This window comes from Vibrio sp. 10N.247.310.98 (assembly GCF_041467395.1).
Classification (GTDB): domain Bacteria; phylum Pseudomonadota; class Gammaproteobacteria; order Enterobacterales; family Vibrionaceae; genus Vibrio; species Vibrio crassostreae_C.
Genome location: NZ_JBFSUL010000032.1, coordinates 1 through 51,484, shown reverse-complemented (window position 1 = coordinate 51,484; position 51,484 = coordinate 1). Strand labels below are relative to the sequence as shown.

At 44.1% G+C, this 51,484-nt stretch carries 56 protein-coding genes and 2 pseudogenes; 48 read left to right on the top strand and 10 right to left on the bottom strand.

Annotated elements, in window-relative coordinates:
• Positions 1–192: 192 nt before the first annotated feature.
• Positions 193–432, bottom strand: a complete 240-nt coding sequence (locus tag AB6E78_RS13835) for a PAS factor family protein (RefSeq protein WP_004733935.1) — start codon at positions 430–432, stop codon at positions 193–195.
• Between the two features lie 239 nt (positions 433–671).
• On the opposite strand from AB6E78_RS13835, the gene AB6E78_RS13830 reads away from it, so the two are divergent.
• The 4 genes from AB6E78_RS13830 (at position 672) to AB6E78_RS13815 (ending at position 7,724) form a co-directional block, all read left to right on the top strand.
• On the top strand, positions 672–1,670 hold the full coding sequence (locus AB6E78_RS13830; RefSeq protein WP_017063978.1) for a hypothetical protein: 999 nt from the start codon (positions 672–674) through the stop codon (positions 1,668–1,670).
• Positions 1,671–2,157: 487 nt separating this feature from the next.
• On the top strand, positions 2,158–4,347 hold the full coding sequence (locus AB6E78_RS13825) for an immunoglobulin-like domain-containing protein (RefSeq protein WP_372133803.1): 2,190 nt from the start codon (positions 2,158–2,160) through the stop codon (positions 4,345–4,347).
• 229 nt (positions 4,348–4,576) lie between these two features.
• Positions 4,577–5,497: a LysR family transcriptional regulator gene (locus AB6E78_RS13820; protein WP_372133804.1), complete on the top strand. Its 921-nt coding sequence runs from the start codon at positions 4,577–4,579 to the stop codon at positions 5,495–5,497.
• Positions 5,498–5,678: 181 nt separating this feature from the next.
• Positions 5,679–7,724 (top strand): TonB-dependent receptor domain-containing protein, encoded by a 2,046-nt coding sequence (locus AB6E78_RS13815; RefSeq protein WP_372133805.1) that lies wholly within the window; start codon positions 5,679–5,681, stop codon positions 7,722–7,724.
• A 129-nt stretch (positions 7,725–7,853) separates the two neighbouring features.
• Here AB6E78_RS13815 and AB6E78_RS13810 read toward each other — a convergent pair whose 3' ends face one another.
• The gene (locus tag AB6E78_RS13810; protein WP_029235856.1) at positions 7,854–8,597 is read right to left on the bottom strand and encodes a class I SAM-dependent methyltransferase; all 744 of its coding nucleotides are present in this window, start codon (positions 8,595–8,597) and stop codon (positions 7,854–7,856) included.
• 459 nt (positions 8,598–9,056) lie between these two features.
• Here AB6E78_RS13810 and AB6E78_RS13805 point away from each other — a divergent pair, with 459 nt between their 5' ends.
• From AB6E78_RS13805 to AB6E78_RS13775, 7 genes and pseudogenes are all read left to right on the top strand, one after another.
• Positions 9,057–9,581: a GNAT family N-acetyltransferase gene (locus AB6E78_RS13805; protein ID WP_372129081.1), complete on the top strand. Its 525-nt coding sequence runs from the start codon at positions 9,057–9,059 to the stop codon at positions 9,579–9,581.
• Between the two features lie 14 nt (positions 9,582–9,595).
• On the top strand, positions 9,596–10,192 hold the full coding sequence (locus tag AB6E78_RS13800) for a LysE/ArgO family amino acid transporter (protein ID WP_372133806.1): 597 nt from the start codon (positions 9,596–9,598) through the stop codon (positions 10,190–10,192).
• A gap of 13 nt (positions 10,193–10,205) precedes the next feature.
• Positions 10,206–10,379: pseudogene (locus tag AB6E78_RS13795) on the top strand (porin family protein); the annotation flags it as partial.
• 213 nt (positions 10,380–10,592) lie between these two features.
• Complete coding sequence (gene sbcD, locus AB6E78_RS13790; protein WP_372133807.1) at positions 10,593–11,846, top strand: exonuclease subunit SbcD; 1,254 nt, start codon at positions 10,593–10,595, stop codon at positions 11,844–11,846.
• 5 nt (positions 11,847–11,851) lie between these two features.
• On the top strand, positions 11,852–15,568 hold the full coding sequence (locus AB6E78_RS13785) for an SbcC/MukB-like Walker B domain-containing protein (RefSeq protein ID WP_372133808.1): 3,717 nt from the start codon (positions 11,852–11,854) through the stop codon (positions 15,566–15,568).
• A 275-nt stretch (positions 15,569–15,843) separates the two neighbouring features.
• Positions 15,844–15,978: a DUF2256 domain-containing protein gene (locus AB6E78_RS13780; protein ID WP_081324519.1), complete on the top strand. Its 135-nt coding sequence runs from the start codon at positions 15,844–15,846 to the stop codon at positions 15,976–15,978.
• 160 nt (positions 15,979–16,138) lie between these two features.
• A complete protein-coding gene (locus AB6E78_RS13775) occupies positions 16,139–17,023 on the top strand; it encodes a PA4780 family RIO1-like protein kinase (RefSeq protein ID WP_372133809.1) in 885 nt (294 codons plus the stop codon).
• Positions 17,024–17,170: 147 nt separating this feature from the next.
• Here AB6E78_RS13775 and AB6E78_RS13770 read toward each other — a convergent pair whose 3' ends face one another.
• From AB6E78_RS13770 to AB6E78_RS13760, 3 genes are all read right to left on the bottom strand, one after another.
• Entirely contained in the window at positions 17,171–17,911 is a 741-nt protein-coding gene (locus AB6E78_RS13770; RefSeq protein WP_171733302.1) for an SDR family oxidoreductase, read from the bottom strand.
• A complete protein-coding gene (locus AB6E78_RS13765; protein WP_372133810.1) occupies positions 17,911–19,482 on the bottom strand; it encodes a cryptochrome/photolyase family protein in 1,572 nt (523 codons plus the stop codon). The genes AB6E78_RS13770 and AB6E78_RS13765 overlap by 1 nt, the downstream gene beginning before the upstream one ends.
• A gap of 293 nt (positions 19,483–19,775) precedes the next feature.
• Positions 19,776–20,198 (bottom strand): universal stress protein, encoded by a 423-nt coding sequence (locus AB6E78_RS13760; protein ID WP_017063967.1) that lies wholly within the window; start codon positions 20,196–20,198, stop codon positions 19,776–19,778.
• 235 nt (positions 20,199–20,433) lie between these two features.
• On the opposite strand from AB6E78_RS13760, the gene AB6E78_RS13755 reads away from it, so the two are divergent.
• The 10 genes from AB6E78_RS13755 to AB6E78_RS13710 all read left to right on the top strand — a co-directional run bounded on the left by AB6E78_RS13755 (position 20,434) and on the right by AB6E78_RS13710 (position 28,202).
• Positions 20,434–21,564: a PcfJ domain-containing protein gene (locus AB6E78_RS13755; protein WP_017059201.1), complete on the top strand. Its 1,131-nt coding sequence runs from the start codon at positions 20,434–20,436 to the stop codon at positions 21,562–21,564.
• A gap of 23 nt (positions 21,565–21,587) precedes the next feature.
• Positions 21,588–21,722: a hypothetical protein gene (locus AB6E78_RS13750; protein WP_017059202.1), complete on the top strand. Its 135-nt coding sequence runs from the start codon at positions 21,588–21,590 to the stop codon at positions 21,720–21,722.
• A 66-nt stretch (positions 21,723–21,788) separates the two neighbouring features.
• Positions 21,789–22,223 carry a GNAT family N-acetyltransferase gene (locus tag AB6E78_RS13745; protein ID WP_017059203.1) on the top strand — a complete coding sequence of 145 codons (435 nt, stop codon included), beginning with the start codon at positions 21,789–21,791 and terminating at the stop codon, positions 22,221–22,223.
• Positions 22,224–22,465: 242 nt separating this feature from the next.
• Positions 22,466–22,720 carry a DUF3297 family protein gene (locus AB6E78_RS13740; RefSeq protein WP_017059204.1) on the top strand — a complete coding sequence of 85 codons (255 nt, stop codon included), beginning with the start codon at positions 22,466–22,468 and terminating at the stop codon, positions 22,718–22,720.
• A gap of 505 nt (positions 22,721–23,225) precedes the next feature.
• Positions 23,226–24,599: a glycerol-3-phosphate transporter gene (gene glpT / locus AB6E78_RS13735; protein ID WP_029235560.1), complete on the top strand. Its 1,374-nt coding sequence runs from the start codon at positions 23,226–23,228 to the stop codon at positions 24,597–24,599.
• A gap of 77 nt (positions 24,600–24,676) precedes the next feature.
• Positions 24,677–25,732, top strand: coding sequence for a glycerophosphodiester phosphodiesterase (gene glpQ, locus AB6E78_RS13730; RefSeq protein ID WP_136982729.1), 1,056 nt, complete (start codon positions 24,677–24,679; stop codon positions 25,730–25,732).
• Positions 25,733–25,975: 243 nt separating this feature from the next.
• Complete coding sequence (locus AB6E78_RS13725; RefSeq protein ID WP_017059207.1) at positions 25,976–26,440, top strand: ASCH domain-containing protein; 465 nt, start codon at positions 25,976–25,978, stop codon at positions 26,438–26,440.
• Between the two features lie 130 nt (positions 26,441–26,570).
• Entirely contained in the window at positions 26,571–27,065 is a 495-nt protein-coding gene (locus tag AB6E78_RS13720; protein ID WP_136982728.1) for an HAD family hydrolase, read from the top strand.
• Between the two features lie 121 nt (positions 27,066–27,186).
• Entirely contained in the window at positions 27,187–27,567 is a 381-nt protein-coding gene (locus tag AB6E78_RS13715; protein ID WP_017099881.1) for an STAS/SEC14 domain-containing protein, read from the top strand.
• A 233-nt stretch (positions 27,568–27,800) separates the two neighbouring features.
• Complete coding sequence (locus AB6E78_RS13710; protein WP_136982727.1) at positions 27,801–28,202, top strand: NUDIX domain-containing protein; 402 nt, start codon at positions 27,801–27,803, stop codon at positions 28,200–28,202.
• A gap of 53 nt (positions 28,203–28,255) precedes the next feature.
• On the opposite strand, the gene AB6E78_RS13705 is transcribed toward AB6E78_RS13710, so the two are convergent.
• On the bottom strand, positions 28,256–28,657 hold the full coding sequence (locus AB6E78_RS13705; protein WP_017065706.1) for a YkgJ family cysteine cluster protein: 402 nt from the start codon (positions 28,655–28,657) through the stop codon (positions 28,256–28,258).
• Between the two features lie 209 nt (positions 28,658–28,866).
• On the opposite strand from AB6E78_RS13705, the gene AB6E78_RS13700 reads away from it, so the two are divergent.
• From AB6E78_RS13700 to AB6E78_RS13635, 14 genes and pseudogenes are all read left to right on the top strand, one after another.
• Positions 28,867–29,028: a hypothetical protein gene (locus AB6E78_RS13700; protein ID WP_057622458.1), complete on the top strand. Its 162-nt coding sequence runs from the start codon at positions 28,867–28,869 to the stop codon at positions 29,026–29,028.
• Positions 29,028–29,726 (top strand): pseudouridine synthase, encoded by a 699-nt coding sequence (locus tag AB6E78_RS13695; protein ID WP_136982726.1) that lies wholly within the window; start codon positions 29,028–29,030, stop codon positions 29,724–29,726. Before AB6E78_RS13700 ends, AB6E78_RS13695 begins: the two co-directional genes overlap by 1 nt.
• A gap of 65 nt (positions 29,727–29,791) precedes the next feature.
• Positions 29,792–30,073, top strand: a pseudogene (locus AB6E78_RS13690) (glyoxalase); the annotation flags it as partial.
• Between the two features lie 68 nt (positions 30,074–30,141).
• Positions 30,142–30,498, top strand: a complete 357-nt coding sequence (locus AB6E78_RS13685) for a hypothetical protein (RefSeq protein WP_136982724.1) — start codon at positions 30,142–30,144, stop codon at positions 30,496–30,498.
• A 36-nt stretch (positions 30,499–30,534) separates the two neighbouring features.
• Complete coding sequence (locus tag AB6E78_RS13680) at positions 30,535–31,005, top strand: GNAT family N-acetyltransferase (protein WP_017070703.1); 471 nt, start codon at positions 30,535–30,537, stop codon at positions 31,003–31,005.
• Positions 31,006–31,082: 77 nt separating this feature from the next.
• Positions 31,083–31,427 carry a VOC family protein gene (locus AB6E78_RS13675; protein WP_017061800.1) on the top strand — a complete coding sequence of 115 codons (345 nt, stop codon included), beginning with the start codon at positions 31,083–31,085 and terminating at the stop codon, positions 31,425–31,427.
• Between the two features lie 119 nt (positions 31,428–31,546).
• Complete coding sequence (locus AB6E78_RS13670; protein ID WP_009846821.1) at positions 31,547–31,963, top strand: VOC family protein; 417 nt, start codon at positions 31,547–31,549, stop codon at positions 31,961–31,963.
• Between the two features lie 129 nt (positions 31,964–32,092).
• Positions 32,093–32,674, top strand: coding sequence for an HD domain-containing protein (locus tag AB6E78_RS13665; RefSeq protein WP_372133811.1), 582 nt, complete (start codon positions 32,093–32,095; stop codon positions 32,672–32,674).
• A 203-nt stretch (positions 32,675–32,877) separates the two neighbouring features.
• Positions 32,878–33,135: a hypothetical protein gene (locus AB6E78_RS13660; RefSeq protein ID WP_372133812.1), complete on the top strand. Its 258-nt coding sequence runs from the start codon at positions 32,878–32,880 to the stop codon at positions 33,133–33,135.
• A 181-nt stretch (positions 33,136–33,316) separates the two neighbouring features.
• Positions 33,317–33,781 carry a DUF302 domain-containing protein gene (locus tag AB6E78_RS13655; protein WP_017061805.1) on the top strand — a complete coding sequence of 155 codons (465 nt, stop codon included), beginning with the start codon at positions 33,317–33,319 and terminating at the stop codon, positions 33,779–33,781.
• A 267-nt stretch (positions 33,782–34,048) separates the two neighbouring features.
• Positions 34,049–34,564, top strand: coding sequence for an adenylate kinase (locus tag AB6E78_RS13650; RefSeq protein WP_136982722.1), 516 nt, complete (start codon positions 34,049–34,051; stop codon positions 34,562–34,564).
• 132 nt (positions 34,565–34,696) lie between these two features.
• On the top strand, positions 34,697–34,921 hold the full coding sequence (locus AB6E78_RS13645) for a hypothetical protein (RefSeq protein ID WP_017061807.1): 225 nt from the start codon (positions 34,697–34,699) through the stop codon (positions 34,919–34,921).
• A gap of 138 nt (positions 34,922–35,059) precedes the next feature.
• Positions 35,060–36,088, top strand: coding sequence for a radical SAM protein (locus tag AB6E78_RS13640; protein ID WP_017061808.1), 1,029 nt, complete (start codon positions 35,060–35,062; stop codon positions 36,086–36,088).
• Positions 36,089–36,105: 17 nt separating this feature from the next.
• The gene (locus tag AB6E78_RS13635) at positions 36,106–36,657 is read left to right on the top strand and encodes a DUF1349 domain-containing protein (protein WP_017061809.1); all 552 of its coding nucleotides are present in this window, start codon (positions 36,106–36,108) and stop codon (positions 36,655–36,657) included.
• Positions 36,658–36,751: 94 nt separating this feature from the next.
• On the opposite strand, the gene AB6E78_RS13630 is transcribed toward AB6E78_RS13635, so the two are convergent.
• Positions 36,752–37,084, bottom strand: coding sequence for a PBPRA1643 family SWIM/SEC-C metal-binding motif protein (locus AB6E78_RS13630; RefSeq protein WP_017063923.1), 333 nt, complete (start codon positions 37,082–37,084; stop codon positions 36,752–36,754).
• Between the two features lie 255 nt (positions 37,085–37,339).
• On the opposite strand from AB6E78_RS13630, the gene AB6E78_RS13625 reads away from it, so the two are divergent.
• The 7 genes from AB6E78_RS13625 (at position 37,340) to AB6E78_RS13595 (ending at position 41,182) form a co-directional block, all read left to right on the top strand.
• Positions 37,340–38,056, top strand: a complete 717-nt coding sequence (locus tag AB6E78_RS13625) for an HAD family hydrolase (RefSeq protein ID WP_102393706.1) — start codon at positions 37,340–37,342, stop codon at positions 38,054–38,056.
• Positions 38,057–38,107: 51 nt separating this feature from the next.
• Positions 38,108–38,491, top strand: coding sequence for a nuclear transport factor 2 family protein (locus AB6E78_RS13620; protein WP_017061812.1), 384 nt, complete (start codon positions 38,108–38,110; stop codon positions 38,489–38,491).
• Positions 38,492–38,562: 71 nt separating this feature from the next.
• Positions 38,563–39,294 carry a glucose 1-dehydrogenase gene (locus AB6E78_RS13615; RefSeq protein WP_004733853.1) on the top strand — a complete coding sequence of 244 codons (732 nt, stop codon included), beginning with the start codon at positions 38,563–38,565 and terminating at the stop codon, positions 39,292–39,294.
• Positions 39,295–39,387: 93 nt separating this feature from the next.
• Positions 39,388–40,020: a type B chloramphenicol O-acetyltransferase gene (catB, locus tag AB6E78_RS13610; RefSeq protein WP_372133813.1), complete on the top strand. Its 633-nt coding sequence runs from the start codon at positions 39,388–39,390 to the stop codon at positions 40,018–40,020.
• A gap of 170 nt (positions 40,021–40,190) precedes the next feature.
• Positions 40,191–40,442 (top strand): Rho-binding antiterminator, encoded by a 252-nt coding sequence (locus tag AB6E78_RS13605; protein WP_137001806.1) that lies wholly within the window; start codon positions 40,191–40,193, stop codon positions 40,440–40,442.
• 8 nt (positions 40,443–40,450) lie between these two features.
• Complete coding sequence (locus tag AB6E78_RS13600) at positions 40,451–40,684, top strand: hypothetical protein (RefSeq protein WP_010441052.1); 234 nt, start codon at positions 40,451–40,453, stop codon at positions 40,682–40,684.
• A gap of 48 nt (positions 40,685–40,732) precedes the next feature.
• A complete protein-coding gene (locus AB6E78_RS13595) occupies positions 40,733–41,182 on the top strand; it encodes a GyrI-like domain-containing protein (RefSeq protein WP_017070693.1) in 450 nt (149 codons plus the stop codon).
• Positions 41,183–41,405: 223 nt separating this feature from the next.
• On the opposite strand, the gene AB6E78_RS13590 is transcribed toward AB6E78_RS13595, so the two are convergent.
• Positions 41,406–41,996 (bottom strand): glutathione S-transferase, encoded by a 591-nt coding sequence (locus tag AB6E78_RS13590; RefSeq protein WP_372133818.1) that lies wholly within the window; start codon positions 41,994–41,996, stop codon positions 41,406–41,408.
• A 173-nt stretch (positions 41,997–42,169) separates the two neighbouring features.
• Between AB6E78_RS13590 and AB6E78_RS13585 the strand changes: the two genes are divergently transcribed.
• Complete coding sequence (locus AB6E78_RS13585) at positions 42,170–44,425, top strand: peptidase U32 family protein (RefSeq protein WP_372133814.1); 2,256 nt, start codon at positions 42,170–42,172, stop codon at positions 44,423–44,425.
• A 187-nt stretch (positions 44,426–44,612) separates the two neighbouring features.
• On the opposite strand, the gene AB6E78_RS13580 is transcribed toward AB6E78_RS13585, so the two are convergent.
• Both AB6E78_RS13580 and AB6E78_RS13575 read right to left on the bottom strand, forming a co-directional pair.
• The gene (locus AB6E78_RS13580) at positions 44,613–45,077 is read right to left on the bottom strand and encodes a thioesterase family protein (RefSeq protein WP_017061819.1); all 465 of its coding nucleotides are present in this window, start codon (positions 45,075–45,077) and stop codon (positions 44,613–44,615) included.
• Between the two features lie 149 nt (positions 45,078–45,226).
• On the bottom strand, positions 45,227–47,062 hold the full coding sequence (locus AB6E78_RS13575) for an ABC transporter ATP-binding protein/permease (protein ID WP_372133815.1): 1,836 nt from the start codon (positions 47,060–47,062) through the stop codon (positions 45,227–45,229).
• A gap of 563 nt (positions 47,063–47,625) precedes the next feature.
• Between AB6E78_RS13575 and artP the strand changes: the two genes are divergently transcribed.
• The 5 genes from artP (at position 47,626) to AB6E78_RS13550 (ending at position 51,382) form a co-directional block, all read left to right on the top strand.
• On the top strand, positions 47,626–48,354 hold the full coding sequence (gene artP / locus AB6E78_RS13570) for an arginine ABC transporter ATP-binding protein ArtP (protein ID WP_372133816.1): 729 nt from the start codon (positions 47,626–47,628) through the stop codon (positions 48,352–48,354).
• 120 nt (positions 48,355–48,474) lie between these two features.
• A complete protein-coding gene (locus tag AB6E78_RS13565) occupies positions 48,475–49,206 on the top strand; it encodes a lysine/arginine/ornithine ABC transporter substrate-binding protein (RefSeq protein ID WP_017070691.1) in 732 nt (243 codons plus the stop codon).
• A 3-nt stretch (positions 49,207–49,209) separates the two neighbouring features.
• On the top strand, positions 49,210–49,896 hold the full coding sequence (gene artQ, locus AB6E78_RS13560) for an arginine ABC transporter permease ArtQ (RefSeq protein ID WP_372056473.1): 687 nt from the start codon (positions 49,210–49,212) through the stop codon (positions 49,894–49,896).
• Complete coding sequence (gene artM, locus AB6E78_RS13555; protein WP_017061823.1) at positions 49,893–50,561, top strand: arginine ABC transporter permease ArtM; 669 nt, start codon at positions 49,893–49,895, stop codon at positions 50,559–50,561. Before artQ ends, artM begins: the two co-directional genes overlap by 4 nt.
• 311 nt (positions 50,562–50,872) lie before the next feature.
• Positions 50,873–51,382 (top strand): hypothetical protein, encoded by a 510-nt coding sequence (locus AB6E78_RS13550; protein ID WP_372133817.1) that lies wholly within the window; start codon positions 50,873–50,875, stop codon positions 51,380–51,382.
• Positions 51,383–51,484 lie beyond the last annotated feature (102 nt).

The following is a 51,484-nucleotide window of genomic DNA, read 5'->3' as shown; positions in this document are numbered from 1 at the left end:
TGAAGCCTTTTTTCTATCTAAATAAACAAGTTAGCTCTTAAGATCCTGTCTATGAGAACTTACTAAAACAAAAGGCGTGGATCATCTACGCCTTTTTTGTGCCTGAAATTCAAATAGATAAATGACGAGAATAAAAAAACGGCCCGATCTGGGGGAAGATCTGGGCCGTTATATTACGTATTAAAGGGGGGACTACTTATTTCGGCCTTCCAGCACATCCAGTGCCAGTTCAACCGCTTTATCAATATTGTCGCATCCCGCTAACTTACCTGAGCTGATAGGACCAAGCACATTAGCGTATAACGAGAGCTGCTTGTTAAATGGCAGGCTCAACTGCTCATATAAACGCTGGCGAATCTCGGCATGTTGCTCAGGAGCGTGAGCAGCAAGGCTTTTCAAAGTGTCATAAACAAGAGTGGTGGTAGTGTTCATTCGTCTCTTTATCATTAAGTGGGAGGCGCTTATTTTATAATCTTTTCGTATTCTTTTACTGTGATATAAGTCATACAATATTATTAATGTGTTTATCTTTTCAATCTAATGAGAATAAGGCATTCCAAAATAGACTTAAGTATCTGTGAAATATAACTAAAATAATGACAGACTATCGAACACACAAACGAATTGGCGCGTTTCTGGCAAACGGTTAAATCTATAGGAAGAGGAACAACATGCACTACGACGTATTCAACGGAGACGCAGATGGCATAATCGCGTTGTTACAGCTGCGATTAAGTGAGCCAAGAGAGAGCGTGCTCATTACTGGTGTTAAGCGTGATATTAAGTTGGTCTCTCAAGTTGTTACTCAAACTATGGAGCCGGGTAAGCAAGGTGATGTTTCTTCCGTTACCGTTTTAGATGTATCGATGGAGAAAAACCTGCCTGCACTGCACTCACTGCTAGACGCAAACATCAATGTATTTTATTGCGATCACCACCGAACAGGGGATGTCCCAACTTCTAGTCATTTAGATACTCTGATTGATACCGCGCCAGAGAGCTGCACGAGCTTGCTGATTAACCAGAAGCTGAATGGTGCGCATGTGGCTTGGGCAATCGCAGCTGCCTTTGGCGACAATCTAAAAACGGTGGCGGCGCGGCTAGCGGATGAAAATGGATTCGCTCAATCTCAAAAAGAGTTTCTAGAAGAGCTAGGTACCTTGATTAACTACAACGGTTACGGTTCGTCACTCAGTGATTTGCATTTCACGCCAGCTGAGCTCTACGAAACCCTTTATCAATACCCGAACCCGTTTGATCTTTTGGATGATAAAGACTCGGTGTTTTATCGACTGCGAGCTGCTTATCAAAATGATTGCCAGCAGTTATCAAACCTTGCTCCTGTTTATGAAAGTGAAGTCGCACGTGTGTTTGAACTACCAGGCGAGACTTGGGCAAGGCGCATCAGTGGCGTATTTGGTAATGAAATCGTTAATCAAGATCCAAACCGAGCGCAAGCAGTATTAACGAAAAACCAAGACGGCGAGTCTTACACGGTGAGCTTACGTGCGCCATTATCAAATAGAACGGGTGCAGACGAAATTTGCTCAAGTTTTGCGACTGGCGGAGGAAGAAAAGCAGCGGCTGGAATTAATCAACTTAATGAACTTGATAAGGTGAATTTTATTTCACTATTGGATGCATATTATTCATCTGGCACTGACGGTTAACTGAAAAACTCCCGACGTATACATTCAAAATCCTACAAATTCTTGCTCCTATATTCCGTTATACGTGCGTATTGCTAGCACATGTATGATGGCTATATCCAGGCTGTTTTAGTGATATCACTCGCAATGGTATCTGGTCTTAGGTCAGTAATTACGGCGTATTTGGGATGATTTTTGCCGATTTAAAGTTTATTTTTTCCTATCGGTGATTTTTTATATTTTTGGTTAATTATCTTAGTGAATTAAGGTTGATTAAATATTTATATGGTCAATGCATTCAGCCGAAAATAACAGTTTTTAGCATTTCAATTTGAATGAAAAGTCAAAATCATATTGATTCTGATATTCAATCTGTGACTTAAAATCACAAGTTAAATCAAAGGTCATCTTTTCCTATAAATTCCATTACTTCTCTATAAATATTCATGATTACAATGAATTGGTTCGGTTGTGATTGGCACAGCTGTTAAGTAAGGAAGTGGGACTAATGTTGAAACGTAAAGCTTTACAATTAGCAGTATCGGTCGGCATGGCGGCTATGTCTGGCGCTGTTTATGCGAATGGTTCAGATATGACGAATCCAGACTCTGGCGTCGTGGTTGGCTATTGGCATAACTGGTGTGACGGTGGCGGCTACCAAGGTGGTAATGCGCCATGTGTGACGTTGGATGAAGTGAACCCAATGTACAACATCGTGAATGTGTCATTCATGAAGGTTTACGATGTGGCTGATGGTCGAATCCCAACTTTTAAACTGGACCCAACCATTGGGCTTTCAGAAGAACAATTTATTGACCAAATCTCTGAGCTCAACAAGCAAGGTCGCTCTGTACTGTTGGCTTTGGGTGGTGCTGATGCACACGTAGAGCTAGAAACCGGTGATGAAAGAGCCTTTGCTGATGAGATTATCCGTCTTACCGAGCGTTACGGCTTCGATGGCCTAGATATTGACCTTGAACAAGCAGCCGTAACCGCCGCAAACAACCAAACCGTGATTCCGGATGCACTTAAGCTAGTGAAAGATCACTACCGCGCAGAAGGTAAAAACTTCCTTATTACAATGGCGCCTGAGTTCCCGTATCTAACGACAGGCGGTAAGTACGTTCCTTATATCGATAATCTAGAAGGCTACTACGACTGGATTAACCCACAATTTTACAACCAAGGTGGCGATGGTATCTGGGTTGAAGGCGTGGGTTGGATTGCTCAAAACAACGATGCGTTAAAAGAAGAATTCATCTACTACATTTCTGATTCTCTTATCAACGGAACGCGTGGCTTCCACAAAATCCCACATGACAAGCTCGTGTTTGGTATTCCTTCAAGCATCGATGCTGCAGCAACCGGTTTTGTACAAGAGCCACAAGATTTATACGACGCATTTGATAGCCTAACGGCGCAAGGTCAACCGCTACGTGGTGTGATGACTTGGTCTATCAACTGGGACATGGGCACCAACAAAAACGGCCAACAATACAACGAGCAGTTCATTAAAGACTACGGCCCGTTTGTACACGGTCAGGTAACGCCACCACCAGTCGAGGGCGAGCCCGTTCTTAAAGGTGTCGAAAATACGCGTGTTCTTCACGGCACAACGTTTGATCCTATGGATGGCGTGACGGCAACAGACAAAGAAGACGGCGATCTAACGTCATCAATCGATGTTGAAGCTTACGTTGAAACCAGTGTTATTGGCACTTACGTTTTGACTTACCGAGTGAAAGACAGCGATAACAACGAAACCACTAAAGCGAGAACGGTAGAGGTTTACAGCCAGAAGCCAGTATTTAATGGCGTATCTGACACAACAGTTGTGTTGGGAACTGCGTTTGATGCTATGGCAGGCGTGACGGCGAATGATGCTGAAGATGGCGATCTAACAAGCACCATCACACACACTGGCAGTGTCGATGTAAATGAAATCGGCAACTACACACTTGTGTATAGCGTGACAGACAGCGCGAACCAAACCGTAACCGTTGACCGTAAAGTGTCTGTAACTGATGGTTCTAACTGTGCTGCTGCATGGGATGCCGACACCGTTTATGTTGAAGGTGACCAAGTATCTCATGACGGTTCAACGTGGGGAGCAGGTTGGTACACTCGCGGCGAAGAGCCAGGAACAACAGGTGAGTGGGGCGTTTGGAGAAAAGTTTCAGACTCTTCATGTGGTGGTAACCCAGATCCGGGCGATGACTTAGAGCTTTCGGTTTCAGGACTTCAATCACAATATGCGCCAGATAACGGCAACGTGCGTTTAGATCTGACACTGACATCAAATGAAGCATTAGATGTTACCGCTATGGTGATCAACAGTGAAGGTACTGTGGTTGAGCAAACTAAGGTTAACGTAACGGACAGCCGTGCTATTACCATCGACTTATACGATGTAGCGGAAGGGCAATATGCACTTGAAGTAGTCGGTAAAGCATCTGACGGTGAAATGGTGATGGTAAACGATTCGTTCGCTGTTAAAGACGGTGGCGGAACAACACCTCCTCCAGGTGATTACCCTCCATATGAAGCGGGCACAAACTACGCAGCGGGTGACATTGTGGTCGGCAGCGATAATGGCTTGTACGAATGTAAGCCTTGGCCATACACGGCATGGTGTGCAAGCGCGTCTTACGCTCCAGCAGATAGCCAATACTGGCAAGATGCTTGGACAAAGCTGTAGTCTGATAGCTCAACGCTAGCAATATAAAGTAGACGATCAAAGAGAGGCCATTGTGCCTCTCTTTTTTATGTTTAAACAGTTCTGACTTAGAGCTTTAAAACCCACTTAACCTTAAACTCTGCTCTGCATATTGCTCTAGATCAAAATAGGAGTGATTATCAATTGTATTACATGTTAAGAAATAGCACTATGCGCACATTGAATTTTATATATTGTTAATATTTGCATAATGAATCTTGCTCAAGTCGACCTCAATCTACTCGTTATTCTTAAACACCTTCTTGAAGAGAAGCACGTTTCCAACACGGCATTGGCGCTGGATATGAGCCAACCTACGGTGAGCCGATCTCTGCAAAAACTGCGTACCGTTTTCAATGATGATCTATTGGTGCGAGCGGCTTATGGCTATGAGTTAACGCCAAAAGCAGAAGCCATTAAGCAAGATCTCAATTCGGTACTGACACGTTTAGAAAAGCTGGTACATGGCGATGTATTCGAACCGCAAAGCAGTGACAGTGCGGTTCGCTTCTTTGGTTTAGTGCCTAATGTCGCGCACTTGCTGCCCAAGGTAGTTGCGGAGATACGTCAACAAGCGCCAAACATGACTGTTGATATCGACTCGATTCCTAAACGACACTTTGAGCCTCTGTTATCCGGTGATGCGCACTTTGTGTTGTCGACCCACGAGCCGTTAAGTTCAGAGCAAAATTTGTATCGAATGTTCGTGATTAGCCGCGATTACCGTTTGCTGATGAGTAAAAAACATCCTTTGGCGGACAAAGAGATCACGGTTGATGACTTGTTGAATAGCCAACTTGGTCAAATCTCACTGCAAGGGGATAAGAAGCTCTCGATCGAAAGTCGATTTAAAGATCTTGGCTTGATTGATAAGCAGCGCCAGCTGTCCATTCCAATTCAGCTTTCCAATTTTAACGTCGCGCCGGATATGGCAGAAGCAACCGACATCATCTTTCATTTACCGACACCTTTTGCTCAACAAGCCGCTAAGCAAAGAGATCTTGTTTGTAAACGCGTGCCTAAAGCGTTGCGCCACCCATCAGAAGACGTCTACTTATACTGGCATAAGCGCTTTCATAACGACCCGATGTGTCGCTGGGTTCGCAATATATTCAAAGAGCTTTATACATAATCCATCTGCAGGGTGAATGAAAATTACGAATACCTATCGAGTTGGATATAGATCTCTTTCATTATTTGAATGGTGAATAACGAGAATCGATTTTTGGTATGAAACTTTCGTTGATAAGCGTGGTAGTTGGTTGTTTAATGCAAACCATTATCATTACCAATCACATATAAGAATGAATATCATGTCTGAGAGATCTCTTTTGATTCGCAAACCTCTTTTGGTTCGTAAACCCCTTTCGATCGCAGTCGCTGTTATTTGTACCTCACTTTCAGCTAACGTGTTGGCGCAAGAAGAAGCGCAAGCAACAGATGAGCAAATGGTTGTTACGGCAACTCGTACCGAGATGGCACTAAAACAAGCGCCAGCTTCAATGTCGGTTATCACCGCGCAAGACATTGAAGAAAGCCCTGGTATTACCTTGGCAGACATCGTTGCCGAATCAACGAGTGTTGAGTCTGATTTTGATAGCACACGTGCTGGCCGTCAGATGATCTCTATTCGTGGTATGGATTCAGATTACACTCTTATCATGGTGAACGGTCGTCGTTTAAGCTCTGCAAGTGCCATCATCCGTGGTAACGACTTTGACCTATCAACGATTCCTGCTGATTCGATCGAACGTGTTGAAATAATCCGTGGCCCAATGTCTGCACTTTACGGTTCAGATGGTATGGGCGGTACAATCAACATCATCACTAAGGCTCCAGAAAACGATTGGAGCTCTACACTGAGCATGGACACTTCATCTCCACTTGATGGTGATGGAGGGGAAGAGTATTCGATGGGCTTCACGACATCTGGTGCGTTGATTGAAGACGAGTTGTTTGCTCGCCTATCTGTTAACCAAACTAGCCGTGATGCTTGGCAACCCTATTCTGGTACGCATAGCTCTGGTTACGATCGTTCAGACATTACTGCGTTAGAAGAAAGAGAGACATTAAGCTTACTCGCGAGCCTGACATGGAATGCAACAGACAACCAAACCATTGATTTCGATTTTGGTTACAGTGACGACGAACGTGAGTCATCTGCGGAAAACGTATCATCTGTGATTGAGTCTGACACACGTGTTGTACGTCAGAGCCAAGCGATCACACATAGTGGTTTTTGGAGCTGGGGTGACACGCAAGTACGTTATTCACGTGAAAATGTGACAGATAATGATGCTGCGGACTCAGATACTAACTATAGCAGTGACATCGAAGAGCTGACTCAAATTGTTGAAGCTTCGGCGACCACTTATCTTGGTGATAGTCACACCGTAACGTTTGGTATGGACTACCAGTTGAGTGAATTAACCAACAAAGAAAACTTAGTCAATGGTACATCTGAAGCTTATCAAGGTGCGTTATTTGTTCAAGACCAATGGTTAATGACGGATCAACTAACGGCAACCATTGGTGGTCGTTTAGATAAGCATGAACTGTACGGTGAAGAGTTCAGCCCACGTGTGTACTTGGTTCATCAAACAACGAATGACCTGATCATCAAGGGTGGTGTGGGTAAAGCATTTAAAGCACCAACATTGACTCAAAATCAGACAGACTACACAGTTAATAGCTGTAAAGGCGTATGTGATTTACATGGTAATGAAGATCTTAAGCCCGAAACCAGCTTGAACTATGAGATCGCTGCGATTTATAGCCAACCTCGTTGGAATGTTGAAGGTGCCTTATTCCGAAATGAAATCAACGACCTAATTGATCGTGATGAAACCTATTGTGAGAACGGCGGAGTGTTTGAATCGGGTAAAGGTTGCGCTGATAGTTCAAGCTCAACTGGCTATGTGAATGGTAAGCGTACTTATACAAACGTATCAGAGGCTGTAGTTCAAGGTGCTGAGCTTACAGGCCAATTCCAAATTACTGATGAATGGGGTGTGTCTGGTAATTACACATTCTTAGACACTGAAGATAAGTCTACTGGTGACGAATTACTTGATCGTTACAAGCATTCGGGTTTAGTTAAACTGAACTGGAGCCCAACTTACGATCTAAGTACCTTCGTGAGTGCGCGTTACCGTGGTGAACGTCAGATCGAAAGCGATCTAACTCAAGACGCTTACACAACGCTGAACCTAGGTGCTGTCTACAACGTGAATGCTTCAGTACGACTACGTGCAGGTATCACGAACTTAACTGACGAAGCTGTATCACAAGAGCTAGAGAGCATGGGCTATGTTGAAGAGCCACGTACTTACTACGTAGGTATGACAGCGGACTTCTAATTTAGAGTTCAGTAACTGATAGCTTGATACAAAAGAACCCACACTGGCTGATGCTCTAAAAGGAGAATGGCGAGTGTGGGTTCTTTTTTGATCTATAGATTTGGTTTAATTTGCCGTTTATCTATTAATCTAGATTTTGACACATGTGATCAGCGCATTACCGGACTGAGTATCCCAAGGAATCAGCTTGTCGTAATCGTGCTCGAAGATATTAACCTCGAAGTAGGGCTTCAATATCTCGATTAACTCTTTAAACGAGAATGCCACCATTGGGTGTTCATCATTCCACACTTGAGTTTCACCAGCAGTCGTCTTTTCGATGCTAAGCTTTAGCGCTTGCTTATCACCCTGACCAGAGTAATACCAACCAGAACGGAACGTGAAATCGTCTTTGTCTTGGTTTGTTGTGTGTCTAACAAACAGGTCGTTGCTGATCTTGTCTTTATCAACCACGTTAAAACAGAAAATACCTTCTGGCTTTAACGCACGATGCACACTTTCAATACACTCTTTAAGCTTCTCAAGGCCATCGTTGTAATGGATGGAATACAGGAAGCAAGTGATAAGATCGAGTGGTTCCGTGACCTCAAAGTTACTCATGTTTTGTACTGAGAACTTGGCTTCCGGGCAGCGAACTTCTGCGATATCTAACATCGGCTTGTTAAGATCTAGGCCACCGCTTTGGTAACCGAAATCAATAAAATGACGAACGTGTGGGCCAGTGCCACAAGCTAAGTCGAGGTGTGTTTTTCCTTCATTTCCAAAGATTTGATGGAGTCTACGTACGCAGTTACTTTGCGCTTGGTAGTCAATATCTACACACATTAAATCATAGTAACCGGATAGGTCGGTATAGAGTGCGTTGGCGGACATATTTGCCTGCAGCATAAGCTGAAAAATTAGGGTGGCGCATCATATACCGAAATTGGAAAATCGCAATCAAATATTCGATCAATGAAAGCGTTTTATTTTCTAACTTATGGTCGTTTTAAATGAGACCGTTTAAAGGGATGTTTAAGCTGCCAACAACATCAGTACGCGTGTCATCGCTATTCACTTTGCCCTGACTACTTATTCGTTAACTAAAACAGGTGTTGCTCCCTCAATGCAGCGACCATACGGGCTTTGCGGAACGCTTTTATCACGAGACGAGATAGGAAAAATATGGTATCTAGGTAAACCCAGTGTGACATTTATAATTTTATGATTAATCAGTAATTTTACTGATTCAAACCGAGTTCTTGAAAAGGAAACAATTAAGGAAAGTGGGTTGTTGATAAAAACCAAATCACTCAAGCTAAATAAGCGAACTAAACAAGGAGAGTTGAAACAATGACATCAGCAATAAATGCACAGGGTTCAATGGAAAATAGAACAGCATTGGAAAGCAGTGCTTCAATAGAAATTAAGGTGGATGACTTGTCGGGTGGGGAAGTCATTGAATTACTTGAAGAGCACCTCGCTGATATGTACGCCACTTCGCCAGCCGAAAGCGTTCATGCACTGGATCTAGATGGGCTCAAGTCACCAGAGATTACTTTTTTCAGTGCTTGGAAAGACAGCCAACTACTTGGGTGTGTTGCCATTAAAGAGCTAAATACCCAACACGCTGAACTCAAATCAATGAGGACCTCACAGTTTGCTCGAAAGTCAGGTGTTGCCAGCCAACTTTTACAACACGTATTAGATACAGCGGCCATTCGCCAGTATCAAACAATCAGCTTAGAGACTGGCTCAGAAGACTACTTTAAGGCCGCACGTAACCTGTATGAAAAGTTTGGCTTTGGATACTGTGAACCCTTTGCTGATTATGTGTTGGATCCGCACAGCCAGTTTATGCGTATTGAGTTGGGTTAAGAGGCTAGCCTTAGATGTCGACTTACTTTGCAGGTTTCTCCATTGGCCTTTCGCTGATTCTTGCGATTGGCTCTCAAAATGCGTTTGTTTTAAAGCAAGGGCTTAAGAACCAACACGTATTGGCAGTTTGTGCTGTATGTGCCATTTCCGACGCCTTACTGATTAGCTTTGGCGTGACGGGCTTTGGCGCAATCGTTAAGCAGTTCCCACAAATTGAGCAGTTCGCCCGTTATGGTGGCGCTATCTTTTTGGGTGTCTATTCATTCTTAAGCTTCCGATCAGCATTTACCGAAAACCACGCCTTAGAAGCCACGGCAGAAACTAAAGACTCATTAACCAAAGCGATTGCGATGTGTTTGGCGTTCACTTGGCTTAACCCGCATGTGTATTTGGATACTGTGGTATTGCTGGGGTCTATCTCAACTCAATATCAACCGGATCAAATGTTGTTTGGCGCTGGGGCGGTATCAGCGTCATTCGTGTTCTTCTTTTCACTTGGATATGGCGCTCGCTTCTTGGCTCCAATGTTTAAGAACCCGAGAGCGTGGAAGGTGTTGGAATTTGTCGTTGGCGTGATCATGGCATCTATTGCAATATCTTTGATTGTCTAGCTGCGCGTAATTAGGCTTCCATTTTGGTATAGGTGTTGAATACACGCCAGTAGAAAGCCTAACCTTACGTTTAATCTCACAAGCAGATGCAGTAAATATCGAATTCTTCGGCCCGAATGGTAATAGACTGGCAAGCCGTGATGTAGCGTTTAGCACAGTAACTCTGGGCGCTTCGTACAATTTTTGACGACCTCTGTGAAATAGCTTAAAGCTAAAGCTATGGACACCTAAAACCGCTCTAACGTTGAGCGGTTTTTTTATGTCAAAAATAACGATTGGTCACGCTATGGGCGGAGTTGGTCCAAAGCCTGAAATTAGTTGGTTTTCACAAGCTTATAAAAGGGAATTATCTCGACTATTTTGGTAGATTAAAGGTATTACAGACTTCCAGTGAGCAGCAATGAAGATTCTTCACACGTCCGATTGGCACCTTGGCCAAAACTTCTACAATAAAAGCCGCAAGAATGAACATGAACGGTTTTTACAATGGTTACTTGAGCAAGTTACAGAGCACGACATCGACGCGATCATTGTTGCTGGCGACATTTTCGATACCAGTACACCGCCGAGTTACGCTCGTGAGATGTATAACAAGTTTGTGGTCGATTCGAACAAGATCGGTTGCCAATTGGTGTTATTAGGTGGAAATCACGATTCAGTCTCTGTGCTTAAAGAGACACAACAGCTGCTCAAATACATGGGCGCAGACGTGATTCCTAATACCAATGAAGATCATGCGACTCAGGTTGTCGAACTAAAAGGCAAGAACGGCGATGTAGAAGCGCTGGTTTGTGCCATTCCTTTTATTCGCCCTCGCGATGTGTTGATGAGCCAGGCGGGTGTCACTGGCGTTGAGCGTCAGAAGCAACTCGGCGATGCAATCAAACAGCATTATCAAAGTGTTTATGATGCGGCGGTTGCTAAGCGCGCGACGTTTGCAAACAGCGAGCACATGCCGATTATCGCTACCGGTCATTTAACGGCGATGGGTGTTCAACAATCGGATTCGGTACGTGATATCTATGTCGGCAACCTTGATGGTTTTGCCGCTGATGGCTTCCCAGACGCAGACTATATTGCACTTGGTCATATCCACCGCCCACAAGTGGTGGCAAAGCGTGAATACATTCGTTATTCAGGCTCTCCAATCCCACTAAGTTTTGATGAACTTAAGTCTCAAAAACAAGTGTGTGTGGTTGAGTTTGTTGAAGGTGAGCGCACCATTTCTCAACTGCCTGTTCCCACATTCCAACCTCTAGCTGAAATCAAAGGCGACTTGAGCGAGATCGAATCTCAGCTTAACCAATACATAGGTTTAGATAGCGACCAAAGCGTATGGTTATCGATAGAAGTGCAAGCGCAAGATTACTTGTCGGATCTCCAAGAACGTATGCGTGCATTGACCGAAGGCTTGAACGTTGAAGTACTTCAACTGCGCCGTGCAAGAGAGCGTCGTAATCAAGCATTAGAGCAAGAGTCGGCAGAAACCTTATCTGAACTGAGCCCGATGGACGTGTTTAGCAAGCGTATTGCCTTAGAAGAGTTTGAAACGGATTCTGAAAAAGCGCGTTTAGAGCGCATGACGGTGAAGTTTAAACAAGTGATGGTTGAAGTGTCTGAGAGCGCTCAAGCGCCAAACAAAGTAGAAGAGTAACCAGTATGAAGATTTTAAGCCTAGAATTTGAAAACCTGAACTCTTTGAAAGGACGTTGGAAGCTCGATTTCACCCAATCACCGTTTGCAGAAAATGGTCTGTTTGCGATTACTGGCCCAACAGGGGCGGGTAAAACCACCATTCTTGATGCGATTTGTTTGGCATTGTTCCACCGCACACCGCGTTTAAAGAGCATAGCTAAAGGCAACAACGAATTAATGACGCGTGGCACGGGTGAGTGTTTTGCTGAACTGGAATTTGAAGTTCAAGGTAAAACGTACCGATCTAATTTCCACCAAAAGCGAGCGCGTGGAAAACACGATGGCGCATTGCAAACGCCAACGTGCGAGTTTGCCGATGCGGACACCGACAAAGTCTTAGAGACCATGTTGACCAAGAAGACCAAGCTGGTGGAGCAGGTTACAGGGCTCGATTTCTCACGCTTCACTAAATCCATCATGTTGTCTCAGGGTGAGTTTGCGGCGTTCTTAAATGCCAATGCTAACGACCGTGCAGAGCTACTTGAAGAGCTGACGGGAACAGAAGTTTATAGCCTGATTTCAGAGCGTATCTACGATCATTTTAAGTCGAGTGAAGAGTCGCTTAATCAACTTAAAGCGAAAGCTGAAGGTGTGAGCTTACTGTCTGAAGAGCAAATCAAAGAGCTGACCGCAGAGCGTGAAACGCTAGAAGTAGAGCAGAAGCGTTTAGCCGAGCAATTAAATGAGTGGCAAGTGCATCTTAGCTGGTGGAAAGACGTGACCAAAGCTGAGCAAACTATTGCGGCCAGTGAGCTCGATCTGAAAACCGCTCAAGATGAACTAGACCGTAACCAACCGTCACTAGAGCGCTTGGCAAACAGTGAGCCGGCTGAAAAGCTGCGTCCAGTACACAAAGATTTAAAGCGTTGCGAACAAGAGGTGAACACTACTCAAGCTCACCTAGATAACAGCACCAAGTTACTTGCCGTTCGTGATGCAGAAATGCAAGACGCGCAAACTAAACTGACTCAAAGCAGTGCGATTGTCGAACAGGTAAAAGCCGAACAGCAGGATCAAGAGAAGATCATCGAGCAGGTTCGCCCGTTAGATAACCAAATTGCCGTACTCAAAGATAAGCAAACTGCGGCCGTTAGTGCAGCGAATACGCTTAACGAGCAACATACGCAGCAGCGTAATCAACAGATTGTTTTAGTCCAAAAAACAGATGCACTGAAGCAACAAGATAAACTCAGCACTGAGTACCTAAATACGCATCAAGCTGACCAACATCTGGAAAAATACCTAGGTCAGTGGCAAGCAAAGGTCGAGCAAGTTCGTACTCTAGAGCGCCAGCATTCAGAGCAGTTGAATTCAGCGAAGCAAGCTTTGTCTGCAGTTGATGCACAGCAAACGATCATCAAATCCGCGCAAGATGCTAAAGCAACGCAAGATAAAACTTTAGCTGAATTGGTTGTTCTCGAGAGTAGTGCAAAGCAACAGTGGGAAGCCTTGCAAGGCAACACTAGCGACCAAGTGTTGAATTCGCAAAAAGATCTGTTGGAGTTTTGGAATCGCAATACGCACTCATTACTCGAGATCAATCGTGGTTTCCTAAATGCCCAACAACAGCTGCACGCAAAAACACAGGCACATCAAACCAACACCCAGTTGGTCGACAAGCTTTCGAAAGAGCGTGAAGTGTTGCTTCTGCGATACCAAGAAAAAAAGACCTCACTTGAACGTTTAGTTCGCTTAATTGATCAAGAAGGTGACCTTGCGAAATACCGAGCGTCATTGAAGCCAGGTATGGATTGTCCATTGTGTGGTTCAACAGACCATGCGATCGAACAATCACAAAGTTCGAAGGATTTGAATGCCCAGAAAGAGCTTGAGGAACAAGAATTAGCAGCGATTCAGAAAGAAGGCCAAGAGCATCGTCAGCAGTTAGATTCTCTTACCCTTGTGATTGTGGCGCTTAACGATGACATTCAACGTGCGCAAGCGGATATTCAACAAGCTCAGCTGAATTGGCAAGGCGTTGTCGGCAAGCTTCAACAGAGCTTATCGGATTTCGTTGGCACGGCTCCTGAACTGGCACTGCTAACGATTAACGATTTAGGCAATGAAGCTACAGTCGCGACCTTTGCTCAGCAGTGTGAACTTCAACTAAGTCAGAGCGCGCAGCAACTCAAAGCGTTGGGTGATGCTAAAGCGCATTACGCTGAAGCTGAGAAACAACGCCTGTCTGTAAGTGTTATGGCTGACAAGGCGCAGTCTAATCTCGAGTTGGCCGAGCAACGCTTAGCTGATTTGAATAAGCAAAACCAAGTCGCAAACGAGCAAGTGACTCAAATAGCTCAAGCGAAAGGCCAGCAATGGAACGCCTTGAAAGAGAGCATTGTTCAAACTTCTATCGAAGCACCTGAACTTGAGCATATCGATGATTGGTTTACTGCGAAATCGCAAGCATCAAGCACATGGCAGCAAACCAAACAGCAACAGGCCGATATTGAGAAGCAACTGATTACTCAAAATGCCGAATTGAAAACGTTAGACGACAAGCTAAGCAGTGTTGAGAAAGAGCTCGCGACACTGACGCAACAGAGTGAGTCTTTAGTGTCAGAACTCACTCGTGTAACGGCTGAAAGAACAGAGTTGTTTGGTGACAAAGACATTCAAGCCACCAGCAATGCGATGAAGCAAAGAGTCACTGAAGCAGTAAATGCATTTGATGCCGCGCAGTTAGTGCTTAACCGCAGCGAACTTGAACATCGAACCGAGCAAACCAAACACACTGGTTTCTCGGACGAGTTAGTCAGTAAGCAATCGAGCTACACACAAGCGTCGAATGCTTGGTTAGAAGCGCTGAAAACTAGCCCGTTCGAAGATGAGGCTAATTTTGAAGCAGCGTTGTTAGATGAAGAGGTTAGAACTCAACTTCAAAGCCTGAAGAAGTCTTTAGACGAAGCGATTGTCAGTGCGCAAGCTAGGTTGAACGCCGCCAAAGCGACACAAGTGGATCTACTAAATCACGAAAATGCGAAAGCATGGCAAGAGCAAGACCAACAGCAAGTTGAAGAAGCGACTACTGAGTGTCAAAACGCACAGCAAAGCCATGCGACCAAGATCGGTGCAATTTCTGCCAATCTTGAAACGGATAGCCAGAACCGCAGTAATCAGCAAGATCTGTTTAAGCAAATTGATGAGCAACAAGTCGAGTTTGATGATATCTCTCGTTTGAACTCACTTATTGGCTCTAAGAACGGCGACAAGTTCCGTAAGTTTGCCCAAGGTTTAACATTGGAAAACTTGGTGTACCTTGCGAACAAGCAGCTACAACGTTTGCATGGTCGTTACGAGCTTAAACGTAAAGCCGACGATGGTTTAGAACTGCAAGTGCTCGACACATGGCAGGGCGATGTGATGCGTGATACAAAGACGTTATCAGGTGGCGAAAGCTTCTTGGTGAGCTTGGCGTTGGCATTAGCGCTATCTGATCTTGTGAGCTACAAAACCAGTATTGATTCTCTGTTCTTAGATGAAGGTTTCGGCACGTTGGATAGTGACACATTGGACATTGCCCTTAACGCGTTAGATAACTTGAATGCATCAGGCAAGATGATCGGTGTCATTAGCCACGTTGAAGCACTGAAAGAGCGAGTGCCCGTTCAGCTTAAAGTGACAAAACACTCTGGCTTAGGTGTGAGTGAGATGGAGAAGCAGTACAAGGTTGTCGCTTAGGTTGTTACTTTGGTTCTTGCTAAATTTATCTGCGCAGAAATAGAAACAGAGCTAGATGAAGCAGATCCCCGACTCAGTCGTTCCTCCTTCTCGAGGATGACGGAGTCGGGAGTAGTCACAAATCACTACGCAGTCACTCCTTAAAGTCAGGAACGAACGTCATAGAGAACTAGGCTTTGTTCGCATTACCTTCGTCATTCCCTAAAGCGAGGTACGAGCGTAATAGGGAATCTCTAGTAAACGCAGGAAGTGGATGCTTCAAGAAGGGAACGGCCATGCACAAGAAACCCCATTTACCGACTAAGATATGTCCTGTTTGCCAAAAGCCTTTCGCATGGCGTAAAAAATGGCAGCGCTGTTGGGATGACGTGATCTACTGTTCTGAACGTTGTCGTCGTAATAAGTCTTAGTCCCATAATCTGAATAGATCAGGTCAATCCTCATGATCTAAACCCGTTAACTCCAATATTTCCTTCCTTTGTCGTAATTTTGATGATCCTTTAATCGTTTCGTCATTCATTTCTCAAGTTAATATTTCTATCTGTAAGATAAGTGATGTATAAAGGCGGCATGACGATACCTAAAAGAATACAGCCTTTAGTTGACGACGGTTTAGTCGACGAGGTGACAAGCCAACTCATGAGTGGCAAAGAAGCATCGGTGTACATTGTGCGCTGCGGCGATACGATCCGTTGTGCCAAGGTATATAAGGAAATAAGCCAACGCAGCTTCAAAAAAGCGACCGCGTATCGTGAAGGCCGAAAAGTCCGAAATAGCCGCCGCGCTCGAGCGATGGAAAAAGGCTCTGGCTTTGGTCGTGAACAACAAGAAAAGGTTTGGCAAAGTGCTGAAGTGGATGCCTTATATAAACTGGCAGAAGCGGGTGTTCGTGTGCCTGTCCCTTATGGTTGCTTTGATGGCGTACTGCTTATGGAGCTGGTCACTGACGATGAGGGTTACGTTGCACCACGTTTGAACGATGTGGTGATGTCAGCAGAGCAAGCGATCGAAGACCACGCCGTGATGATGACTTACGTAGTTAAAATGCTGTGTGTTGGTTTGATCCATGGTGACTTGTCTGAGTTCAACGTATTGGTGGATGAGTACGGTCCAGTAATTATCGACCTACCACAAGCGGTTGACGCTTCGGCTAACAACAACGCTGAGTGGATGCTGGCTCGTGACATCAATAACATCCGTGACTATTACGCTCAGTTTGCTCCTGAACTGGCAAAAACCGAGTATGCCAAGGAAATGTGGGCGCTGTACGAGAAAGGCGACTTGAAGCCAGACAGCAAACTGACGGGTGAGTTTACGGAAACCGACGACTTGGCTGATATCGAAGCCATCATGCAAGAGATAGACGCTGCGCGAATTGAAGAACAACATCGACGCGAGCGAGCTAAAGAAGAGAAAGAAGGTGTTGACGATACTAAGTTCAATTGGGCTGAATAATCGTGATGATCAGTTTTGATCTTTAGCTAGATATCAACCAAACGCCTTTTAAAACAGAGGCGTTCTTTCTAAATAAAAACCCAATGGAGCTTCAACTCTGTTGGGTTTTCTTTTTTAGCACTAATGAAAGACGGACACTCGTATCAACTACCAATTTAACTGTTCACCATCGTAAGCGTAGAAGTGCCCACTGTTATCCGGTGTGGCAGTGCGAATAATATCGACCAACTGATGGGCGACATAGCTTGACTCAAACAACTTACCTTCAAGGACATTGGTCTGAAAAGGCTTCGACAGAGCTGTGTCTGTCGTGCCCGGGTGCAGAGCCAACACGGTGCCTTTCTTAATGGTGCGTTGCCATTCGATCGACATGGTTTTGATGAACATATTTAGGGCTGCTTTCGATGAGCGGTAGCTATACCAACCGCCTAATCTGTTGTCTGAAATACTGCCAACCTTTGCGGATACCACAGCAAACTTTGGATTGTCGCTCGCTTTAAGTATCGGCGTGAAGTGTTTTGCTAATAACAAGCTGGGCAGGGTATTCACAGAGATGTTTTTGAGGAAAAACTCAGGGTCGATGGACGACAAGTTCTTTTCCGGTCCAAGATCTGGAGTGTGGAGCATACCCACGCAGTTGATCAGCCAATCAAGTTGTTCAAACTCAGAACTCAAGCGCTTAATATCAGCTTCGTCGGTGGCGTCGACTTTGTGCCAGCTCAAGCGATTGTTTTCTAGTTCCGGCTGTTGAGAGTGGTAAGTCGCGTCTACATGCACATCAAGAAAATCAAACCGAGAGAGCTCAGATAATAGGTGTTTAACCACAGCGAAACCAATACCGCCGCTCCCACCGACCACCAATATGTGTAATCTGAGTTGCTCCACCATTATAAGTTCTCCAAGTTTGTGATTCGTTGTTCAGCAGTATCGAGAATCGCTTGTTGTGATTGCTCATCCATGTTGTCCCAAGAGCGATATAACATGCCCATACGTGGGTTGCGGTTTAACGCATCGCGGTGCTGGTCCATAAAGCGCCAATACAAGCTATTGAAAGGGCAAGATTGCTCGCCGCTGCGTTCTTTTATCTTGTAGTGACAGCCTTTGCAGTAGTCACTCATGCGGTTGATATAGGAACCGCTGGCAGAGTATGGTTTGGTTCCTACGATCCCGCCATCCGCAAACAGTGCCATACCTCGCGTATTTGGCATTTCAACCCACTCAATCGCGTCGACGTAAATACCGAGGTACCAACTATCGACTTGGTCTGGGTCTATACCCGTGATTAAACAGAAGTTGCCAGTGATCATTAACCTTTGGATGTGGTGCGCGTAAGCAAACTCAAGAGACTGGTCAATCGCATGCTTCATGCAGTTCATCTTGGTTTGTCCGTCCCAAAAGTAATGGGGCAGGTTATTATGTGCTGAGTAATGGTTTTTGTTGGCGTAAGCAGGCATGTTTGCCCAATAGACGGCGCGTATGTACTCTCGCCACCCCAGTATTTGGCGTACAAATCCTTCGACCTGTGCAATATCGATGCTTGGCTTATCTGGTGAGCTGTCTCGAAGACAGGATGCTTGGTAGGCCGACAGTGCTGCATCAATCACTTCTTTAGGGCTCAGCAGTTTACTGTTCAGCGAGAACGATATACGGCTATGATACAAGCTCCATTTAGAGTCGTGCTCTGTCGTCATCGCATCTTGAAACTGCCCAAATAACGGCAAGCAGACTTGGCAGAAATGAGCGAGTAGAGACAAGCTTTGTGCGCGGTTCACCGGCCATAGTAACTGGTTACCGACTTGACCAATAGTTTGCACTTGGTGGTGCTCGATACGCTGCAAAATGTCGGTTATGTCATTGGTAAACATCAGCGGCTGAGGCAGGTTTTCGATGTCTTGTTTCTTGAGCTTATTTCGATTGTTCGCGTCGTAATTCCATTTTCCGCCAACGGGCTTTCCGTCTTCTAGCAAAATGTCGAAACGTTTTCTCATTCGGCGATAGAAGTGTTCCATCATGATGTGTTTGTCTTTTGGAAACTGTTGTTCTATCTCCTCGAATGGAAAGAGGAAGTGTTCTGTATCACAACAACCTTTGGTCGCATTGGTCAGCTTGAGCTTGTTCATCTGCTCTAAGAGGCGATATTCATCTGGCCTTTGATATTCGAATTTCTCTGCGCCGAATTCGTGTACATAGTGCTTTAAAAGTGTGTCTAGGTTTTCAAATTGCGTTGTGTCGTTAAGAGTAAGGTGGAGTACTTGATGACCTTGTTCTTTGAGTTCGTTAGCGAAGTAACCCATCGCACAGAAAAACGCGGCCACTTTTTGAATATGAGAGGCTACATAATCCGTTTCTTGTTTGAGTTCAGCAATGATGTAAATAACGTCATCGTTGACCTGTCGAAACCATGAATGCTCAATGTTGAGTTGGTCACCTAATACAAGTCGTACCGTTTTAAATTTCATAATGCGTCCTGGTTTGTGAGGCTTGTTGTGACTGCGTTACCGTCTGACCATTGATTGATGAAGGCATGGTCTGGGTCGTACATTTCAGTACGTTGATTCAAATCGAAATGACGTGATTTGTTAATTATTAGACGCTTACGAGTTGATAGGCTGACAAGATCACAAATGACTACTCTAAGTGGGAAATAGGAGATTTCGATCAGGATGAGTGTGTTGAAGAGGATATCAAGCCAACCAATAATACCGATAGAGGTTGGCAATGCCGGTTATTTTTGAGTGTCGAACTGGAGCTTCTATTCCATTGGAACAACGAGAATATCGATAGGGGAAGTATCGATGATCTGTTTAGAATGGGAGATGAGCTTATGCCAAAAATCATGGTGATGGCCGCATAGCAATAGGTCAACGCCGTTGGCTTCGATGGCATTTTTGAGCTTATCGTTCAAATCACCCGTTCCCACGAAAATGTGCTTGATTGGGTGCTTGGCGTAGGCTTCAAACTCTTTCAAATGCTTAACGGCATCTTCATTGATGGGTAAATCACCGTCATTTCCCTGAATATCAACGAGCTCTGGATAAATTTCTCCATGCGTACCATCGATATAAACAAATGAAATGCCAGCCTCCAGTTTATCAGCGAAGAAGGTCGCTCTATCAATGAGAATCTTGGTGTCGTCAGACAGTTCAAGTGCGACCAGAATATGTCGGTAATCCATAATTAAAGCCTCTTGTTGTGAGTTATGTAACAAGCATAGTTTCTGTTGAAGCAAATGATATCGAAGAGATCTCATATTCCGTAAAATCATCATTCAATGTTCTTCTAAGCACTATCGTATTTATATCGCTTTGATTGGTAAGAAATTTACAAAAGGTTGATATAGTGGTTGAAGCGCTAGCTTATGCTGTTAGATAGGCTTGATAGTTCAATGCGCCAATAACGAAGAGGCATCAATGACAGCACTACTAACCATTCCCACTCGAACATTAGGTTTCGACTACGATATTGAGATCCGAGACTGGTCTCAAAAGCTCGTCGGCTTTCATGTGTTTGAAGATGGTAGACGACCGCTTGATGGAGGCATTGGGCTGAGCCTCAACCTTGTTGAACAGTTTGACGTGAATGGTCGTTGGCTAAATTCATTACCTGCGCGTTATCGTGAAATCACCGACGACTTTCCAGAATACCAATACCAGATGTTGTGGCTTGCTGCGAATACTTATGAAGCCGCGCAATTGCTTGAATTAAGGCCTGTTATTTTGGCTTTGATCTGCATGAAATACAGTGTCGACAACAAGAAAGCACTGGCACTAAGTCGCTTAGGGCAGAAGAAGATCCTTACCAAGTTGGGCTTAGACGGCAGCAAGGCGACACTCAAATTCATCGACAAGCTAGAGCTTCATTACAATGTTGGTGATGAACTCGACCACATTGTTCGCATTCTCGAGCCACTGCAAAGACGAGTTCTTAAGTTCAAGCATTACTCAAAAGTTGGATACACAGCCCTGCGTTTGGACCAAGTTCATCCATTTCTAACTGGCAGCCGATTAGGGATTGCAATGGTGGAAGAGGGTAGACTTAATGCACCGTCGAAGATGGCGATGTTCCAAGATGCGATATTGTTAGGGCAAGATTTGGAGATGGATGATCCACTGCGTGCGATTACCAGTCAGAACTCTTTTGCGATGTTTGAGCAACTGCATGACCGCTGGACGGAGCAACGCCAATTACGACGCTTGGAGGGTAACTGCCCAATGGATAAAGACATCCCTTATCCCGTTCCTTTACTTGGCAATGACAACATTCATCCGCTCACGGATTATTACGACCTTGAACACGAAGGCATCGAGCAGAAGCACTGTATTGGCGTGTATCACAACCGAATCATGAGCGATCGTTATGTGGTGTTCCGCATGCTCAAGCCTCAGCGTTTAACCATAGGTTTACGCCGCGTCCCGAGCAAAGCATTTCCTTTTGAAATAGACCAAATCTGCGGAAAACGAAATGCACCTCCGTCGGAATCCGCTCGCCAAGTGATTCACGACTGGCTAGAAGCGAGTAAGCAAAAATATCCTAAGCAATAGCCATTAAGTAGAAGGAATACAGGATGTTTCAACAAGGCGATCTTTGCCCTCATTGTGGTTTGATTATTGTGATGCCTACGGATCTGCAAGGTGAATGCCTAGGATGCGGCGAAGAAATTAATCAAGACCCAGCAGACGATTACGACGAAGAAGAGTAGCTTTACCTACACTTAGATTAAACAAGGCTAGGATAGCCGAATTACTCTCTTTAAAAGGACGGAAAAATGCAGAAAGTAATCTTTAGAAATTGCGATGAAAACTCACCTTATTGGCATGAGTTAGAGGGCTTATTTCAAAGTGAATGGTCTGATTTCAAGTTTAAAGATACCTATAAAGAAAACGTACAACTCCCTCCAGTAATAACAGTACTTCGCGATAATGTGGTCATTGGTGGCTTGGCGTATTCCTATTTTCAAGAACCTCACCAAGTTCGTGATGTAGTGTGGATCAACGCTGTGTTTGTCGACCCTCAATGGCGCGGTCAAGGCATTGCCAGTGAACTGATTAATCGTGGTGTCAGACAGGTTTCTTCTGCAGTGCAAACTCAACTCTACGCGTACACCAATATCATGGGTCTCTACCAAGGGCTAGGTTGGTCAATCGTAAATATCGAATCAGAACCGAACCATAAAGTGATGAGTATTGAGCTTAATCGATAAGCTCGGAATAAAAGCCTGATATTAGTTTATCTGCCGTTCGAGTAATGAATTTCTCCCTTTCATCCATAATGCATAAACCTGTTAAATTTTCGTTGAAACTCATGCCGATATCGCCTTTAAATCAAACAACTAGCTGTTGATTAAAACGATCAAGACGATTTATTGCAGCAGTTGTTGAGCACAAAGCCTATATTGACTAGAATGACGCACTTTTTTTATTTACGTACATACAGGTAATGAACATGAGCGATACTAATTCAAGACCAGCTTTACCAGATCATCTTGCAGGCAACCCACGCAGCCCACACCACGTTGCTGAGTGTTTCGAATACCCAATCGGCATTCGTCTAAATGGTAAAGAGCGTACTGATGTTGAAGAATACTGCATCAGCGAAGGTTGGGTTAAGATCCCTTCTCCAAAAGCGCTAGATCGTTTTGGTCAGCCAATGCTTATTACTCTAAAAGGCACTGTAGAAGCTTTTTACATCGACGCATAATCATGTCGTGTGGCTAGCTAATACTTCGAGTAATTAGCTAATGTTTGCTTAATTAGCCAACATCAAGCCACCAAGCGTTATTACCTAAAAGGGTCTAGAGAAATCTAGACCCTTTTTGTTTGCATTGATTTTAGCGAACTTCTTTAACCAATAGCCCAAACCACCTTCATAACTCCACAGATTCAACCAAAATTGTTGTTATTCACTATGCATTCGCAGTAATAACAAAGTTGTTGTTGGTTGATTTATGTTCGCTCGCTCTTTTTGAATTTATTCGTACTCGAAAGTTCTGATGTTTAATTAAACAGATACAAACAAAAATATGAAGCGCAGTCTAATTAAATGAAACTAATATGCTGTATTTAAAGTTATTTTTTGTTAATAACTACCTCTATCACAGAAATTAATCCTGAAGCACATACAATTCCCTTGATTTCGAATGAGCGCTAAATTTTTTCGTTCGAGCATTTAAATTCTTCCTTCGCCCAATAATTATGAGGTTCCTATGTTTGGAATATTCAAACCTATGGCGCATATCGATCGCTTGTCATCAGATAAGATCGATAGCACCTACACACGACTACGATGGCAGCTGTTTCTTGGCATCTTCGTTGGCTATGCGGGGTACTACTTAGTCCGTAAAAACTTTAGTTTGGCGATGCCTTATCTCATTGAACAAGGTTTTAGCCGTGGAGAACTAGGGGTTGCATTAGCGGCGGTATCTATCGCTTACGGCTTATCTAAGTTCTTAATGGGCAGTGTTTCTGACCGTTCTAACCCTCGTTACTTCCTCAGCGGTGGCTTGTTAATGTCGGCACTGGTGATGTTCTGCTTTGGCTTTATGCCTTGGGCAACAGGCAGCATCACTGCGATGTTTATCCTGCTGTTCTTGAATGGTTGGTTCCAAGGTATGGGTTGGCCAGCTTGTGGACGAACCATGGTCCACTGGTGGTCACGAAAAGAACGTGGTGAGATAGTGTCAGTATGGAACGTTGCTCACAACGTGGGTGGCGGTTTGATTGGCCCAATGTTCTTGTTGGGGCTGTGGGCTTTTAACGACGATTGGCGAACCGCTTTTTATGTTCCTGCATTTTTTGCCACTCTCGTTGCTGTCTTTGTTTGGTTTACTGTAAGAGATACACCTCAATCTTGCGGCTTACCACCGATTGAAGAACATAAAGACGATTACCCAGACGACTACGATACGTCTCATGAGAAAGAAATGACGGCGAAAGAGATCTTCTTTAAGTACGTTTTCTCTAACAAACTGTTGTGGTCAATCGCTATTGCCAATGCGTTTGTTTACCTTATCCGCTATGGCGTACTCGATTGGGCTCCAGTTTACTTAAAAGAAGCAAAAGACTTCTCTGTAGATAAATCATCTTGGGCTTACTTCTTGTATGAGTGGGCAGGTATCCCTGGCACCTTATTGTGTGGTTGGATTTCAGATAAGTTATTCAAAGGCCGACGTGCACCTGCAGGTATCTTGTTCATGGTTCTAGTGACAGTCGCTGTGTTGGTATATTGGCTGAATCCAGCAGGTAACCCAACGGTTGATATGCTGGCACTGGTTGCGATTGGTTTCCTTATCTATGGTCCTGTAATGCTGATCGGTTTGTATGCACTGGAACTAGCGCCTAAGAAAGCAGCGGGTACAGCGGCTGGTCTAACGGGTTTGTTTGGTTACTTAGGTGGCGCGGTTGCTGCGAACGCAATACTCGGCTTTATGGTTGACCATTACGGCTGGGATGGCGGCTTCATTATTTTGGTCGGCGCTTGTGTGGCTTCAATCATCTGTCTGCTTTACGCCTTCTTAGGTGAGCGTGCGCACCATAAACAAAAAGATCTCGAACGAGAGAAAGAAGCGCTAGCTCAGTAGTGTATTTACTGAATCACATCTATAAGTAACAACAGAGGCAGGCATATCCTGCTTCTGTTTTATCAAGGAAAACAATAATGAAAACAACGTCACTGTCTCTGACCTTATTAGCACTAAGCTTATCTGCAAATGTATTCGCCGATCCTTTAGTGATTGCGCATCGCGGTGCTTCTGGTTATTTGCCTGAACACACATTGCCCGCTAAAGCGCTCGCTTATGCGATGAAACCTGACTACATCGAACAAGATGTCGTGATGACCAAAGACGACCAATTGGTGGTTTTGCATGATCACTATCTAGACCGAGTCACCGATGTCGCGGATCGCTTTCCAACACGCGCTCGTGCAGATGGCCGTTACTACGCGATTGATTTTACGCTTGCTGAGATTAAATCCCTGAAAGTGACCGAAGGCTTTAACCTCGATGACCAAGGTAAAAGAGTGGCAGGGTACCCAACGCGCTTCCCAATGTGGCAGTCTGATTTCCGTGTCGCTACCTTTGCAGAAGAGATCGAGCTGATCCAAGGCCTAAATAAGACCTTAGGTTATGACGTGGGCATCTATCCTGAAATTAAAGCACCTTGGTTCCATCGTCACGAAGGCAAAGATATCTCAAAAGCTGTGCTCGCAACCTTGCATCAATATGGTTACCTATCAAAAGACGACAAAGTGTATTTGCAGTGTTTTGACGCCAATGAACTTCAACGCATTAACGATGAGCTCATGCCAGTGATGGAAATGGATCTTAAGCTCGTTCAGTTGATGGCCTATACAGATTGGAATGAAACCATGACCTACCAAGGTGACAAAGCAACGCCGTACAGTTACGACTGGATGTTTGAAGCTGGTGGCATGGAAAAAGTGGCGTCTTATGCGGAAGGAATAGGCCCTTGGAAGCCAATGTTGGTGGACGATGCATCGACCAAAGATAACATCATTATTAAACCGTTAATGAAGTCAGCAAAAGACGCGGGCTTAGATGTTCACCCGTACACGTTCCGTGCTGACCCAGGAAGAATCCCAGCTTATGCTGATAACTTTGATGGCATGTTGGATGTCTTCTACAACCAAGTCAAAGTTGATGGTGTGTTTACCGACTTCCCAGACAAAGCGGTCGACTTCTTGAACCGTTAATACCCCGTCAGTTACGAGCTATTAGTAACGAGATACTAAGAGCCAAAAGCACCGACTAAAGGTGCTTTTGGCTCTTCTTGTACTGGCCTCGAAATCCTACCTATATTCTTCTTTCTCAGCCCGCATTTTGATATTCACTCGGTTTACAGCTATAACCTGACTTGATAGGTTACTCCCACTGCAGCCAGATGCTTAATCTATAAGTGTTTATCGGCTCAACCTGATATTGAATTTGGAAAGATCATGGAAGAAAGAAGCAAAGCTTATCTTGATAGCTACCTCAACACATTACCAGCAGACGTTGCTTCGCAATACACCTCTTTTAGTGCCGACTATTACTGTGCTGATGAATACAACGCCAACCTCTGCGCCCAGTTAATTCTCAAGGGTGAAAAACAAGCGTCTTGCAGCCTTGAATATTGGTACAGCCATGAAGGCGAGACGAGACCAGTAGTTGGTCACTTGCAAGTCGTCACTGACTGGGATGGCAAGCCAGTTTGCATTGTAGAGATCACTTCAGTCTCACAGTGCAAATATAACGAAGTGACGGCGGAGTTTGCTGCTGCCGAAGGCGAGGGTGACAAAACACTCGAATGGTGGAAAGAAGCTCACTGGAACTTCTTCTCTCGTGAATGTGAAGAGCTCAAGATCTCACCAAGTGAAGACATGTTACTTATGTTGGAGCGTTTCAAAGTGGTTTATCAATAAAGGGTATTTTGTGTTTAGAAGATCGTGCTCCATAAACAGTAACAAGGTTGTCCATAATGAGCCTAACCGTCCGAGAAGTTTTTATAGGCTCGCTTAAACATTAGATAATTCATCGTATGCAGGAGGCAAGATGACAAAGCTAATCGAATTAACAGAAATAGTCTTATTCGACTGGGGCAATACGCTGATGGTCGATTTCCCAGACGCACAAGGGAAGATGTGTGACTGGGAAACCGTACAAGAAGTGAGTGGTGCTCGTGCATTACTGGGGGAGTTGTCGAAAACTCATCTAGTTTATGTTGCTACCAATGCTGGTGATTCCAGTAAAGACGACATCATTCGAGCCTTTGAGCGTGTTGGCCTGTCTCAATATATCTTGGGTTACTTTTGTAAGGCGAGCATTGGCTTTTCTAAGTTCGAGTCGGGGTTCTATCCTGCCATTATTTCTAAGCTCGGTGTTTCACCACAAGAGATCACCATGGTAGGCGACACTCTAGAGAAAGACATTTACCCAGCACTTGAAGCGGGTTTGCAAGCGGTGTGGTTGAACACGGAAGGTGCTGAGCTTAAGTCACAGCATCCGGGTATCGTACAAGTTCAATCCCTAAGCGAACTGTTGGAGTAGCGCGATTAACTCTCTGATATTAAGTTCAGATAAAGCGCTTGTCCGTTTTGACGTAAACCTCTCATCTCTTTGCTGTTTAATCCTCTAAGCTAACTCTAGTTTCTACTATGAGGGCTAGGTTATGAGTATCGAACGTCATGGAATATCGGTTGGAATTGAACGTGTTAGCGGTGAAACCATCGTTGTGTTTAAAGCGAAAGGCAAGCTTACACACGATGACTATCAAGCAATGATGCCAATTCTAAATACCACGCTAGAAGAACTCGATTCATCTGAACTCAAGATGCTGGTCGATATCTCAACCTTAACAGGATGGGAGTTACGTGCAGCTTGGGATGATTTTAAACTGGGATTAGAGCTCAATTCGAAGATAGACAAAATCGCGATTTATGGCGATAAAAGCTGGCAAGAATTCGCTTCAAAAGTAGGGAGCTGGTTTGTGTCCGGTGAGATTAAGTCATTCGAAGACCATGACTCTGCGCTTAAGTGGCTAGTCGATTGATACTATTCGCGGGCAGCTAGAGAGCAGTTCGTAAACATCGCCAATGACAGTTGATGAGCATTGTCTCGAACGCTGTCATTTTTCGTTTTGGTTATGATATTTCCTATTTGATTCAATAGAGTATATTCCTTCCAGCGTGTAACATACCCAGGCTTTGTTTGGTCGTGACTAATAGAATAGCGCGGCCAGATTCAGTAATAACGAGAACTAAAACAGAAATAAGGTCTAACGACATGCATAAGGTAATTGATAAGCTGGCTTGGATATTCATCAAAGACGGCAAGTTGTTGATGGTGAGATCAAAAGACAAAGAACTGTTCTATCTACCGGGTGGTAAGCGTGAAGCTGGCGAAAGTGATGAGCAAGCACTGGTTCGCGAAATCAAAGAAGAGATCTCAGTCGATTTAGTGCCTGATTCCATCAAATACGTCGAGACGTTTACAGGCCAAGCTGATGGTAAAGCGGAAGGCGTATCGGTGCAATTGACTTGTTATCTTGCTGATTATACTGGCGAACTGTCTCCAGATGCCGAAATTGAAGAGCTTAAGTTTGTGGATGGCAACGACAAAGCGGTATGTTCATTGGCGGCACTGGTTGCGCTTGATTGGTTAGAAGCGAACCAGTATTTGGCTTAAGGTTTTAGCTGATATTAGCTCATGCTGAAGATTGATCTTCAAAAGATCATCGCTTACGAATAGCTTGAAGGGCGGCTGTCTTTCATCAACAGGTCGAGTTTCCTTTGAGCTTTCTTCGTGTCTTGTAAATCCACCACCTCAATCATTTCACACTCATCTCGTACCATCTCATTAATTAGGCTTGGGTAGTGTCGGCAATCTTCTGGTCGGTCTAAGTAAATGCTACATGTGTACTTGGCTTGAGCCTTGGTGTCTTTCGTCGGAACCAGCTCCAGAAAAGGGCAGCGAGTTAAACGTTCGCCAGATTCAGGGTCGAACCAGATCTCGCTTCCTCGAACATATTCAAAGATGTCTGGGTTGAACAACTCCCACAAATCGATCTCTTCTTGAGTCGCGGCAAGGTCGCCATCTCCGTATTTGATACAGCATTTTCCGCATTGATTACAATCTTTCATTATCGACTTCATAAGTTGGTGAGCTTTTATCATTTTACCACTGATAGCCGTGGCACGTTGATTTTGTTGTTCATGGTTAAGCCGTTACGGGGAGGGATCTTGGAATGGCGGTGCTTAAAATCAATTTATCTATGCACCACCACTCCAATCAAAGCTGTAAACAGTGATACAATTTGCGTCTCTCACGTTATTCAAGCAAAGGCATCAAAATGAGAACCGTATACACCACCGAAGGCAACATCAACGCAAAGAAACAGAAAGACGCTTACCCAAAGTTAGCGCTATGTGACAAGTGTGTTGGCGACTATGTGGTTATCGAGCAAGGTGAACGAACTTACAAGCCTTGTGCTAAATGTGGTGCCGACGATTAATGCGCCTTGATAAATACCTATGTAAAAGCACTGACCTGACCAAGCCTGAAGCGATTGAACGCATCCATAATGGCGAGGTGAACGTAAACAGTGAAACAGTCACCGATGAATCGACTCAGGTTCATGAAACCAACGCCATCTTGTTTAATGGCATGCCGCTTAAATTGCGTGAATTTCGATACCTCTTAATGCACAAGCCTGCGGGTACTATCTGTTCTAATGTCGATGAAGTTTATCCTTCATTGTTCAACTACATCGAGATAGACAAAGCATCAGAACTGCACATCGCAGGGCGCTTAGATGCCGACACCACAGGTTTAGTCTTAATTACCGATGATGGGCGCTGGTCATTCAATATTACGCTGCCAACCAAGTCTTGTAAGAAGGTGTATCGCGTGACATTGTCACGAGATATCAAAGACGATGTCGCTGATAAGTTTAAAGCGGGCATTCAATTGCAGGGCGAACAAAAGCCGACGCGTCCGGCAGAGCTCGAGGTGATTACCAGTAAAGAAGTGCTGTTGACCATTACAGAAGGCAAGTTTCATCAAGTAAAACGAATGTTTGCTGCGGTCGGGAATCGAGTTGTTGGCCTACACCGTGAACAGATTGGTCACGTTCGTTTGGATGTTGAAGCAGGCCAGTGGCGTTATCTAACTAAAGCCGAAGTCGACTCATTTCAGCAAGACTCTGAATAAACACCGTAACCACTTAAAGCGTTAAGCGTGTCAGCACAAGAACATCAACACTATAAGGATGTAGGATGGAAAACCTCAAAGTCTCAGAGATTAAGTCTTTCGTACCCGCGAAAGACTTCGATTTATCCAAGCGTTTTTACCAGTCAATCGGCTTTGAAGTGAAGTCTGAATTTCACGATATCGCCTATCTACGACACGGCAGTTGTGCGTTCCTTCTGCAAAACTTTTATGAACCTGCGCACTGTCACAATTACATGATGCACTTGCTGGTTGAAGACGTAAAAAGTTGGTATCAAAACATCCAAAACTCTAATGTAGTGTCGGAATTTGAAGTTACCGTTTCCGATTGAGATTGAATTTGTAACAGATTCGCAGGCATCCGCCCAATATCAAAACAATCCTGGAGTATTTAGAAATGTTGTTTTCTAGTCTGTCTAAACCATTGGTTCATGGCTCCGAGTTATGTTCTGAACTGCTCAATTTCTTAACCGAGCATAAACGTGAATTCGAAGAAAAATTAATTCCTGATCTGTCATACATCGATGATATGGCACATGTGGTGAACGGTATCAAAATCAAAGACGTTCTACACATCAATGCGAATCAATACCGACTTCAATATTCGTTTGATTGGGAGTTGTTTCTAGGTTGTTCAGATAGGAACGAAACCGGTGTAGAGAATGGAAGTGTTCTATTCACTCTTGAGGACGATAACGTTCTTAATATCAACTTCCCAAAATACGGTTCTCGAGACACTAGCGATGAGCTCTAGTCGGTTTTTCGTGCGTGTTATACAGAAGGAACAACAATGATAACTATCGAAAGGCTTGAAGATTCACATGTGGCGTTAGTTCAGGCCATCCAACTCGCCGATGAACAGGTTAAGTTCGCTGGTACAGCTGCAGAGTTTTTATTAGACGGCAGTGAAACGACGCACTTGCACGTGATTAAGTCTGATAACGAAGTTGTGGGTTTCTTTAAGCTGGATATCGCTTACGCAGAGCACTACGAATTCTGCCCTGAAGGAAGCATTGGCTTGAGAGCTTTTGTGCTTGATAAAAACCAGCAAGGTAAAGGTTTAGGAACAGGCACGGTGAAGGCTTTGTTTCCGTATTTAAAAGCGAATTACTCAGCGTATGAGTCGATTTACTTAACTGTGAATTGCAAAAATCCGGCAGCATTCAACTGTTATAAGAAAGGCGGCTTCGAAGATATCAATCAACAGTATTTAGGTGGCGCAGCAGGCCCGCAATTTATCATGCGCGGTCGAATTGCTTAGTAATAAATTATTGATGAGAAACACCTGCACAGCTGTATGCAGGTTGAGAGTCTTAAAGAACACGAGAAGGAAATTTGATGAAGGTTCAATATCTTGAAGTGGTTACCCCAGAGGTCGATGTCGTTTGTGCAACATACGCTCAGCTCTACAACGTGAAATTCAGTGGTGCAGATGTGAACCTTGGTGGGGCGCGCACTGCAAAGCTATCTAATGGCGGGGTAATTGGCATTCGAGCACCGCTTCGTGAAACTGAAGAACCAACTGTTCGTCATTACACGTTGGTTGAGGATATTCAGTCTGCAGTAACTGCAGCCGAGAAACTAGGCGCCGAAGTTGCGGTGCCGCCAATGGAGTTACCACGTCACGGGATGTGTGCCATTGTCATTCAAGGTGGCGTCGAGCTCGGATTCTGGCAGTTATAAATGATGTATACCTTTTAGATTGTGACGGACGAGATACTACGATTTATGATGCGACACCTAGTGTCTTTACCTGCTTCATGGCATCATTCCCTGCAGCTAAAACCCCAACAAGGTATGTTATGAAACAGAATATTGTCCACATTGCACTCGTGGTAAAAGACTACGATGAAGCGCTTGATTTCTATGTAAACAAACTTAAGTTTGATCTCATCGAAGACACGTATCTGCCAGAAGAAGATAAGCGCTGGGTTGTTGTTGCTCCACCAAATTCAACCGGTGTGAGCCTGTTACTTGCTAGAGCTTCCAAGCCTGAGCAACACGATTTCATCGGCAACCAAGCTGGTGGACGCGTATTCCTATTCTTAAACACCGATGACTTCTGGCGTGATTACGAACGTATGACGTCTTTGGGCATTAACTTTGTCCGAGAGCCTAAAGAGCAAGGCTACGGCACCGTTGCTGTGTTTGAAGATCTTTACGGTAACTTGTGGGATCTGCTTCAGTTAAATCCTGAACACCCTATGGCTAACAGGTAGATAAGCTTAGCCCACAACCATCGGGTGTTGCGTATTACAAAATGTAGGTTCATTGGGAGTAACGCTTCTTTGTCGCTAGGTTAACCCTCCGCACCGCTCAATCATCAACTTAAGTTAAGGAAGCTTATCGTGGAAGAAATCAAAGGCATTCTGCAATTCATGGTCGAAATTGAACAATTAAAGGATGTTCATCGACAGACGAAACCAGTTGGATTGGACCGATATGAAAACTCGGCCGAGCACAGTTGGCACGTCTGTTTGAGCGCTCTTATGTTGAAAGACTATGCCAATGAAGAAATCGATATTACCCGAGTAATGAAGATGTTGCTGATTCATGACCTTGGGGAAATCGATGCCGGAGATACCATCATTTATGCCAGTGAAACCGAAGAAAACAAGCTCAAAGAGAGAAACTGCGTCGAGCGCTTGCTGAAATCATTGCCGAGCCATTCAAGAAGCGAGTATTTGGATTTATGGCTTGAGTTCGAAGCCGGTGAGTCACCGGAAGCTAGATTTGGTAAGGCGATCGATAGAGTGCCACCTTTGCTTCATAACATCCATGGTGGTGGTCATAGCTGGAAGAAGCACAACATATCCAAAGACAAAGTCCTGACCTTCAATGGCGAGCGTATTTCTAAAGGCAGTCGTGCCTTATGGAAAGAGCTAGAAGTGCAACTTGAAGGTGCTGCGGAAAAAGGGCTATTAAAGTAAAAGTTAATTTCATACCTTAGCGTAAGAATAGCTTTAGCTTTTCAATGAGGGAGATCTCGATGGTAACTGATTCAAGATGCATGGCACTTACCTTGTGTCTCATTTCTTTCTAATAAAACTCTAGTGGACAACAATAAGTTCGAGAACCGAGTGATAAGTTGTTAGTATGTATCAAATTTATAAATATCAGTTGGCTTATATAAATGCTTGATAATAAGTATATTAAACACCCTTATCACTGTGAGCAGTGCGACGCACTTACCCCGCACCTTGCTGTTAGCGCTTCCGATGCTGAATCAAAAGCGGACGCTGAATCTGAAAAGAAGCAATGGAAGCTAGGCGTGTTGATGGAGTACCTGATGACGTTATTGTTTAGAGGTGACCATAAAGTTCCCGGTTTTTATGTCGACAGTGATTACGAATACCAATGTGAGAAATGTGGAACCAAATCGTGGCACTGATCGTGTGTTTAACTTTTGAAAAAATCCCCACCTAAACTGATGATAATAAGACGCATTAGAAAAGTGATCCTCTCTGCAAACTGAGAATCGAATCGCGTCTATACTGACATGGGTTACGTCGCTGATTTTAGAAGTGGCGCTATGAATGTAAGTTTGATTAGGTTAAATCTCTGAGGTGACGATGAAAAAATTACTACCACTATGCGCCATTTTACTCTCTGCATCATTTTTAGCTGCGGCTTCTGATGGTTTGATTAAATACCAAAGTAATTACTCAGTGAAAGAGACCGCTGACCGCTTTGAAGAACTCGCTATAAGCAAAGGTTTGACATTGTTTGCGCGAATTGACCATCAGAAAAACGCGAGTAAGGTCGATCTTGAATTGAGACCAACGGAAGTCATCATCTTTGGTAACCCGAAAGTAGGGACACCATTAATGCAATGTGCTCAAGAAGTCGCGATAGATTTACCGCAGAAGGTGTTAGTCACTGAAGATTCAAATAAGAAAGTATGGTTGTCTTACAACGATCCTAATTACTTGGTAGAGCGTCACGCGATCAATGGCTGTGACGAGGTCGTTAAGAAAGTATCGGGTGTACTAAGCAAGCTATCAGAAGCGACAGTGGCGAAAAAGAAAGCGAAATAACCAAGACCAATTAGCACTCATTAAGACTATTAATGGGTGCGACTTGACGAGGATATAGCTTCCCAATCAACGTTTGGCTGCATTGACAACTAAGCAACAATATATAAAAGTAGTTTTATGAAACTGAATTTAGCGCCATCTAACCAACGAATTATCATCATTCCATAAGAATGGTGGGATTGTTGATGCGCTTTGTTTATCGAACCCACCCGTAAGGTGGGTTTTTTGTCGCTGTCTTATGGGTTTTATCTGAATAGAGGAAGTCATATGAAAAAGATCGCGGTTTTTGGTAAGCCTGGGAGTGGAAAGTCCACAGTCAGCAAGGCGTTAGCACTAGCTACAGGGATAGAGCTTCACCAGTTGGACTCTATTGTTTACAAGGCCAACGCAGAGTTTGTTGAACGTGAAGTATTTGAGGAGGCTCATGAGAGCATATTTAAGTCAGAAAGCTGGATCATCGATGGTTTTGGCCCTCTAGGCTCGTTCAACACACGTTTAGATGCAGCTGATACCTTGGTTTATATCGACATTCCTTATTCAACTAGCTACTGGTTTGTAACCAAGAGAATGCTCAAAGGTTTATTTGTTAAACCTGAAGGCTGGCCTGCTGGAAGCTCAGTGATAAAAGGCACGATACAAAGCTATAAGACACTACAACTGTGTCCTAAATTTTGGAATGACGACTTTAGAGCGCAGTTAGAATTGCGCGCTAAAGAGAAAGAGGTTTACATCATCAGAAGCGTGACTGAATTGAATAACTTTGTTCACCAACACTTCACTTAACAGTCGAGAGTTTACTTTTCTTTAAAACGCTCTTACTTACTCATAACTTCATGAAAATATTTAGATTTAACTCTACGTGTGGCATATTTGCCATATGTTTAGTTTGTACTTTGAGTTAAGGAGATAGATATTATGTATGGAAGTGAGAAGACGAGAGCGTTCTGTAGTAACTGTAAGGAACTGACACTGCACAAGTACACTATGTTCAGTAACCAAGCCGAAAAAGCGCCACAACATGAAAAGAAGCCAGGGTTGCTTGGAATGATTTTATCGTCGCTAGCTTCAAGTGGCGGAAACGGTGACTATAAATGTACAAAGTGTGGAACCAATTTACGTACACCGGACAACCTTGATTAGCCTTTAACCTACTTAATACTTCAACATTCTTCTTCTTTAATTATCCGTTTTCATTTGATAATAATTCAAATTGCACCGTGTTTTTCATTGAATGAACTTCTAGTAGCCTATGCGAATAGTTAATTATTGGGCATTCAAATGACACAGTATCAGTTCCAACAAGGGCATATTCGTCCACCTTCAGAAGCGGATAGCTTATTGATTCGCACCACCCAAGGTTGTCCTTGGAACAAATGTAAATTCTGTACGCTGTTTGAGGGGATGGAGTTTGCAATTCGTCCCGTTGAAGAGATTAAGAAAGACATTTGGGCTGCGAAAGCATTCTATAAGAACCGTAAATTTGAGACCTGTTTTCTGCAAGACGGTGATTCATTCACTATGGATACCGAAGACTTGCTGGATGTGTTGAATACACTCAAACAAGCCTTCCCAGAGTTAAAGCAGATCAGCTCTTATGGACGAGCGCAAAGCATGACTAAGAAGTCGCCTGAAGAGATGAAAGCCATCTGTGATGCAGGGCTCAACATGCTTTATTGCGGTATGGAATCGGGTTCTATTGATGTTCTCAAATTGATGAAAAAAGGCATTACTCCGAAATCTATTTTGAAATCGACCGAATACGCGAAGCAAGCGGGTATGAAGATGATGACCTTCATTATCCTTGGCTTGGGTGGTAAAGAATATTCGGCGCAGCATGTTGAAGAAACGGCGGCCTTACTTAACCAAATCAACCCAGATGAAATACGCATTCTGTCGCTTGCTGTGAAGCCTGGAACCGAATTGGATGAACTGGTGCAGAATGGAGAGTTCACGCCACTTAGCGAACGTGAAATGCTTGAAGAACAATATCAATTGATCAGTAAACTAAACCGCGTGACGGGCAACTATGGTAACTATCACGGTATTAATTTGTTGATGGAACTGAACGGACAGCTGCCACAGGATAAAGCGAAGTTCTTAGCGACAATAGACCGTTTCAATATGATGAGTGAGAATGACCAGAATAACTTTATCTTGGGACGTCGCATTCATTACTACGCCGCATTGAAAGACATGGATAACCAACTTATGTACGATTCTGTACAAAGAGAGCTTAATCGCATTCAAAAGCAAAATCCCGATGAACTCGACAATGTGTTTTACCAACTCCGTCAACGCATGATCTAGCAGCAAGGACTAATAACATGAATAACCTCGTTAACTGGCAAATCAGAAATGAAAATCCGGAACATCGGTCTTTGGAAAACGGCGTGCTGACGATGCAAGTGCAAGAGGGCAATATCTTTGGTGCGGGTTCAGCTGATGTTGATAATATCTTCGTTCATCCAGTATCTAGCTCGGATTACAGCACAGAAGTGACGGTTCAATTAGATCCAAACCTCGCATTTGAACAAGCTGGGTTAGGTATTTACTGGGATAACGACAACTACATTAAAGTGAGCAAAGAGATGTTCATGGGCGAGCGTTCATTGGTGTTCGTTGTAGAACAAAATGGTCAGCCACAGATCAAGGAACGTCTGTTGTTTAGTGAATCTAGTGTGTCGGTAAAGCTCGTCAAACAAGGCGGAAAAGTCAGCGCTCATTTCCGCCCGTTAGAAAAACAACAATGGCAGGAAGTGATCACGTTTGATTCGTTAGTAGGCAGTGAACAGGGTGTGATGCTTTATACGTTCAGTGGCAGTAAGGCGACGCCTAATTTCGCCAAATTTAGTGGCTTCAGTTTGTCTGACGCCTAATAATTTGTCTTACGCTGAATAAGCTTGCTTAGCGTATAAAAAAACGGACCGATATTGCTACCGGTCCGTTTTTAAATTCTTCAAGTCAAAGCGCTTATGCACAGCACTTCTTGTATTTCTTACCGCTGCCGCAAGAACATGGGTCGTTACGGTTAGGGGTCTTTTCAAACGTCATCGTTTTTGGCTTGTTCAGTAGAGTATCAAGCTCGATGGTGTTCTCTTCTTTGTCTGCGTCGACTGTAACAGTAACGAAGATAGAATTTTCAGCGGCTAGTGCTTCAACTTCTGCTTTGCGCGCTTCAGTTTGAACCATTACAGCGATTGGAGATTCTTCAGTACCCGCTTTTACATCGCGGTTTACGTTGTAGCCAGCAAGAACGTGGTTCTGTCTTGTTTCGATACGGCCTTTGAAAAATAGTTTCGACATTGGGTACTCATTAAAAATGTTGAATGGCGCTATTTTTAATGGCGATAGCGCAATGGAGCGGGGATTATACGCATATATTGCAATTGATAAAGCAGTGATGTGAGCAAACGCAGTTTGGTTTTTACTTGCTAGTAACGGCTTGCGCTCTAGCTTTGTTCGGGTTGGATTAATTTTCAAATTCAAGACAATAAGGTTTCCCTCAACAGGGCTTCAAGTGATAAATTGAAATCGTCAATTTAAACAACGAGATACACCATGAAGTTAGATGCCATCCTGTGGGATTACGATGGAACCTTAGTCAATTCCGTTCCAAAGAATATCGCAATCACAAAAGACATTATCTCTTTAGTCGCACCACACTTGTCAGGTGACAACTTACCTAAATATTTGCTTAGCGAAGCGCTTTATCATGAAGCCAACCACGGGGCTAAAAACTGGCAAGCCTTGTATGTCGACTATTACGGTTTATCACACGATGAAATGTTGATCGCTGGTGGAATGTGGGCAGAGCATCAAGAGAAAAACCAAACAGCCGTTGCCTTGTTTGAAGGAATGGAAACCGTGGTTAATCAGTTTGCTCATCTTCCTCATGGGATCTGCTCTCAAAACTCTCAATTGAATATTCGTGGTGTGCTCGACAGTTATGGCATCGGCGATTTGTTTAAATCGGTCGTGGGCTATGACGATGTCTCGATCGGTAACCAAAAACCCCATCCATTTGGTGGTGTGAAATGTGTCGAGAACATATTTGGCGCCGATCCGACTAACGAGCTTTGTTTGATGTACATCGGTGACCATGAAGCGGACACACAGTTTGCTCGCAATATTGAAGCCGCGCTGGGTAAAAACGCAAAAGTGATTGCCGTTGCAGCAGGTTATAGCCGATCGAAACCTGAAAATTGGCAAACCAAGCCCGAATACATTGCTAACAGTGTCGATGATCTTTTAACGATCATTAGCAAGTACGCATAACGAAGCAGACATTTAAAAATCACCACACGTAAATAACTTTAAGGAAGAATAATGACACCAAAACAAGTGGTATTGGGATTTTGGGATGCAATGCGCAGTAATGATTTTGCAAAGGCAGGTGAATGGCTAACCGCAGATTTTGAAGGCTATTGGCCGCAGTCGTCTGAATTGACGTTAGGGCGCGACAACTTCACTGCAATCAATACTGAATACCCAGCCAATGGTGTTTGGGAATTCACGCTCAATTCGATTGTCTGTGAAGGTGATACGGTAGTCACGGACGTTTCGGTCACTGACAGTGTGTTGAAAGGCCGAGTGATTACCTTTCACACGGTGGTTGATGGTTTAATTCAAAAGCAAACTGAGTTTTGGCCAGACCCATTCGAAGCGCCGGCGTGGCGATCGCAGTGGGTTCAGATCGTATCGAACAATTAGTTTGTATCGATACGATCAGTTTGTCACGAACAATCAGGTTGCACAGAATAAGTAAACATTAGGAGGTTTCATTGAGCAAGGTAGTGATTGTAACAGGCGGGAGCCGAGGTATTGGCGCAGCGACGTCTAAATTATTGGCCAGTAAAGGCTATGCCGTATGCGTTAACTTTATACACAATGAGTCGCGAGCTGAAGATCTAGTGAACGAGATTCGCGAACAAGGCGGAACCGCGATAAGCGTGCGGGCGGATGTGTCTGTTGAATCGGATGTGAAATCTTTGTTTGAGATTGCTCGTAACAAGCTAGGCCCAGTGACTCATTTGGTCAATAATGCCGGGATCTTGTTTACCCAGTCACCATTGGTTGATATTGAATTGGATCGCTTTGAAAAGGTGATGAAGTCCAACGTATCAAGCTGCTTTCTGTGCAGTAAAGCCTTTATCAAACAAGCTGATGGCGCGGGTTCGATTGTGAATGTATCGTCTGCCGCTTCTCGCACAGGTGCACCGTTTGAGTATGTGGATTACGCAGCATCCAAAGGTGCGATGGATTCACTGACCAAAGGCTTATCGCTTGAATTGGCTTCACGCAATATCCGAGTGAATGGTGTAAGGCCAGGTTGTATCTACACTGAAATGCACGCAGACGGCGGAGAGCCTGATCGCGTAGACAGACTAGCTTCGCAGTTACCATTACAACGAGGTGGCACGCCAGAAGAGGTCGCTAACTCTATCGCGTGGTTACTGTCAGACGAAGCTTCTTATGTAACCGGCTCATTTATTGATATTGCGGGCGGTCGATAGGGCACGTTGGCCTTTACACTAATATAAACAAGTTACAACCATCAACACGCAACAAAAGTACCTAACTAAAAGAACGAAACTAAGAGTACAACCATGAAAAACTATTTTGAAAGCCCGTTTGTTGGAAAGTCACTCAAAGAACAAGTGACCAACCCAAACATCATCGTGGGCGAGCACAGCTATTACTCGGGTTACTACCATAACCACAGCTTTGATGACTGTGCGCGTTACCTATTACCGGATAGAACCGACATCGATAAGCTGATCATTGGCAGCTACTGCTCGATTGGTTCTGGCGCCGTGTTTATGATGGCGGGCAACCAAGGCCACCAAAACCAGTGGGTGAGTACCTTCCCGTTTTTCTATCAAGACGATGAGAAGTTTGAAGGTGCGATAGACGGCTTTGAACGCTCTGGTGATACCTTGATTGGTAACGATGTGTGGATTGGTACAGAAGCCATGATCATGAGTGGTGTTAAGGTTGGTGACGGAGCCATCATCGCAAGTCGAGCGGTTGTGACTAAAGATGTCGCGCCATACTCGATTGTCGGTTCAAACCCAGCACGCCATATCCGTTATCGTTTCAATGAGACTGAAATCGCTCAGTTGCTAGAAATGAAATGGTGGGAATGGAGCGAAGAACAAATCAAAGGCGCAATGTCGCTAATGTGTTCTTCAGACATTGGTGGTTTGTACCATTATTGGAAAGGATTCTTGAAGCCTTAAATTGTCGTTCACAGATGAAATGTGAATGGTGAGAACGAGATTAAATTTAACAAATTACTCAATAATCTGATTATGGCAATGCGATTGTGATACGAGTAACTTATTGATTGTAAAGATATTGAATAGTATGGCATGTCGCATTAGCGTGGTGGATGAATTGGAAGGGTATTATGATTAGTTGCAACGATTACGATTATATTGAGATTGTGTGTATGCACCGATACCCAATCAAATTAACGCTGAAATCTGGCGAGCAGATTGAATGTGTCGGATTAGATACTCAACGCAATGATAGCCGTGAAGAGTGCATTAAGGTCAGTATTCAAGGTTTAGAACAACTTGTCGTACTCACAGACCTTTCCACACTAGAAGTTTGTGTCGACAACCCTCATTTTCAGCAGATTTCATTCAAAACGTCATAGGCTTTCAAATGAATAACACCATAGAACAATGCTATTGCACCGCATGCCGAGAAGATACACAGCACGTTGTGGTGTTGGTCAGAAAGACGAGTGCGTTTGCAGAGAAACCTAACCAAAAGCGAAGCGAGTTTTGGGCAGGCATGATAAAAGGTTGGTTTCTTGGCCCATTTATCGCATCTATGGACGAATTTTCTCGTCATATAGTGTGTGAGAAGTGTGGTCACAAAGAGATTGAAGATTAGGTATCGATTCAATATGCTCAAACCATCGTTGGCTTAGGGATAAAACGAATGAAAGTAGAAACGATTGAAGCCGTAAAGGCGTATGGGTTTTCAGTAAGAACCACTAATCAGGATGAGGTTGACCCAACTAAAGCGAAGATAGGTCAATTGTGGCAGGGCTTTTTTGACCAAGCATTTCCGAAATTAACACCGGATTCAAAAGTGTATGGCGTTTACACTAACTACGAGTCTGACTTTACGGGCGAATTTGATGTTATCGCGTGTACTAATGCACTTACGGATCAGAATGTTGATACGCTTGTAGAAACCGAAATACAAGCAGGTAAATACTTAACGTTTTCTGCTGAAGGTGAATTACCACAAGCTGTGATCGACCTATGGGGTGAAGTGTGGGCGTATTTCAGCGCTGCTGACTGCCCACATGTGAGAACTTACACGACAGATTTTGAACTATACAAAGGTGAAACTGAAGTCGAGATTTCGATAGCGATTCAGTGATCAGGTTAAAATGAACAAAAGGCTTAGCTTAGACTGTGTTTGCCAGTTAAGAGACAGTAGTTACCGGTAAAGAGACAACGGAATCCCAGTTAAGCCTTTGAATATCTGTTCTTTACAAAGAAGATACAGTGTCACGTAACTACTTTAATACCTAGGAATTATCTATTCCAGAATTCCCCTAGATCACCCTAGATACCCTTAAGTCACCCAAAATTCTCTTAAGTTATCCAAAAAGACAATCTTGCTTGGTTTCATTCCACAAAGGGTATTGCTTCATGACTTGGGTGTAGAGCTTACTTTCAAGGTGCGCTCTTAACCAACGTCCTACGTTTTGATATTCCGATTTCACAAACCACTTCTTTTCGACTCGCACAAACTGACTGACGAAAGGCATCACCGCAAAATCGGCCAAGCTTGGGCTTTCTCCAAAAAAGTAGGGCTGATCGGTAAGTCGCACTTCTAACTGCTTAATGAAGGTTTCGCAGGCTTGTCGGCGTTGTTCAACATCGATGTTTCGGTAACGAACCGATGCACGATACCTTTCTAAGTGACCAATAAATTCTTCATCGTTGGTTTTAATGAGCTGCTGAACTTGTTCGCTAAGCGTTGGATTGCTTGAACGCAGAAGATCTTGAGGATCGTTTTGTTGAAGTGACCAGTTCATCACATCCAAGCTCTGTTCAATGACTTGTCCATTGGGTAACACCAATACAGGCACTGTTCCTTTTGGCGAACTGGCCAATAGTTCGCTAGGCTTGTCTTTGGTAATGATTTCTCGAAGTAACACTTTTTGCTGTGATAGTGCGATGCCCATTCGTCCGCGCATTGCATAAGGGCAACGGCGTAAAGAATAAAGGATAGGTAGATCGGATTCGTTCGGCATTATTGAGGTCATTTAGTTTGAAAAGTGTTGTACGGTGGTAAAGAGATCGTGATGTGGGTAGAATACGCGGCTTAAAAATTATAAGTAAGTGAGCGACTTCAAAAATGAGCAGAAAAATTGAGTTATTAGCCCCAGGTGGCGATGTAGAAGCGATAAAAGCCGCCATCGTAGCGGGTGCTAATGCAGTTTATTGTGGTTTAGACACATTCAACGCTCGTAACAGAGCCTCTAACCTGTCGTTAGACGAATTGAATGGTGTGATTCGCCTTGCTCATGAATACGGCTGTGAAGTGTTCCTGACTCTTAACGTTGTGCTACTGGAGCACGAGACTAAGAGCATCACCAAACTGCTGAACCAGCTTGTGAACACCAAAGTGGACGGCATCATTGTTCAAGACTTGGGTTTATTCAACCTGGTTAAGAAGCATTTCCCATCGTTAGACGTTCACGCGTCGACTCAGTTAACTACGCACAACGAAGGTCAGATTAAGTTCTTGTCTAAGATTGGCGCGACGCGCGTTAACTTGTCTCGTGAGTTGAACCTGCCTGAAATCAAGATGCTGACGGAAGTGGCACACGATCACGACGTATTAACCGAAGTGTTCGTACACGGCGCTCTGTGTATCGCATTCTCTGGTCAATGTTACTCAAGCTCAGTAAGTGTGGGTAACTCAGGTAACCGTGGTCGTTGTAGCCAAGCGTGTCGTGATGAGTACGAAATCACCAACGCGGGCAACAAGTTCCCACTTAACCTGAAAGATAACTCAGCTTACTACGACCTACCTGAATTGGTTGATGCGAAAGTCGACTCATTGAAAGTAGAAGGCCGTATTAAAGGCGCACACTACGTTTACACTGTGGTAGACACATGGCGTAAACAGATTGATAGCTTTGTAGAAAGTGGTTTGTTGATCGAAGACGATTCGAACCTACACAAAGTATTCAACCGTGATTTCACCAACTCTTTCCTAAAGGGCAACCTAACGAAAGACATGTTCATCGATAACCCGCGCGACAACAGCATGAACTACGCTGTTGAAAAAGCGACGGAGCAGAACAACGAAATCTCAGTTGTACAGATTCAAGAAGTGACCAACGAACTTCACCAAGCGAAAGACGTTCTTGGTAACGAAATGCGTGACAAGATCGAGTTCCTTGATATTCGCAAGACACCAGTAGCACTGTCGTTCAGCGTAAAAGTGGGTCAACCATTTACGGTGACTGTGAACACGCCAAAAGAGAACTTTACTCTTCAATCTAAATCGCTATTGAAAGCGGTTGAAGAGAAGGCGATTACTCAAGAGCTACTTGAGAAGCGATTCAAAAACGTGAAGAGTGCAGTTCACACGCTAGAAAGCCACGACTTCAGTGAAGTGGATGCAGGCTTGTTGATTCCTCTAAAAGAAGTTTCAGACCTAAAAGACGAGATCGACTTCATTCTGAACGGCTCTGTGGAAGTGATTAAGCACGTTGAAGTGCCAGCACTGCCTCAGCACCCTAAAGTGAACGAGAAGCCGACTATGTCGATGCTTATCGCCGATATAGAAGACTTACACCTGTGTGACGTGACTGACGCGGATGTTTACTTCAAACTTCCAGAAAGCTTCAAGAAGCGTTGTAACAAGTACATCGACATCTTGGCAGCAAACCCACGTTTGATTCCTTGGTTCCCAGCGGTATTGATCGGTAAAGATTACGACGAAGCGGTTCGTATTCTTGAAGAGATCAAGCCAGCTCGCATCGTAACCAACAACACGGGTATTGCTTACAAAGCTTACGAGATGGGTATTGAGTGGGTTGCAGGCCCGTTCATGAACACGACCAACTCTCACGCACTGGTTACTCTGAAAGAAGAGCTGAACTGTGCAGGCGCATTCATTTCGAACGAGATCAACAAAGGTCAGATTCGTCATATTCGTCGCCCAGAGAACTTCAAACTGTTCTACAGCATTTACCACCCAATCTTGATGATGACCAGCCGTCAGTGTTTCTTCCAAAGAACCGTGGGTTGTAACAAGCCAAGCATCGAAGCAGGTTGTATGTTGAAGTGTGAGAAAGCGACCACGATTACCAACGTGAAAGGCATCTCTTTTGCGGTTGATAAACAGAAGGGTGGCTACCCAAGCATTTACAACCACGAGCAGTTCTTGAACCACGACGCAGTAACTGACTTCTCTGGTCTGTTCGACGAGTTCTTCATTGACCTAACCAACATCGGTGCAGGTTCTAAAGAAGTGAAAGACAAAGTTGAGCTTATCAAGCATTTCGAAGCGCTACTGAACGGCGTTGAAGGTTCACAACAGAACCTAGAGCAGATGGTTGAAGTTCGAACTAATGCTCAGTACGTGCAAGGTCTATAGCGTACAAGGTTTATAGGGTTCAATGTCTATGGGCTGTAAGGCTTATAGCTTCTAACGCAAAGAGCGTTCAAGGTTTATAACGCTCAACCGCTTATAAGCACTCTGAACCAATAAACAAAAGGCCACTCAATCGAGTGGCCTTTTTAATGTCTGAAACTTTCTGAATCTTTCTCAACCAACGAATACGTTATTCTGTCACGGCTTCTTGTTTGAAGCATGGGCTTTTCAACGTGTTCATCTTTTCGATTTCATTGGTTAAGCGCAGCGAGAGCAGGGCTTTCTGGTTCGAAGCAAAATCAAACATCACGATAGTCGCAGTGCCAACGGTCGTCAGTTTCTGTTGAGCCTTACTGACAATCGCGTATTCCATGGTGAATCGGTCATCTTGAATATCGGTAACACGTGAGCCGACCATCAAGGTATCTGGATACGTGACTGGGCGGAAATACTTACAGTAAGTGTCACCAAGAACAGGACCAACTTTGGTAATCGCCATCTCTTCCATCAGCTCGACGTGCTTGAAAAAATCTAAGCGAGCGGTTTCGAAATAGCGAAAATATACAGCGTTGTTAACGTGATTGAGTGCGTCCATTTCTCCCCAAGCGACAGGGATTTCTGTTACTACCGGGTAGTCAGATAATAGTGCTTCCATGCGAACTCTCTTATTGTTATGTAGGGATAAGTTGTTATTGGAATAAAAACCCTACCGCTAAATTAACAAAACTGCAACACGCGTGATTTAAGTTTTTGAAGCTTGAAACCACACAATGTCAGTGACTTAGTTGCACATCCACTCAATAGTTAGGCACTAAGGTGTTTGAATTGCAGCTCAACCAAGCGTTGGTACAATTCGCAGCTATTGATGAGAGACTGGTGGTCGCCGATGTCTACTAGTTGTCCTTTATCGAGCACCGCAATTTGGTCGGCGTGTTTAATTGTTGATAATCGATGGGCGATAATGATCGTCGTTCTGCCACGCATTAACTCTTCTAACGCTTGTTGTACGTGATGCTCACTTTCACTGTCTAGTGCGCTGGTTGCTTCATCCAACAATAGAATATTTGGATCTTTCAAGATGGCACGTGCGATAGCAATACGTTGTCTCTGCCCACCAGAAAGCCTTACACCACGTTCACCAAGAAAGCTGTTGTAGCCATCAGGTAGGTTTTGAATGAACTCGTGTGCGTGCGCTTTCTTCGCCGCTTCGATCACTTGCTCGTCTGTTGCCTGCGGGTTGCCGTAGCGAATGTTATGGAACACATCGTTACTGAACAGAGCAGGTTGTTGCGGTACCAATGCCATCTGCTTTCTTAGCTCGTTAGGATCAAACTGATTCAGTTCAACACCGCCTAAGGTGACCTTACCCACTTGTGGGTCGTAGAAACGTTGCAGCAGTTCGAACAGGGTAGTTTTACCTGCGCCAGACGGGCCAACCAGTGCCAACACTTTGCCTTCATGGGCAGTAAGCGTGAGGTTGCTTGTTGCGGGTTGGTCCGGTCTTGATGGATAACAGAAGGTCACATCATCAAATGCAACTTCTGGCGTTACGTTAGCAAGCGAAGTTGGATTCGCAACTGGCGCAACAATATGGCTTTCAACTTGTAGGACCTCGATTAATCGCTCGGTCGCACCTGCCGCGCGTTGCAGTTCACCCATCACTTCAGAAATCGTACCTAACGATGAAGCAACCATAATTGCGTAGAACACAAACGCCGCTAAGTCACCAGCCGACATAGTGCCGTTGATAACATCACTGCCGCCAACCCAAAGCATGCCTGCAATAGCACTAAATACAATCACGATAACGCCAGAAATAAGAATCGCGCGCTGTTTTACACGCTGGCGACCAATCTCATACGCCTTTTCCACTTCTACCGCGAATGATGCTTTCTCTTGCTCTTCTCGGCTGTAGCTTTGCACCGTTTTAATGTGCTCAATTGCCTCACCTGCGTAAGAACCCACATCAGACATGGAATCTTGGCTTTGGCGAGATAGGGCTCTTACACGGCGCCCATAAACAAGGATCGGAATCAAGATAAATGGCACCGAGGCCAATACAATCAACGTCAGCTTAATATTGGTCGCAAACAGCATGATGATTGCACCAATACACATCAACGCGCTGCGCATCGCCATAGAGAACGATGAACCTATGATGCTTTGAAGCAGAGTAGTATCCGTGGTGATTCGCGACATGATGTCGCCACTGCCATTGGTTTCAAAGTAGCTCGGGTGCAGCGTCACCACGTGATTGAAAACCGACAGGCGTATATCCGCACTTACTCGCTCACCAACAGAAGAGACCAAATAGAAGCGGAAGAAGGTGCCAATCGAGATCAGCACGACCACCACCATGATGAATTGAATCGCGCTGCCTAAGTCTGACAACGATTGTTGGCTGAAGCCTTGGTCGATAAGAAGACGAATACCGTGTCCGACTGAAAGGGTTAAGCTCGCTGTGAAGATCAACGCGATCAACGCAGTAATAACACGACCTTTATAAGGCTGAATGAATTTACTCAGCTCAAACAAAATACTGAGGCTTTTTTTCTCAGGTTTGGGTTCTGGCGCTTGTTGAGTCGATCGCTGAGTCTGTCGCTGGTTCGAGTCGAGCGTAGAAGAGACATCGTTTTGCATATGACTGCCTTAATGTGTTGTCGCTTTAAAAATAGATGGCTTGTTGCTTGTTGCTTATGGCTAATTGCTTTATGACTTATTGCCTGTACTGCGCGTTGTTCGCTGGGCAGTAATTGTTGTTGATAATCGAACCCATTAAAGCATTTATTGCGCTGTGACGCTCCCTAGGAAACTCAATTTCCAATATTTCATCAACACTAAGTGAATAATTCGAAACGACCTTAAAGGAAAACTAAGCATTTTGATCCAGTCAGTTGGATAGGAAACCAAGCTATTTAACCCTAATTTTTATGCAAGTAAATTAGCGTTGATAGGAGAGTGCACACATAAACAAGCAACCGTGCGATGATTTATAAATTGATAGCAAAACGTTTGCTATTTATCTCGATATTAGCTTTATCAATGACTTGTAAGTTTTGGTTGTAAGACCAGTTATAGCGACTGTTTTTTGTGGAATATTTGTTACAAAAATTCAACAAAGTAGTTTTTTATACATTTTTCTTGCATAAAACCTCGGATTGAATAGAATAACCAACAAATGACAATTAATGCAGTATTGTGGCATGACTATTCAAGTAAAGAGCATCAACAAATCATACGGTGATACCCAAGTTCTTCACGACATCAGTTTCGACTGTGAGAGTGGCGAAACCTTGGTATTGCTTGGCCCAAGCGGCGCGGGCAAGAGTTCATTACTGCGTGTATTGAACCTGCTTGAAATCGCGGACAACGGCGAATTAGACATTGCGAATGAGCAATTCGATTTTTCAAGCCAAATCCAAGAGAAGCAGGGGCTTAAACTTCGTCGTAAAGTCGGCATGGTGTTCCAGCAATACAACTTATGGCCACACATGACGGTGATGGAAAACTTGATTGAAGCACCAACCAAAGTGGCGGGTTTGGATAAGCAAGAAGCGATTAAGCAAGCGCAAGAAGTCCTAAAGACACTTCAACTTGCCGACAAAGCAGACGCTTGGCCACTTCAACTGTCTGGCGGTCAACAACAGCGTGTTGCGATTGCACGTGCGCTGATGATGAAACCGGATGTGTTGTTGTTTGATGAACCAACAGCGGCGCTTGATCCTGAGATCACCAACCAAGTCGTGAGCATTATTAAAGAATTGAGCGGAACGGGCATTACCCAAGTGGTCGTGACGCATGAAGTCGATTTCGCGAAGAAGATTGCTAGCCACGTTCTGTACCTAGAAAAAGGGTACATCGTTGAACACGGCACCAGCGATTCATTCGTTAATCCGCAGACACCTGAGTTTGCCGAGTATCTGACTCATTAAGTAAGTCACTTATTAAAAGAAAGTTGACTCACTAGATCTAGCTAAACACAACATCAATTAAAACAATCAAATTATAAGAATGGCCACAGGCCGCTATTACACAGTATTCGGAGTAACAAAATGAAAAAGATTCTACTAGCTTCACTTATCGGCCTTGCTTCTTTTAACGCAGCGGCTAAAGAAGAAATCAAATTCGCGATGGAAGCAACGTACGCACCATTCGAATACATGGATGAGAACAACCAAATTCAGGGTTTTGACGTAGACTTAGCAAACGCACTTTGTGAAGAGCTGAAAGCAACGTGTACTTTCCACAACCAAGCATTCGATAGCTTGATCCCTGCACTTAAATTCAAACGTTACGATGCGGCTATCTCGGCAATGGACATCACAGAAGCGCGTCTTAAACAAGTGAACTTCTCTAACGCATACTACGATAACTCTGCAGCATTCATTTCTTTCGAAGGCAAAGTAGCAGACCAAGCAGCACTAGAAGGTAAGCGTGTTGGCGTTCAAAACGGTTCTACTCACCAGAGCTTCCTACTTGAGCAAATGACTGGCGTAACAGCGGTACCTTACTCAAGCTACCAAGATGCATTCATCGACATGAAGAACGGTCGTATCGATTCTGTATTCGGTGACACAGCCGTTGTAGCAGAATGGTTCAAGAAAGAAGACAACCTAACGTACGTAGGCGACCAAGTAACAAACCAAGAGTACTTCGGTAACGGCTTTGGTATCGCGGTAAACAAGAGCAACCAAGAACTTGTAGACCAGCTTAACGTTGCACTTGCAGCAGTAAAAGCGAACGGCGAATACGATAAGATCTTCAACAAGTACTTCGGTAAGTAATTTATGGAATTAACGGGTTACTCTTTAGGGCTCGTCGAAGCAAGCTGGATGACTGTTCAGCTTGCGTTCGTAAGCCTATTGGTTGGATTGGTTCTAGCAGTTTTGTTTGCAAGTGGTGAGATGTCTCGTCGTATTGCAATCAAATGGCCAACGACTGCATTTGTGACGATTGTTCGTGGTTTACCAGAAATTCTGGTCGTACTGTTTATCTACTTTGGTTCGACACAAGTTCTGTTCATGATCACTGGCGACTTCATAGAAGTGAGCCCGTTCTTATCTGGTGTTGTTGCACTGTCACTTATCTTTGCTTCTTACGCTTCGCAAACCTTACGTGGTGCATTAAAAGCAATAAGCAAAGGGCAGAGAGAAGCAGCAAGCGCGCTTGGTATTTCTCAGTCTCGTGCATTCTTTCGTATCGTATTGCCTCAAGCGGTAAGGCACGCACTACCAGGGTTAACCAACCAATGGTTAGTGTTACTGAAAGACACTGCATTAGTTTCGCTGATTGGCGTAACAGATTTGTTGAAACAAGCACAACTAACATCAGCGGCAACGCACGAAGCATTTACTTGGTACGCGACAGCAGCAGCAATCTACTTGGTCATCACTTTAATCACACAAAGATTGGTAAAAGTGATTGATGGTAAGTTCTCTATTCAAGGTTTGGGTAACAAAGGGGCAATGGCATGAATCAACAATACCTCTCTCAAATGCTTGAAGGCTTAGTGACCAGTCTTCAACTTACAGGCGCTTCATTGCTGGTTGGTTGTATCTTGTCACTGCTGATGACGGTAACGCTAATCCTAAGAATACCTGCGATTCACTGGTTAACACGTGGCATCATCACGCTGTTCACCGGCACACCATTGTTGGTGCAGATCTTCTTGGTCTATTACGGCCCGGGTCAGTTCGATTGGATTCGTGAAAGCTTCATGTGGACTTGGTTAAGCCAACCTTGGTTCTGTGCAATGTTAGCATTAGCTTTGAACACTGCCGCATACAGCACGCTACTGTTCAGAGGCGCATTCAACGCCATTCCAGCAGGGCAGTGGGAAGCGTGTCGTGCACTAGGTATGGACAAAGTAGCAACGCTTAAAGTGTTACTGCCATATGCACTACGCCGCGCCGTTCCAGCTTACTCGAACGAAGTGATTCTAGTCTTCAAAGGTACGTCACTGGCAAGCACCATCACCATCATGGACTTGATGGGCTACGCTCAGCGTATCAACGGCCAAACCTACGACACGCTAACCGTGTTCGGCATTGCTGGCGCATTCTACTTAGCAGTAAACGGCATACTAACGCTGATCTTCCGTCAAGTAGAGAAGAAGGCCCTCGCATTCGAAGCCGCGTAAGCTAGCCACAAACAAATTTAATTAACGTATAAAGCCTGCCATTTATGTTCGCATAGATGGCAGGCTTTTTTGTGTTTGGGGTATGTGTAGTGGTACTGTTTTTATATCTAGTAGAGCGGGGTTTTTGCGAAATTCATACTATATAGAAATATTCTGCATTTTGTCATTCAATGAGTCTATCTATGTTTTAAGTCACTGAATTGCTGTGATTAATCGTGGTAAATTGCTGTACATATGAAACTAGATAGAAAAATCCTATATTTAAATGCAGAATTTTTCTGTCTAATAGCTGTTAAAAATCAGGAGGAAACTTGGAAACTAATGCAAAATTATTGAGTGATCATATTGTAAGCTCAAATAAAGCAATGGAAGTGTTATTCAAAAACAAACACCATGAATCAGCCTTAATTCTTTTGTATTCGTGGGTAGACCGTTTAGCTTGGCTGTCTGTTGACGCTGAAGAATCAAATGGCGGTGATTTTAAACAATGGTTGAATCGTTATTTGTTTGTGGAAGAGGAAGCTTTTCCTTTTAATGCGGATGATTTGTGGGGAGCAAGGTGCGCATTATTACACACAGGAACATCTGAAGCTCGGGACGTGAAAAAAGGTAAGGCTCGTGCCGTATTTTATTACGGTGGTCAAATTGATGTCGTAGCAAAGAACACCAATGAGCAAGTCTATGTGAATGTTGGACAGCTTCATGTCAGTTTAATTGGTGCTTCACTGCATTTTCTTCAGCATTTAGAAAAAACACCTAACGAGTTGCGTCGCGTGAACTTAAAGATTGGCAAGATACTACAGCGTACAACTGATTTTTAACAAACGACTATGGCGTCAATGATTAATTTTTGGCAGTGTTTTCATCCCACATGGCGCCATCTCTCAGCATAGAGTTAAGAGTCACAACCATCTTTCGAACAC

Coding starts and splice junctions, on each gene's coding strand:
- AB6E78_RS13835 (WP_004733935.1), bottom strand. CDS start 432: ATGAACACTACCACCACTCTTGTTTATGACACTTTGAAAAGCCTTGCT.
- AB6E78_RS13830 (WP_017063978.1), top strand. CDS start 672: ATGCACTACGACGTATTCAACGGAGACGCAGATGGCATAATCGCGTTG.
- AB6E78_RS13825 (WP_372133803.1), top strand. CDS start 2,158: ATGTTGAAACGTAAAGCTTTACAATTAGCAGTATCGGTCGGCATGGCG.
- AB6E78_RS13820 (WP_372133804.1), top strand. CDS start 4,577: ATGAATCTTGCTCAAGTCGACCTCAATCTACTCGTTATTCTTAAACAC.
- AB6E78_RS13815 (WP_372133805.1), top strand. CDS start 5,679: ATGTCTGAGAGATCTCTTTTGATTCGCAAACCTCTTTTGGTTCGTAAA.
- AB6E78_RS13810 (WP_029235856.1), bottom strand. CDS start 8,597: ATGTCCGCCAACGCACTCTATACCGACCTATCCGGTTACTATGATTTA.
- AB6E78_RS13805 (WP_372129081.1), top strand. CDS start 9,057: ATGACATCAGCAATAAATGCACAGGGTTCAATGGAAAATAGAACAGCA.
- AB6E78_RS13800 (WP_372133806.1), top strand. CDS start 9,596: ATGTCGACTTACTTTGCAGGTTTCTCCATTGGCCTTTCGCTGATTCTT.
- sbcD (WP_372133807.1), top strand. CDS start 10,593: ATGAAGATTCTTCACACGTCCGATTGGCACCTTGGCCAAAACTTCTAC.
- AB6E78_RS13785 (WP_372133808.1), top strand. CDS start 11,852: ATGAAGATTTTAAGCCTAGAATTTGAAAACCTGAACTCTTTGAAAGGA.
- AB6E78_RS13780 (WP_081324519.1), top strand. CDS start 15,844: ATGCACAAGAAACCCCATTTACCGACTAAGATATGTCCTGTTTGCCAA.
- AB6E78_RS13775 (WP_372133809.1), top strand. CDS start 16,139: ATGACGATACCTAAAAGAATACAGCCTTTAGTTGACGACGGTTTAGTC.
- AB6E78_RS13770 (WP_171733302.1), bottom strand. CDS start 17,911: ATGGTGGAGCAACTCAGATTACACATATTGGTGGTCGGTGGGAGCGGC.
- AB6E78_RS13765 (WP_372133810.1), bottom strand. CDS start 19,482: ATGAAATTTAAAACGGTACGACTTGTATTAGGTGACCAACTCAACATT.
- AB6E78_RS13760 (WP_017063967.1), bottom strand. CDS start 20,198: ATGGATTACCGACATATTCTGGTCGCACTTGAACTGTCTGACGACACC.
- AB6E78_RS13755 (WP_017059201.1), top strand. CDS start 20,434: ATGACAGCACTACTAACCATTCCCACTCGAACATTAGGTTTCGACTAC.
- AB6E78_RS13750 (WP_017059202.1), top strand. CDS start 21,588: ATGTTTCAACAAGGCGATCTTTGCCCTCATTGTGGTTTGATTATTGTG.
- AB6E78_RS13745 (WP_017059203.1), top strand. CDS start 21,789: ATGCAGAAAGTAATCTTTAGAAATTGCGATGAAAACTCACCTTATTGG.
- AB6E78_RS13740 (WP_017059204.1), top strand. CDS start 22,466: ATGAGCGATACTAATTCAAGACCAGCTTTACCAGATCATCTTGCAGGC.
- glpT (WP_029235560.1), top strand. CDS start 23,226: ATGTTTGGAATATTCAAACCTATGGCGCATATCGATCGCTTGTCATCA.
- glpQ (WP_136982729.1), top strand. CDS start 24,677: ATGAAAACAACGTCACTGTCTCTGACCTTATTAGCACTAAGCTTATCT.
- AB6E78_RS13725 (WP_017059207.1), top strand. CDS start 25,976: ATGGAAGAAAGAAGCAAAGCTTATCTTGATAGCTACCTCAACACATTA.
- AB6E78_RS13720 (WP_136982728.1), top strand. CDS start 26,571: ATGACAAAGCTAATCGAATTAACAGAAATAGTCTTATTCGACTGGGGC.
- AB6E78_RS13715 (WP_017099881.1), top strand. CDS start 27,187: ATGAGTATCGAACGTCATGGAATATCGGTTGGAATTGAACGTGTTAGC.
- AB6E78_RS13710 (WP_136982727.1), top strand. CDS start 27,801: ATGCATAAGGTAATTGATAAGCTGGCTTGGATATTCATCAAAGACGGC.
- AB6E78_RS13705 (WP_017065706.1), bottom strand. CDS start 28,657: ATGAAAGATTGTAATCAATGCGGAAAATGCTGTATCAAATACGGAGAT.
- AB6E78_RS13700 (WP_057622458.1), top strand. CDS start 28,867: ATGAGAACCGTATACACCACCGAAGGCAACATCAACGCAAAGAAACAG.
- AB6E78_RS13695 (WP_136982726.1), top strand. CDS start 29,028: ATGCGCCTTGATAAATACCTATGTAAAAGCACTGACCTGACCAAGCCT.
- AB6E78_RS13685 (WP_136982724.1), top strand. CDS start 30,142: ATGTTGTTTTCTAGTCTGTCTAAACCATTGGTTCATGGCTCCGAGTTA.
- AB6E78_RS13680 (WP_017070703.1), top strand. CDS start 30,535: ATGATAACTATCGAAAGGCTTGAAGATTCACATGTGGCGTTAGTTCAG.
- AB6E78_RS13675 (WP_017061800.1), top strand. CDS start 31,083: ATGAAGGTTCAATATCTTGAAGTGGTTACCCCAGAGGTCGATGTCGTT.
- AB6E78_RS13670 (WP_009846821.1), top strand. CDS start 31,547: ATGAAACAGAATATTGTCCACATTGCACTCGTGGTAAAAGACTACGAT.
- AB6E78_RS13660 (WP_372133812.1), top strand. CDS start 32,878: ATGCTTGATAATAAGTATATTAAACACCCTTATCACTGTGAGCAGTGC.
- AB6E78_RS13655 (WP_017061805.1), top strand. CDS start 33,317: ATGAAAAAATTACTACCACTATGCGCCATTTTACTCTCTGCATCATTT.
- AB6E78_RS13650 (WP_136982722.1), top strand. CDS start 34,049: ATGAAAAAGATCGCGGTTTTTGGTAAGCCTGGGAGTGGAAAGTCCACA.
- AB6E78_RS13645 (WP_017061807.1), top strand. CDS start 34,697: ATGTATGGAAGTGAGAAGACGAGAGCGTTCTGTAGTAACTGTAAGGAA.
- AB6E78_RS13640 (WP_017061808.1), top strand. CDS start 35,060: ATGACACAGTATCAGTTCCAACAAGGGCATATTCGTCCACCTTCAGAA.
- AB6E78_RS13635 (WP_017061809.1), top strand. CDS start 36,106: ATGAATAACCTCGTTAACTGGCAAATCAGAAATGAAAATCCGGAACAT.
- AB6E78_RS13630 (WP_017063923.1), bottom strand. CDS start 37,084: ATGTCGAAACTATTTTTCAAAGGCCGTATCGAAACAAGACAGAACCAC.
- AB6E78_RS13625 (WP_102393706.1), top strand. CDS start 37,340: ATGAAGTTAGATGCCATCCTGTGGGATTACGATGGAACCTTAGTCAAT.
- AB6E78_RS13620 (WP_017061812.1), top strand. CDS start 38,108: ATGACACCAAAACAAGTGGTATTGGGATTTTGGGATGCAATGCGCAGT.
- catB (WP_372133813.1), top strand. CDS start 39,388: ATGAAAAACTATTTTGAAAGCCCGTTTGTTGGAAAGTCACTCAAAGAA.
- AB6E78_RS13605 (WP_137001806.1), top strand. CDS start 40,191: ATGATTAGTTGCAACGATTACGATTATATTGAGATTGTGTGTATGCAC.
- AB6E78_RS13600 (WP_010441052.1), top strand. CDS start 40,451: ATGAATAACACCATAGAACAATGCTATTGCACCGCATGCCGAGAAGAT.
- AB6E78_RS13595 (WP_017070693.1), top strand. CDS start 40,733: ATGAAAGTAGAAACGATTGAAGCCGTAAAGGCGTATGGGTTTTCAGTA.
- AB6E78_RS13590 (WP_372133818.1), bottom strand. CDS start 41,996: ATGGGCATCGCACTATCACAGCAAAAAGTGTTACTTCGAGAAATCATT.
- AB6E78_RS13585 (WP_372133814.1), top strand. CDS start 42,170: ATGAGCAGAAAAATTGAGTTATTAGCCCCAGGTGGCGATGTAGAAGCG.
- AB6E78_RS13580 (WP_017061819.1), bottom strand. CDS start 45,077: ATGGAAGCACTATTATCTGACTACCCGGTAGTAACAGAAATCCCTGTC.
- AB6E78_RS13575 (WP_372133815.1), bottom strand. CDS start 47,062: ATGCAAAACGATGTCTCTTCTACGCTCGACTCGAACCAGCGACAGACT.
- artP (WP_372133816.1), top strand. CDS start 47,626: ATGACTATTCAAGTAAAGAGCATCAACAAATCATACGGTGATACCCAA.
- AB6E78_RS13565 (WP_017070691.1), top strand. CDS start 48,475: ATGAAAAAGATTCTACTAGCTTCACTTATCGGCCTTGCTTCTTTTAAC.
- artQ (WP_372056473.1), top strand. CDS start 49,210: ATGGAATTAACGGGTTACTCTTTAGGGCTCGTCGAAGCAAGCTGGATG.
- artM (WP_017061823.1), top strand. CDS start 49,893: ATGAATCAACAATACCTCTCTCAAATGCTTGAAGGCTTAGTGACCAGT.